Annotated in this window: 62 protein-coding genes and 3 tRNA genes (2 of these 65 running past the window's edge); 49 read left to right on the plus strand and 16 right to left on the minus strand. The window is 64.3% G+C overall.

Features of this window, described 5'->3' with window-relative positions; translation table 11 throughout:
• From P6U30_RS15190 to P6U30_RS15200, 3 genes are all read left to right on the plus strand, one after another.
• Positions 1-2,569 carry the 3' portion of an efflux RND transporter permease subunit gene (locus P6U30_RS15190; protein ID WP_407169770.1) on the plus strand. Its footprint begins 617 nt before the window's first position, so only the last 2,569 of its 3,186 coding nucleotides appear in the window; the start codon falls outside the window, past its left edge; the stop codon is at positions 2,567-2,569.
• 165 nt (positions 2,570-2,734) lie between these two features.
• Positions 2,735-3,418, plus strand: a complete 684-nt coding sequence (locus P6U30_RS15195; RefSeq protein WP_407169771.1) for a c-type cytochrome — start codon at positions 2,735-2,737, stop codon at positions 3,416-3,418.
• 116 nt (positions 3,419-3,534) lie between these two features.
• Entirely contained in the window at positions 3,535-4,284 is a 750-nt protein-coding gene (locus P6U30_RS15200) for a cation transporter (protein WP_407169772.1), read from the plus strand.
• 385 nt (positions 4,285-4,669) lie between these two features.
• On the opposite strand, the gene P6U30_RS15205 is transcribed toward P6U30_RS15200, so the two are convergent.
• Positions 4,670-5,734, minus strand: coding sequence for a citrate/2-methylcitrate synthase (locus P6U30_RS15205; RefSeq protein ID WP_407169773.1), 1,065 nt, complete (start codon positions 5,732-5,734; stop codon positions 4,670-4,672).
• Positions 5,735-5,987: 253 nt separating this feature from the next.
• Between P6U30_RS15205 and P6U30_RS15210 the strand changes: the two genes are divergently transcribed.
• From P6U30_RS15210 to P6U30_RS15245, 8 genes are all read left to right on the plus strand, one after another.
• Positions 5,988-6,407, plus strand: coding sequence for a hypothetical protein (locus tag P6U30_RS15210; protein ID WP_407169774.1), 420 nt, complete (start codon positions 5,988-5,990; stop codon positions 6,405-6,407).
• A gap of 77 nt (positions 6,408-6,484) precedes the next feature.
• A complete protein-coding gene (locus tag P6U30_RS15215) occupies positions 6,485-6,784 on the plus strand; it encodes a hypothetical protein (protein ID WP_407169775.1) in 300 nt (99 codons plus the stop codon).
• A gap of 9 nt (positions 6,785-6,793) precedes the next feature.
• Positions 6,794-8,218, plus strand: coding sequence for a TolC family protein (locus tag P6U30_RS15220; RefSeq protein ID WP_407169776.1), 1,425 nt, complete (start codon positions 6,794-6,796; stop codon positions 8,216-8,218).
• 12 nt (positions 8,219-8,230) lie between these two features.
• Complete coding sequence (locus P6U30_RS15225; RefSeq protein ID WP_407169777.1) at positions 8,231-9,589, plus strand: multicopper oxidase family protein; 1,359 nt, start codon at positions 8,231-8,233, stop codon at positions 9,587-9,589.
• 46 nt (positions 9,590-9,635) lie between these two features.
• Positions 9,636-10,091, plus strand: coding sequence for a cupredoxin domain-containing protein (locus tag P6U30_RS15230; RefSeq protein WP_407169778.1), 456 nt, complete (start codon positions 9,636-9,638; stop codon positions 10,089-10,091).
• Positions 10,092-10,117: 26 nt separating this feature from the next.
• On the plus strand, positions 10,118-10,420 hold the full coding sequence (locus tag P6U30_RS15235) for a copper-binding protein (protein WP_407169779.1): 303 nt from the start codon (positions 10,118-10,120) through the stop codon (positions 10,418-10,420).
• A gap of 196 nt (positions 10,421-10,616) precedes the next feature.
• The gene (locus P6U30_RS15240; RefSeq protein ID WP_407169780.1) at positions 10,617-10,889 is read left to right on the plus strand and encodes a hypothetical protein; all 273 of its coding nucleotides are present in this window, start codon (positions 10,617-10,619) and stop codon (positions 10,887-10,889) included.
• Positions 10,890-11,071: 182 nt separating this feature from the next.
• Positions 11,072-12,268 (plus strand): MFS transporter, encoded by a 1,197-nt coding sequence (locus tag P6U30_RS15245; protein ID WP_407169781.1) that lies wholly within the window; start codon positions 11,072-11,074, stop codon positions 12,266-12,268.
• Positions 12,269-12,326: 58 nt separating this feature from the next.
• Here P6U30_RS15245 and P6U30_RS15250 read toward each other — a convergent pair whose 3' ends face one another.
• A complete protein-coding gene (locus P6U30_RS15250; protein WP_407169782.1) occupies positions 12,327-12,872 on the minus strand; it encodes a tetratricopeptide repeat protein in 546 nt (181 codons plus the stop codon).
• Between the two features lie 278 nt (positions 12,873-13,150).
• On the opposite strand from P6U30_RS15250, the gene P6U30_RS15255 reads away from it, so the two are divergent.
• From P6U30_RS15255 to P6U30_RS15270, 4 genes are all read left to right on the plus strand, one after another.
• Positions 13,151-13,474, plus strand: a complete 324-nt coding sequence (locus tag P6U30_RS15255; RefSeq protein ID WP_407169783.1) for a His-rich protein BRANT — start codon at positions 13,151-13,153, stop codon at positions 13,472-13,474.
• Positions 13,475-13,668: 194 nt separating this feature from the next.
• A complete protein-coding gene (locus P6U30_RS15260; protein WP_407169784.1) occupies positions 13,669-14,103 on the plus strand; it encodes a hypothetical protein in 435 nt (144 codons plus the stop codon).
• A gap of 262 nt (positions 14,104-14,365) precedes the next feature.
• Complete coding sequence (locus P6U30_RS15265; protein WP_407169785.1) at positions 14,366-15,082, plus strand: outer membrane protein; 717 nt, start codon at positions 14,366-14,368, stop codon at positions 15,080-15,082.
• Positions 15,083-15,248: 166 nt separating this feature from the next.
• Positions 15,249-15,488, plus strand: a complete 240-nt coding sequence (locus P6U30_RS15270) for a DUF6719 family protein (protein WP_407169786.1) — start codon at positions 15,249-15,251, stop codon at positions 15,486-15,488.
• Positions 15,489-15,548: 60 nt separating this feature from the next.
• Here the strand turns inward: P6U30_RS15270 and P6U30_RS15275 are convergent, their stop codons facing one another.
• Complete coding sequence (locus P6U30_RS15275; protein WP_407151854.1) at positions 15,549-15,803, minus strand: hypothetical protein; 255 nt, start codon at positions 15,801-15,803, stop codon at positions 15,549-15,551.
• Positions 15,804-16,322: 519 nt separating this feature from the next.
• Here P6U30_RS15275 and P6U30_RS15280 point away from each other — a divergent pair.
• From P6U30_RS15280 to P6U30_RS15290, 3 genes are all read left to right on the plus strand, one after another.
• On the plus strand, positions 16,323-16,691 hold the full coding sequence (locus P6U30_RS15280; protein ID WP_407169787.1) for a hypothetical protein: 369 nt from the start codon (positions 16,323-16,325) through the stop codon (positions 16,689-16,691).
• Entirely contained in the window at positions 16,688-17,536 is an 849-nt protein-coding gene (locus P6U30_RS15285) for an alpha/beta fold hydrolase (protein ID WP_407169788.1), read from the plus strand. Before P6U30_RS15280 ends, P6U30_RS15285 begins: the two co-directional genes overlap by 4 nt.
• A 111-nt stretch (positions 17,537-17,647) precedes the next feature.
• On the plus strand, positions 17,648-18,808 hold the full coding sequence (locus P6U30_RS15290) for a DUF2652 domain-containing protein (RefSeq protein ID WP_407169789.1): 1,161 nt from the start codon (positions 17,648-17,650) through the stop codon (positions 18,806-18,808).
• A gap of 41 nt (positions 18,809-18,849) precedes the next feature.
• On the opposite strand, the gene P6U30_RS15295 is transcribed toward P6U30_RS15290, so the two are convergent.
• From P6U30_RS15295 to P6U30_RS15315, 5 genes are all read right to left on the minus strand, one after another.
• Entirely contained in the window at positions 18,850-19,344 is a 495-nt protein-coding gene (locus P6U30_RS15295) for a hypothetical protein (RefSeq protein WP_407169790.1), read from the minus strand.
• A 144-nt stretch (positions 19,345-19,488) separates the two neighbouring features.
• On the minus strand, positions 19,489-19,656 hold the full coding sequence (locus tag P6U30_RS15300; protein ID WP_407169791.1) for a hypothetical protein: 168 nt from the start codon (positions 19,654-19,656) through the stop codon (positions 19,489-19,491).
• Between the two features lie 66 nt (positions 19,657-19,722).
• Positions 19,723-19,902, minus strand: coding sequence for a hypothetical protein (locus P6U30_RS15305; RefSeq protein ID WP_407169792.1), 180 nt, complete (start codon positions 19,900-19,902; stop codon positions 19,723-19,725).
• Positions 19,903-19,943: 41 nt separating this feature from the next.
• A complete protein-coding gene (locus P6U30_RS15310; RefSeq protein WP_407169793.1) occupies positions 19,944-20,123 on the minus strand; it encodes a hypothetical protein in 180 nt (59 codons plus the stop codon).
• Positions 20,124-20,241: 118 nt separating this feature from the next.
• Positions 20,242-20,316, minus strand: a tRNA-Thr gene (locus P6U30_RS15315).
• A gap of 354 nt (positions 20,317-20,670) precedes the next feature.
• Between P6U30_RS15315 and P6U30_RS15320 the strand changes: the two genes are divergently transcribed.
• On the plus strand, positions 20,671-21,141 hold the full coding sequence (locus tag P6U30_RS15320; RefSeq protein WP_407169794.1) for a hypothetical protein: 471 nt from the start codon (positions 20,671-20,673) through the stop codon (positions 21,139-21,141).
• Positions 21,142-21,187: 46 nt separating this feature from the next.
• The gene (locus P6U30_RS15325; protein ID WP_407169795.1) at positions 21,188-21,685 is read left to right on the plus strand and encodes a hypothetical protein; all 498 of its coding nucleotides are present in this window, start codon (positions 21,188-21,190) and stop codon (positions 21,683-21,685) included.
• Positions 21,686-21,742: 57 nt separating this feature from the next.
• On the opposite strand, the gene rlmB is transcribed toward P6U30_RS15325, so the two are convergent.
• Entirely contained in the window at positions 21,743-22,567 is an 825-nt protein-coding gene (gene rlmB, locus P6U30_RS15330; protein ID WP_407169796.1) for a 23S rRNA (guanosine(2251)-2'-O)-methyltransferase RlmB, read from the minus strand.
• Between the two features lie 195 nt (positions 22,568-22,762).
• Between rlmB and P6U30_RS15335 the strand changes: the two genes are divergently transcribed.
• From P6U30_RS15335 to P6U30_RS15375, 9 genes are all read left to right on the plus strand, one after another.
• Positions 22,763-22,848: transfer RNA gene (locus tag P6U30_RS15335), tRNA-Tyr, on the plus strand.
• 429 nt (positions 22,849-23,277) lie between these two features.
• Complete coding sequence (gene glk / locus P6U30_RS15340) at positions 23,278-24,261, plus strand: glucokinase (protein ID WP_407169797.1); 984 nt, start codon at positions 23,278-23,280, stop codon at positions 24,259-24,261.
• Positions 24,262-24,433: 172 nt separating this feature from the next.
• Positions 24,434-24,730 carry a hypothetical protein gene (locus P6U30_RS15345; RefSeq protein WP_407169798.1) on the plus strand — a complete coding sequence of 99 codons (297 nt, stop codon included), beginning with the start codon at positions 24,434-24,436 and terminating at the stop codon, positions 24,728-24,730.
• A 152-nt stretch (positions 24,731-24,882) separates the two neighbouring features.
• Positions 24,883-25,110 (plus strand): hypothetical protein, encoded by a 228-nt coding sequence (locus tag P6U30_RS15350; RefSeq protein ID WP_407169799.1) that lies wholly within the window; start codon positions 24,883-24,885, stop codon positions 25,108-25,110.
• 237 nt (positions 25,111-25,347) lie between these two features.
• A complete protein-coding gene (locus tag P6U30_RS15355; RefSeq protein WP_407169800.1) occupies positions 25,348-25,548 on the plus strand; it encodes a hypothetical protein in 201 nt (66 codons plus the stop codon).
• Between the two features lie 377 nt (positions 25,549-25,925).
• A complete protein-coding gene (locus P6U30_RS15360; RefSeq protein ID WP_407169801.1) occupies positions 25,926-26,048 on the plus strand; it encodes a hypothetical protein in 123 nt (40 codons plus the stop codon).
• Positions 26,049-26,313: 265 nt separating this feature from the next.
• Complete coding sequence (locus tag P6U30_RS15365; protein ID WP_407169802.1) at positions 26,314-26,637, plus strand: YnfA family protein; 324 nt, start codon at positions 26,314-26,316, stop codon at positions 26,635-26,637.
• A 176-nt stretch (positions 26,638-26,813) separates the two neighbouring features.
• A complete protein-coding gene (locus P6U30_RS15370) occupies positions 26,814-27,002 on the plus strand; it encodes a hypothetical protein (protein WP_407169803.1) in 189 nt (62 codons plus the stop codon).
• An 84-nt stretch (positions 27,003-27,086) separates the two neighbouring features.
• Positions 27,087-27,302, plus strand: a complete 216-nt coding sequence (locus tag P6U30_RS15375; protein ID WP_407151871.1) for a hypothetical protein — start codon at positions 27,087-27,089, stop codon at positions 27,300-27,302.
• A 161-nt stretch (positions 27,303-27,463) separates the two neighbouring features.
• Here the strand turns inward: P6U30_RS15375 and P6U30_RS15380 are convergent, their stop codons facing one another.
• Both P6U30_RS15380 and P6U30_RS15385 read right to left on the minus strand, forming a co-directional pair.
• Positions 27,464-27,850 (minus strand): VOC family protein, encoded by a 387-nt coding sequence (locus tag P6U30_RS15380; RefSeq protein WP_407169804.1) that lies wholly within the window; start codon positions 27,848-27,850, stop codon positions 27,464-27,466.
• The gene (locus P6U30_RS15385) at positions 27,847-28,215 is read right to left on the minus strand and encodes a MerR family transcriptional regulator (protein WP_407169805.1); all 369 of its coding nucleotides are present in this window, start codon (positions 28,213-28,215) and stop codon (positions 27,847-27,849) included. Before P6U30_RS15385 ends, P6U30_RS15380 begins: the two co-directional genes overlap by 4 nt.
• Before the next feature lie 134 nt (positions 28,216-28,349).
• Here P6U30_RS15385 and P6U30_RS15390 point away from each other — a divergent pair, with 134 nt between their 5' ends.
• From P6U30_RS15390 to P6U30_RS15400, 3 genes are all read left to right on the plus strand, one after another.
• The gene (locus tag P6U30_RS15390; RefSeq protein ID WP_407169806.1) at positions 28,350-29,876 is read left to right on the plus strand and encodes an FAD-dependent oxidoreductase; all 1,527 of its coding nucleotides are present in this window, start codon (positions 28,350-28,352) and stop codon (positions 29,874-29,876) included.
• Positions 29,877-30,306: 430 nt separating this feature from the next.
• Positions 30,307-31,104 carry a lytic transglycosylase domain-containing protein gene (locus P6U30_RS15395; protein WP_407169807.1) on the plus strand — a complete coding sequence of 266 codons (798 nt, stop codon included), beginning with the start codon at positions 30,307-30,309 and terminating at the stop codon, positions 31,102-31,104.
• A gap of 92 nt (positions 31,105-31,196) precedes the next feature.
• Complete coding sequence (locus tag P6U30_RS15400; RefSeq protein WP_407169808.1) at positions 31,197-31,607, plus strand: hypothetical protein; 411 nt, start codon at positions 31,197-31,199, stop codon at positions 31,605-31,607.
• 22 nt (positions 31,608-31,629) lie between these two features.
• On the opposite strand, the gene P6U30_RS15405 is transcribed toward P6U30_RS15400, so the two are convergent.
• Positions 31,630-32,016: a YciI family protein gene (locus P6U30_RS15405; protein WP_407169809.1), complete on the minus strand. Its 387-nt coding sequence runs from the start codon at positions 32,014-32,016 to the stop codon at positions 31,630-31,632.
• Between the two features lie 447 nt (positions 32,017-32,463).
• Between P6U30_RS15405 and P6U30_RS15410 the strand changes: the two genes are divergently transcribed.
• A tRNA-Gly gene (locus P6U30_RS15410) sits at positions 32,464-32,537 on the plus strand.
• Positions 32,538-32,874: 337 nt separating this feature from the next.
• On the opposite strand, the gene P6U30_RS15415 is transcribed toward P6U30_RS15410, so the two are convergent.
• Both P6U30_RS15415 and P6U30_RS15420 read right to left on the minus strand, forming a co-directional pair.
• Entirely contained in the window at positions 32,875-33,459 is a 585-nt protein-coding gene (locus tag P6U30_RS15415) for an ANTAR domain-containing response regulator (protein WP_407169810.1), read from the minus strand.
• Positions 33,456-34,631 (minus strand): transporter substrate-binding domain-containing protein, encoded by a 1,176-nt coding sequence (locus P6U30_RS15420; RefSeq protein WP_407169811.1) that lies wholly within the window; start codon positions 34,629-34,631, stop codon positions 33,456-33,458. The genes P6U30_RS15415 and P6U30_RS15420 overlap by 4 nt, the downstream gene beginning before the upstream one ends.
• A gap of 417 nt (positions 34,632-35,048) precedes the next feature.
• On the opposite strand from P6U30_RS15420, the gene P6U30_RS15425 reads away from it, so the two are divergent.
• The 15 genes from P6U30_RS15425 to P6U30_RS15495 all read left to right on the plus strand — a co-directional run bounded on the left by P6U30_RS15425 (position 35,049) and on the right by P6U30_RS15495 (position 49,648).
• The gene (locus P6U30_RS15425; RefSeq protein ID WP_407169812.1) at positions 35,049-36,449 is read left to right on the plus strand and encodes an amidase; all 1,401 of its coding nucleotides are present in this window, start codon (positions 35,049-35,051) and stop codon (positions 36,447-36,449) included.
• 17 nt (positions 36,450-36,466) lie between these two features.
• Complete coding sequence (locus P6U30_RS15430) at positions 36,467-37,462, plus strand: acetamidase/formamidase family protein (protein WP_407169813.1); 996 nt, start codon at positions 36,467-36,469, stop codon at positions 37,460-37,462.
• A gap of 31 nt (positions 37,463-37,493) precedes the next feature.
• Positions 37,494-38,732 carry an urea ABC transporter substrate-binding protein gene (locus tag P6U30_RS15435; RefSeq protein WP_407169814.1) on the plus strand — a complete coding sequence of 413 codons (1,239 nt, stop codon included), beginning with the start codon at positions 37,494-37,496 and terminating at the stop codon, positions 38,730-38,732.
• Positions 38,733-38,828: 96 nt separating this feature from the next.
• Positions 38,829-39,695, plus strand: a complete 867-nt coding sequence (locus P6U30_RS15440) for an ABC transporter permease subunit (RefSeq protein WP_407169815.1) — start codon at positions 38,829-38,831, stop codon at positions 39,693-39,695.
• A 141-nt stretch (positions 39,696-39,836) separates the two neighbouring features.
• Positions 39,837-40,910 carry a branched-chain amino acid ABC transporter permease gene (locus tag P6U30_RS15445; protein ID WP_407169816.1) on the plus strand — a complete coding sequence of 358 codons (1,074 nt, stop codon included), beginning with the start codon at positions 39,837-39,839 and terminating at the stop codon, positions 40,908-40,910.
• A gap of 2 nt (positions 40,911-40,912) precedes the next feature.
• Positions 40,913-41,632 carry an ATP-binding cassette domain-containing protein gene (locus P6U30_RS15450; RefSeq protein WP_407169817.1) on the plus strand — a complete coding sequence of 240 codons (720 nt, stop codon included), beginning with the start codon at positions 40,913-40,915 and terminating at the stop codon, positions 41,630-41,632.
• The gene (locus P6U30_RS15455) at positions 41,622-42,332 is read left to right on the plus strand and encodes an ABC transporter ATP-binding protein (RefSeq protein WP_407169818.1); all 711 of its coding nucleotides are present in this window, start codon (positions 41,622-41,624) and stop codon (positions 42,330-42,332) included. Before P6U30_RS15450 ends, P6U30_RS15455 begins: the two co-directional genes overlap by 11 nt.
• Positions 42,333-42,389: 57 nt before the next feature.
• Positions 42,390-43,151 carry an SDR family NAD(P)-dependent oxidoreductase gene (locus tag P6U30_RS15460; RefSeq protein WP_407169819.1) on the plus strand — a complete coding sequence of 254 codons (762 nt, stop codon included), beginning with the start codon at positions 42,390-42,392 and terminating at the stop codon, positions 43,149-43,151.
• An 85-nt stretch (positions 43,152-43,236) separates the two neighbouring features.
• The gene (locus P6U30_RS15465; protein ID WP_407169820.1) at positions 43,237-44,640 is read left to right on the plus strand and encodes an amidase; all 1,404 of its coding nucleotides are present in this window, start codon (positions 43,237-43,239) and stop codon (positions 44,638-44,640) included.
• A 145-nt stretch (positions 44,641-44,785) separates the two neighbouring features.
• Positions 44,786-45,298 carry a GNAT family N-acetyltransferase gene (locus P6U30_RS15470; protein ID WP_407169821.1) on the plus strand — a complete coding sequence of 171 codons (513 nt, stop codon included), beginning with the start codon at positions 44,786-44,788 and terminating at the stop codon, positions 45,296-45,298.
• Between the two features lie 167 nt (positions 45,299-45,465).
• Positions 45,466-45,648 (plus strand): hypothetical protein, encoded by a 183-nt coding sequence (locus P6U30_RS15475; protein ID WP_407151893.1) that lies wholly within the window; start codon positions 45,466-45,468, stop codon positions 45,646-45,648.
• On the plus strand, positions 45,645-46,424 hold the full coding sequence (locus P6U30_RS15480) for a copper chaperone PCu(A)C (RefSeq protein ID WP_407169822.1): 780 nt from the start codon (positions 45,645-45,647) through the stop codon (positions 46,422-46,424). Before P6U30_RS15475 ends, P6U30_RS15480 begins: the two co-directional genes overlap by 4 nt.
• A 117-nt stretch (positions 46,425-46,541) precedes the next feature.
• The gene (locus P6U30_RS15485) at positions 46,542-48,314 is read left to right on the plus strand and encodes a PQQ-dependent dehydrogenase, methanol/ethanol family (RefSeq protein WP_407169823.1); all 1,773 of its coding nucleotides are present in this window, start codon (positions 46,542-46,544) and stop codon (positions 48,312-48,314) included.
• A gap of 63 nt (positions 48,315-48,377) precedes the next feature.
• On the plus strand, positions 48,378-49,025 hold the full coding sequence (locus tag P6U30_RS15490; RefSeq protein ID WP_407169824.1) for a c-type cytochrome: 648 nt from the start codon (positions 48,378-48,380) through the stop codon (positions 49,023-49,025).
• Complete coding sequence (locus tag P6U30_RS15495) at positions 49,022-49,648, plus strand: hypothetical protein (RefSeq protein WP_407169825.1); 627 nt, start codon at positions 49,022-49,024, stop codon at positions 49,646-49,648. Before P6U30_RS15490 ends, P6U30_RS15495 begins: the two co-directional genes overlap by 4 nt.
• Positions 49,649-50,060: 412 nt before the next feature.
• Here the strand turns inward: P6U30_RS15495 and P6U30_RS15500 are convergent, their stop codons facing one another.
• Together P6U30_RS15500 and P6U30_RS15505 are read right to left on the minus strand one after the other, a co-directional pair.
• Positions 50,061-51,770 carry a protein kinase domain-containing protein gene (locus tag P6U30_RS15500; RefSeq protein ID WP_407169826.1) on the minus strand — a complete coding sequence of 570 codons (1,710 nt, stop codon included), beginning with the start codon at positions 51,768-51,770 and terminating at the stop codon, positions 50,061-50,063.
• Positions 51,771-51,802: 32 nt separating this feature from the next.
• The gene (locus tag P6U30_RS15505) at positions 51,803-53,062 is read right to left on the minus strand and encodes a nitrate/nitrite transporter (protein WP_407169827.1); all 1,260 of its coding nucleotides are present in this window, start codon (positions 53,060-53,062) and stop codon (positions 51,803-51,805) included.
• A gap of 640 nt (positions 53,063-53,702) precedes the next feature.
• Here P6U30_RS15505 and nirB point away from each other — a divergent pair.
• Positions 53,703-53,945: the beginning of a nitrite reductase large subunit NirB gene (gene nirB / locus P6U30_RS15510; protein WP_407169828.1), read on the plus strand. The gene runs 2,217 nt beyond the window's last position; 243 of the gene's 2,460 nt are visible here — the first part of the coding sequence; its start codon is at positions 53,703-53,705; its stop codon lies beyond the right edge, outside the window.

Genomic DNA, 53,945 nt, shown 5'->3' on the forward strand with positions numbered 1-53,945 from the left:
GGCGATCCGCGCCAGCAACGCCGACGTCGGCGGCCGTACCGTCGAGCTCTCCGAGTTCGAATATGTGATCCGCGGCAAGGGCTATCTCAAGAGCATCAACGATCTCGGCAACATCGTGCTCAAGACTGACAATGGCACACCGGTGCTGCTGCGCGACGTCGCACGCGTCGAGCTCGGCCCCGACGAGCGCCGCGGGGTCGCCGAACTGAACGGCGAGGGCGAGGTGGCAAGCGGCATCGTGCTGCAACGCTTCGGGATGAACGCGCTCGAGGTGATCGAGAACGTCAAGAAGCGGTTCAGCGAGATCGCGACCAGCCTGCCGAAGTCGGTCGAGATCGTCCCGGTTTATGACCGTTCGAAGCTGATCTATGCGGCGATCGATACGCTCAAGCGCACGCTGGTCGAGGAGAGTGCCATCGTCGCGCTGGTGTGCATTGTGTTCCTGCTGCATGTCCGCAGCGCGCTAGTTGCGATCCTGATGCTGCCGGTCGGGGTGCTGATGGCGTTCGGCGCGATGAAGCTGCTCGGGATCGGCTCCAACATCATGAGCCTCGGCGGCATCGCGATCGCGATCGGGGCGATGATCGACGCAGCAATCGTAATGATCGAGAATGCGCACAAGCATCTGGAGCGCGCCGCGCCCGGCCGGTCGCGCGTCGCGATCCTGATCGAGGCGGCCGCCGAGGTCGGCCCGGCGCTGTTCTTCAGCCTCCTCGTCATCACCGTGTCGTTCATGCCGATCTTTACGCTGGAGGCGCAGGAAGGACGGCTGTTCAGTCCGCTCGCCTTCACCAAGACGTTCGCGATGGCGGCGGCGGCCTTGCTGTCGGTCACGCTGGTTCCGGCGCTGATGGTGATCTTCGTCCGCGGCAGGATCGTTCCCGAGCACCGCAACCCGATCAACCGCTTCCTGATCTGGATCTATCGCCCTGTGATCCACGGCGTGTTGCGTGCCAAGACGCCGGTGATCCTGCTGGCGCTCGGCGCGCTCGCCGTCTCGGTCTGGCCGGCCCGGCAACTGGGCACCGAGTTCATGCCTGATCTCAACGAAGGCACGCTGCTCTATATGCCGACGACGCTGCCCGGGATCTCCGTGACCAAGGCATCCGAACTGATGCAGACCCAGGACCGGATCATCAAGGGCTTCCCGGAAGTCGCCTCGGTCTATGGCAAGGCCGGCCGTGCAACGACGGCGACCGATCCGGCGCCGCCGGAGATGTTCGAGACCATCATCAACCTCAAGCCGAAGGAGCAATGGCCGGCAGGGGTGACCCTCGACAGCCTGATCGCCGAGATGGATAAGGCCCTGCAATTTCCAGGCGTCTCGAATGCCTGGACGATGCCGATCAAGGCGCGCATCGATATGCTCTCGACCGGCATCCGCACGCCTGTCGGCGTCAAGGTGATCGGTCCCGACCTTGCGGGGATCGACAAGCTCGCCAAACAAATCGAGCAGGTCCTGAAAGCCGTTCCCGGCACTTCGTCGGCCTATGCCGAGCGCAGCCTCGGCGGCTACTATCTTGAGATCACGCCGAACCGCGAGGCGCTGTCGCGCTACGGCATCGCGGTGCAGGATGTGCAGGATACCATCGCGACCGCGCTGGGCGGCCAGAGCGTGACCACGACCGTCGAGGGGCGCCAGCGCTTCACCGTCAACATGCGCTATCCGCGCGATCTGCGCGACAATCCAAAAGCCATCGCCAGCGACATCCTGGTGCCGATGCCGGCGGGCGGCGCGGTGCCGCTCGGCGAAGTCGCCGATGTCACGCCGGCGCGGGGTCCGACCTCGATCAGGACCGAGAATGGGCAGCTCGCGACCTACATCTATGTCGACATCCGGGACCGCGATCTTGGCGGCTATGTCGCCGATGCGCAGCGCGCCGTGCAGGCGAGTGTGCAGTTTCCGCCCGGGACGTACGTGGTCTGGAGCGGGCAGTACGAATATCTCGAACGCGCCGCGGCACGGCTGAAGATCGTCGTGCCGGCGACACTATTGATCATCTTCCTGTTGCTCTATCTCAATTTCAGGTCGGTCACCGAGACCTTGATCGTCATGCTGTCGCTGCCGTTCGCGCTGGTCGGCGGGCTCTGGCTGATGTGGTGGCTGGGATTCAATCTCTCGGTCGCCGTCGCCGTCGGCTTCATTGCGCTCGCGGGGGTCGCTGCGGAAACCGGTGTCGTGATGCTGATCTACCTCAATCAGGCGCTCGCGGACGTCAGACAGCGCCGCGCCGCCGAGGGGGAGGCGTTGAACCAGGCCGATCTCCACGAGGCCATCATGGAGGGCGCGGTCGAGCGCGTCCGGCCGAAGATGATGACTGTCGTCGCCGTTATGGCGGGGTTGCTGCCGATCATGTGGAGCACCGGCACCGGGTCCGAGATCATGCAGCGCATCGCGGTGCCGATGATCGGCGGCATGATCTCGTCGACCCTGCTGACGCTGATCGTGATTCCTGCGATCTTTGGGCTGGTCAAAGGGTTCCGTTTGCCTCCTGCGGGCCAATCACGGCCGCCGGCAAAGACGAAATCGATTGCAGCGAGAGTGAGAGAGCCGGAGCTAACCGAATGAGGTGATCCATGATGCACGACATGATGCCGGGAATGATGTGGGGCATGGGCCTGATTGGTGTACTCGTCATCGCTGTCCTGGTTCTGGCAGCCTTGGCGTTGGTCAAATACCTTCGTTCCTGAAGCCGAGGAGGCCAGAATGAAGCCGTGTCGAATTGCGATAGTCATGACTATCGCTTTCGCGTCACCTGTGTTGGCGCAGAACGGCGATCGTGGCGAGCGGGATTTTCAGGCTTGCGTGCCGTGCCATTCGCTTGAACCCGACCGCAACATGACCGGCCCGAGCCTGGCAAACTTGTGGGGGCGCAAGGCCGGAAGCCTGCCGAGCTTCGATCGTTACTCCGACGCGCTGAAAGCTTCTGATATCATTTGGGACGACCGTTCGCTCGATGCCTGGTTGACCGATCCGAATCGCATGGTGCCGGACAATGAGATGCCGTTCGAAGGGATCAAGGATTCACGCGTTCGCGCGGATCTGTTGGCGTTTCTCAAGCAGGCCACAAAACCGGGGGCCGGATCGGAGCGAGCCGCCGAAAATCGCATGAAGGGGATGGGCGGCATGATGGGAGGCATGATGGGCGGCAATCACACTCCCAATCTGAAGACGCTGGAGCCCGGACAGCGCGTGACGGCCATCACGTACTGCCGGGACACCTATCGCGTGATCACCGCCGACGGCAAGACGCGCCATTTTTGGGAACGCAATCTGCGTCTAAAGACGGATTCCAGCCAAGAGGGCCCGCAGAGCGGAGCACCAGCAATCCTCCCCGCAGGAATGATGGGTGACCGCGCGGACGTGATCTTCGCGGCTCCGGAGGAGATCAGCAGGACTATCGAAGGACGGTGCTGACCTTCGAACCGTCGCAGTGAAGCGCGGAACACAACGCCTGGATTGACGCAGTTCCGCGTGGACCGGCTTGAATCACCAGCATCGGCCGCCGTATCCTTTTTCCGGAAGGACGACCGATGACCGATTGCTGCGAGCAGAAGACATCCGAATGCTGCGCGCCACCGCCGCTGACATTGCCGAAGACCACCGGCGTGCCGACGGTGGAGCGCCACTGCGCGGCTGACGCGTGCTGCTCGGGCGGCGTTCCGGTGTTTGACGGTCTCGATCCGCGCTACAAGCGCATTCTCTGGACAGTGATCGGCATCAACGGCGCCATGTTCCTGACCGAGATGATCGCGGGTCAACTGTCCGGATCGCAGGCGCTCAAGGCGGACGCGCTCGACTTCCTGGCCGACACGGTCACTTATGGGCTGAGCCTTGCGGTGATCGGCGCCAGCCTGCGTACGCGCGCCTCCGCAGCGCTGTTGAAGGGCGCTTCGTTGAGCCTGATGGCGCTATGGGTGTTCGGCTCGACCGTTTACCAGACCCTCGTTCTCGGTGTTCCGAAAGCCGAGGTGATGGGCTGGATCGGCGCGTTGGCACTCGCTGCGAATTTGGCATCGGTTCTGCTCTTGCTGCCGTACAAGGATGGCGATGCCAATGTTCGCTCGGTCTGGCTCTGCTCGCGCAACGACGCGATGGGAAATCTCATCGTGATGGTGGCCGCCTTGGGCGTTTGGGGGACGGCCACGCGATGGCCCGACCTCGCGGTCGCGGCCGTCATGGCGGCGATATTCCTCACCTCGTCGGTGCAGATTCTGCGGCAGGCGTGGGCCGAACATCGCGAGGCGGCGGCGCTGCGCAGTCCGACGGCGGCGCGCGGCTGATTGAGCGGCACACGTGTGCGTGTGTCGAGCCGCCGTTCGCGTCCGCTTTTAGGCTCGGGCTCGAACTAAAGCGGGACGAGCTTGGATTGAATCGACTCGCGGCGGCTTCGGTCTACCTCTCCCCGTCGGGGGCAGGCCTATCGCATATGCTGCCTTGGGCGGCTGTGCACGTACTCGGCCTCGTGGTTCGAGACGCGCCGCAAGCGGCGCTCCTCACCATGAGGATCTACTATTGTGCCGCAAAACAAGACCTCATCCTGAGGAGCTCGCCAAAGGCGGGCGTCTCGAAGGATGGGCATAGGGCGCTTTCCTCCCAAATGCAGTTGCCTCCCAAGAGAGAGGTGACCTCCGCCGCTATTTCGGATCAAGCTGACCCCGTCATGCTTTAGTTATTCAAGGCCGGCCCGACGTAGCGGCTGGTCGGGCGCAGCATCCGGCCGGTGGCTTTCTGCTCCATGGCATGCGCGAGCCAGCCGACCGCGCGCGTGGTGGCAAATGCCGGCGTGAAGGCATCGCGCGGAATCCCGCAGGCCTCCAGCAGGAGCGCGGCATAGATCTCGAGGTTCGGGCGCAGCGTCTTGTCGGGACGTTGGCGCGCGAGGGCCGCGAGCGCCTTGCGCTCGAACGCGAGGGCGAATTGCAGGCGCGCATTGTCGCCGCCGAGCTGGCGGACCGCGTCCGCGAGCAGCGCGGCGCGCGGATCGCCGTTCGGAAACGCGCGGTTGCCGAAGCCCGCCAGCCGCTCGCCGGCGGCGAGCTTCCGATCGAGCCAGGCGTCGACATCGCCGCTCGCCTGCGCCTGATCAACCATCGTCAGCGCCGGACCGGGCGCGCCGCCGTGCAGTGGACCTTCGAAGGCGCAGTAGGCGGCCAGCACCGCCGCAGCGAGCGTCGCGCCGGTCGAGGCGACCACGCGCGCGGCAAGCGTGGAGGGGCCGAGGCCGTTTTCGGCCGCGACGACAAAGTAAGTGTCAAGCGCGTGAACCAGGTCGGGCGTGGCGGCCGTCCCGGAGACCATCCTCAGCACGTCGGCGGCCGTCGCCAGCGCGGGAGCGGGCGGGACGGGAGGCAAGCCCCGTTGCTGGCGGATGATGGCGGGACCACCGACCGCAAGCGCGCCGATGATCTCCGCCGGTGTGCTGTGATCCGGCAATGCCGCCAGGCATCGGCGAGTCGCTTCGCCCGGCGTCGCACCCGTTGTGGTCGGCAGCCACGAGTCGAGACGGTCGAACGCCCGCTGTCGGCCAGCGCCAAACTCCGCGGTGATGCGGTTGCGTGTCAGTCCTTCGCCGGCGAAGCCTTCCCACAACAGCGTGACCAGTCCCTCGAAGCCGAGATCGCGTGCGGCCGTTTCGAGCGGTACGCCGCGGATCCACAGCCGCGAAGCCAGCGGATCGGAATGGCTGAGGACGGTTTCAGCAGCGACGACGCCGTCGAGACCTGCTTTCATGCGCTGCACCTCTTGAGGGGGTCTTGGTCCGAAGACGGATTGAGGATGTCAAACGTAGAACCAACAACGCTACCTGATCTCCCTGTGCTTGTCAGATGGTCGCAGCATGATGGTCTTGAAAGGGAGCAGGATTGAATGATACCCGGCAGGGGTATATAGCTGGGGCGGAATCGGCCGCGTCGAGATTGGGCTAGGCCCGCAGGCCAACGGAGATGCACGGCAGGTGTTTGTGCGACTGAGCAGAGCAGGACGGATGCGGGCCGGATGTTTGATCGTCCTCGCCTATCTGTTTTGCGTGCTTGCGCCGTCGGTGTCGCTTGCGCTCGGAGCTCCGTTTCCCTGCCTGACCGACGAGGTCCAGCCGGTTGCCACGATGCACAGCCACGAGGCGCCGGTGTCGATGGCTCAGGCCGACGGCGCCGGCCACGATCATCACGGCATGCATGCGCATCACGCGGCTGATGCCGCGACCCCGCCCGCCAACCATAGCCATGGCCACGACGGAAACAGTTCGCCAGGCCCGTGCTGTGCGATGATGTGCGTGTCGGCGATGCCGGCTGAGCTTCCCGCCGTTGCCGGTCCTCTGCATCCGATCGCGACGCGGATCTCCGAGGCCAGTCGCGGCCTGCGCAGCGAGGCGCCTGCGCGGCTCTATCGTCCCCCCATCGTCTGATCTTGATTGAAGCCGTGGCGGTGACGCGCGTCGGCGCGCGGCCGCCTGTGATTCATCTTTGAGATCAGGGACCACCCATGTTTTCGCATCTCGGGGCGAGCCGCGCCGCCGTGGCACCGGCGCGTGGCCGGCGCAGCCAGCTCACTCTCCTGTGGCGGACGGCCGCCGCTGTCGTTGCGGCCGCATTGCTCGCCGGCTGCATGTCGGACCGCACGCCGGTTGCGGTCGCCGGCGATCCTGCGAACCCCTCGGCGGGCAGCGCCAGCGTCGGCTACCGCTCGACGATCGCGCCCTACACCAGCCTGCGTCCGTCGACGCCGCAGCCGTGGCGTGAGCGCAACGACAGCGTGACGCCGCCTGCGCGGCCGGATCATTAGGAGCGTGCCATGCGACATCTCGCTATCGCGCCAGTGCTGCTCCTCGCGGCCTCCGGCCTCTCGGCCTGCGCCTCGTTCTCACCCGATGCCGGCATGACCGTCGTCTCCGATGTCACCGAGCGGGCGATCGGCAAGGACGTGGCCTTCGTGCGTTCCGCGGACGAGGCCGCAATTGTCGACGCTGCGGTGAAGCGGCTGCTCGCGCGCAACCTGACGGCCGATACCGCTGTTCAGGTCGCGCTCTTGAACAACAGGGGATTGCAGGCCGCCTATAACGAGCTGGCGCTGGCGGAGACCGATCTGGTCGCGGACAGCCTGCCGCCGAACCCGACCTTCGCCATCTCGCGCATTTCCGGAAACGGCGCGAGCGAAGTCGAACGCCAGGTCGTGGGCGACATCCTCGCGCTGGCAACATTGCCGGCCCGCTCCGAGATCGCGCGCGAGCGCTTCCGCCAGGCGCAGCTCAGGGCGGCGCTCGCGACATTGCGGCTCGCCGCCGATGTGCGGCGTGCCTATGTCGCGGCCGTTGCCGCGAACGAGACGGCCGTGCTGCTGACGGATGCCAAGGCGACCGCCGAATCGACCGCGCAGCTTGCGAAGAAGCTCGGCGAGACCGGCGCGATGAACAAGCTCGACCAGGCCCGCGAGCAGGTGTTCTACGCCGAGATCACGACCGATCTCGCCAGCATCAGGCAGAATGCGGCGAGCGCGCGCGAGCGGCTGGCGCGGCTGATGGGGTTGTGGGGCGGGGCACTCGGCTTCCGGCTTCCGAACAAGCTGCCGGCATTGCCCCAGCATCCGCTCGAGCAGCCATCGATCGAGATCGCCGCGGTCAGCCACCGCGTCGATCTGCAGATTGCCCGCATGGAGCTTGTGGCACTTGCCAAGACGCTCGATCTCACCGAGGCGACGCGCTTCGTCACGCTGCTCGACATCGCCGGCATCGACAAGCGCACGCACGATCCCGAAACCACGCCGTTCAAGGAGCACGGCTTCGATGTCCAGTTCCAGATTCCGATCTTCGACGGCGGTGAGGTGCGCGTCCGTCAGGCCGCCGAGACCTACCGGCAGGCGGTCAATCGCCTGACCGAGAAAGCGGTCAACGTTCGCTCGGAAGCGCGCGATGCCTATCGCGTCTATCGCTCGACCTATGACATCGCCGCCCACTATCAGCGCGAGGTGCTGCCGCTGCGGCAGATCATCACCGAGGAGATGCAGCTCCGGTTCTCCAGCATGCAGGTCGACGTGTTCGCGCTGCTGACCGAGGCGCGGCAACGCCTCGCCTCATTGCGCGCCGCGATCGATGCCAGGCGCGATTTCTGGCTGGCGCAGTCCGAGTTGCAGACCGCGGTTAACGGCGGAGCGGAGGGCGCGCCACCGGCACTATCAACCACCGCTTCGGCCGCGCAGCCCGCGGCGGGCGCCGCGCATTGAAGGAGACACCAGATGTTTTCACGACGAGGATTTCTCGGCACCGCGGCGCTGGTCACGGCGAGCGCGGTCAGCGGCCGCGTCCAGGCCGCCGCCATTCCGGAGGCGCCGACCATGGACAAGGCGGTGATGCAGCCGCCGCTGCATCCGTCGAGCGGTCCCGACTACCGGCCTGTCGTCACGCTCAACGGCTGGTCGCTGCCATGGCGGATGAACGGCGACTGGAAGGAATTCCATCTCGTCGCCGAGCCGGTGGTGCGCGAATTCGCTGACGGCATGAAGGCCAATCTGTGGGGCTATAACGGCCAGGCGCCCGGACCGACCATCGAGGCGGTCGAAGGCGACAAGGTCCGTATCTTCGTCACCAACAGATTGCCTGAACATACCACCGTGCACTGGCACGGCATGATCGTGCCGAGCGGCATGGACGGCGTCGGCGGCCTCAATCAGCCGCACATCCCGCCGGGCAAGACCTTCGTCTACGAGTTCGAGATGAAGAAGAGCGGGACCTTCATGTACCACCCGCATTCCGACGAGATGGTGCAGATGGCGATGGGCATGATGGGCATGTTCGTCGTGCACCCGCGCGATCCGGCGTTCCGCCCCGTGGACCGCGACTTCGTCTTCATCATGAGTTCGTACCTGATCGACCCCGGCACCTATCTGCCGAAGGTCAACGAGATGACCGACTTCAACATGTGGACCTGGAACAGCCGCGTCTATCCCGGCATCGATCCGCTGCCGGTGCGGCTCGGCGACAATGTGCGTGTGCGCATCGGCAACCTGACCATGACCAACCATCCGATCCATCTGCACGGGCACGCCTTTGCCGTAACCTGCACCGACGGCGGCTGGGTGCCGGAGAGCGCGCAGTATCCGGAGACGACGACCGACGTGCCGGTCGGCGCAGTGCGGGTGTTCGACATGCTCGCCGACAACCCAGGCGACTGGGCGTTCCACTGCCACAAGTCGCACCACACCATGAACGCGATGGGCCACGACGTGCGCAATCTCATCGGCGTGTCGCGCAGGGATCTGGCGAAGGCGGTCGGAAGACTCGCGCCCGATGCGATGGTGATGGGATCGACCGGCATGGCGATGGGCAACATGGAGATGCCGGCGCCCGACAACACGCTGCCGATGATGACCGGCACCGGGCCGTTCGGCCCGATCGAGATGGGCGGCATGTTCACGGTGATGAAGATCCGCGAGGGGCTCGGCCGCGACGACTACTCAGATCCGGGTCCCTACAGCTATCCGCCGGGCACCGTCGCCTATGAGGTCGAGGCGCCCGCAGCCGAGCCCACGCGCCAGCCACCGCCGGCCCCGGCGGAGCACAAGGACAGGCCGTCAATGAAGGGAATGAAGATGTAGCTCGATCAAATCCGTCATCCGCATCAAACGCACAATGGAGAATCCCATGGAAAACTTCACCAGGATCGGCGTCGCACTCATGGCGCTGTCGATCACCGTGGCGCCGTCCCGCGGTCACGAAAAACACGAATCCTATTCGGCCGGCGAACCCGGCGATCCAAGCAAGCCGTCGCGCACCGTCGAGATCGAGATGAAGGAAATGGAGTTCACGCCGTTCCGGATCGAGGTGACGCGCGGCGAGCAAATCCGTTTCGTAATCCGCAATGCCGGCACCGAAGATCATGAATTCCTGCTCGCAACCACCGCGGAGAATCTGAAGCACGCCGAGGTGATGAAGAAGCATCCGCATATGGAACACGACGATCCGAACGGCGTTCGCGTGGCGCCGAAGAAGAGCGCGGAGATTCTCTGGAAGTTCACCAAGGTCGGGACGTTCGAATATTCCTGCCTGATCCCCGATCACCGCGATTACGGGATGACCGGTCGCGTCACCGTCAAGTGAGACCGGCAACCATGAAGGACACGATGATGAACAGGATGATCCGGATGACAGGCGCGGCGATGTTCGCGCTGACGCTGTCGTTGGGTGCGGCCGCCGCGCAAGGCGCAGCGATCGACGGTGAGGTCAAGAAGATCGACGAGAGCGCCGGCAAGATCACGCTCAAGCATGGACCGGCCAAGAGTCTCGGCATGGACGAGCCCATGACCATGGTCTACCGCGTCAAGGATGCGGCGATGCTCAAGCAGGTCAAGGTCGGCGACAAGGTGCGATTCGAAGCGGAGAATGCCGACGCCGGCTATACCGTCACCAAAATGCAGAAGTCGAAGTGAGGCGATGACCGGCATCGCGCGGTTGCGCCCGCTGCGATGCCGGTCGACCGCGTTACGCTTCACCCGCGGCTGGTTAACCTCGCGAACGGCTCCATTAACTCTACCCGGCCGGAAAACGCGTTGATCGGCCGCATCACTGGAACGCGATCGGCATTGGTGCGTTGCTGTGCATTCCAGCGCACAGAAGGGCCTTTCCATGAAAATCCACGCCGCGGTCATGCTGATAGCGACACTCATGCTGTCGGGAACCGTGCTGGCGCAGAGCTCCGGTCCCACGGCCGGAAATGGACAGGCCGGTAATGTCACCACGACGGGTCAGGCGCTGAACAGCGCCAAGAAGACCGGCGACAGCGGCCCGCCGATCGACAAGGCGGCGCGCCAGGCGAAACCGGACGCGGGCGCCGCCAGCAATACGGTCGGCGTAAACCGCGGGACCAAGGCCGACCGGCGCAACGAGCACTATCCGTAGCCACCGCACCTCGATTCGTCCGCGATCGGGAGCGGCGCCGCCGTTCCGAGCCGTGGATGGCGTCGCCTCCGGGGCGAGGCTGTCCGCGCCGGTCATCACGGTGTCATGTGCTATCGGTTAGCCATGGCGTTTCGATTGCGACGGGCAGCACGGGGATGGAAGGCCGGGCACGGCTTCTCGGAATGAACCGAGAGATTGCGGGCGTCCTGGTTGTGCTCGCGGTCGCGCAACTGATCGGGTGGGGGAGCCTCGGCCTGCCGGCCATCGTCGGGCGGCGAATCGCCGCCGATCTCCAGATCGCGCTTCCAACGGTATTTGCAGGAACCTCGGTCCTCTACGTGACGATGGGCCTGTGCGCGCCGCTGCTCGCCGAACCGTTTAAGCGCGCAGGCGCTCGGCGTGTCATGATGGCAGGCGCCGCGGTCGCAGCGCTCGGTTTCGTCCTTCTGGCCTGCGCGCAAGAGGTGGCGCTCTATTTCATCGCCTGGACGATCCTTGGCGTCGGTGGCAGCGCAGCGCTGAGCACCGCCGCTTACATCATGCTCAACGAGGTGGCCGGCCGGCATGCGAAGGGCGCGATCGGGGCTCTCATGCTGGTCACCGGACTGTCCAGCAGCATCTTCTGGCCAACGACGGCATGTCTCGCCGACGCGGTCGGCTGGCGCGGCACCTGCATGGTCTATGCCTTGGCGATGGGCTTGGTCTGCTTGCCGCTCTACACGTTCGGGCTGCCGCGCCGGACCGCTGGTGCCGTGGGTTCAGAGACTTCATCGGAGCGGTCGGCAGCGCCGTCTGCCCCGGACAGAAGCACTTTCGTCCTGGTGGTGGCGGCGATTGCGCTCAACGCATTCGTCAGCATCGGCTTCAGCGCAATCCTTGTCGAGCTCCTGAAGGCGCAGGGGCTCTCGGCGACCGAAGCGGTTGCGTTCGGATCGACGCTGGGCGTCGTGCAGGTGTCGGCGCGCGCGATCGATTTCATCGGCGGCGGACGCTGGGACGGCATTACGACGGGCCTTGTCGCGGGCACGCTGTTGCCGGTCGCCATGCTGATCCTGATCTTCGGCCACGGCGTCTATTGGTCGATCGCGGCTTTCATCCTGATCTACGGCATGGCCAGCGGCGCGCTCGCGGTTGCGCGCGCAACGATCCCGCTGGTGTTCTACGATAGGGGTGCGTTTGCCAAGGCGACGTCGCATATCGCGCTGCCGCTGAACCTGATCTCGGCGGCAGCGCCGCCGATCCTGGCCGCAATGCTCACGCACTTCGGTAGCGACGCGCTGCTGGCGCTCGCGATGCTGTGCTCGAGCGGCGCGCTCGTCATGCTGCTCATGCTCGGCCGCCGGCGACGCATGATCGGGACAGCCGCCACCACCTCATAACAGAAAGCCGGCGCGGTCGTGTCGACCGCACCGGCGGGATGCTGCGAAGTCAATCCGCTCAGTAGACGAGGCCAGTGCCCGGCGGCTTCTCCAGCGCTGCGGCCAGCGAGCGGTATTCGTCGCTGTTGGTGCCCGCGAGCTGCGCGATGCGGTTCAGATGGAATTCGGCCTGGTCGCGGTTGCCTTGCTCGAGCTGCCACAGGCCGTAATACTGCCAGGTGCGCACATGATTGGGATCGGCTTTGAGCGCGCGCTCGTACCAGATCTGCGACACCTTGTAGTCGCCGAGCTTGCGATAGGAGTAGCCGATCAGATTGGCGACGTCGGCGCGATCGTCCTGGCCCAGCGCCTTCAACTGCTCGATCGCGGCGGCGTAGTCGTGGCGATCATAGATCGTGGTGTAGGCTGCGTGGTAGCCGGCCAGGAACTTTGGATCATCGATCGACGATCTCCTGTCCTTCTTGGTCGCCTTCTTGCCCTTGCCGCTATCGGACGCGGGCGGGGAGGGTTCATCGCTGCCCGCGGCGTACGCCTTGATGACGGGGCCGCCCGCAAGGGCTATCGAGAGCACCGCGAGGGTCAAAAACCTTGTCGTCCTGCTCATTCCTGGTCGCTCCTGATCGTTCCTGATCGCGCTCGGTAATCCTACACCGAAGCCTGCCGACTTGAACACCCGAGGCTTCAGAACATTCCCAGCCGCCGCGCGATTCCACGTGATCGCCGGTGGCGCCGGCGCATGACAAAGAAGTCATTCAGATGAATGAACACCGGCAGCGTCCTTCAGGACGGGTTCAGTGCGGGCTCTCTAAGGTCGACTCCATTGATCGGCGAGGCCGACCATCCGGCCGGGTAACTCTCGATCCCGTGGAAGAGGAGACCACCATGTTGAAGTCGATTTCCGCAGCGCTGCTCGCCATGTCCGTGATCGCTGCCCCGGCGCTCGCCGCCGAGCAGGCCAAGCCCGCGACCTCCACGCCTGTGACCACGCCCGCGCCGGCGACCAAACCCGCGCCGGTGATCAAGAGCGAGCAGGCGCCCTCGAAGGCCCTGAACGCCAACGCGAAGATGACCCGTCACCACACCCAGCACTATCGGCACCACAAGCATATGGGTCTTCTGAAGGTGAAGAAGGCGCCGAAGCACGCCAGCCAGCACGTTAAGGCGAAGGTCGCGGTCAAGCACGTCGCGCCGGTCAAGCGCGGCTGAAACTGATCCGCCGGCGCGGTTTCGATCCACATTGCCCCGCTGCGCCGGCGGGTGTCAGACCCGGCCCGTTCGCCATTGCTTCCCCAGTGGCGGCGGGCCGGTGTGCTGTCTTGGCCTGCCTATTGAGCATTGCGATAACCGAGTTGCGAATTCCATTCCGGCCCCGGGCGGTCTAAGAGGTCGTCACGGGGATCATGGAACTACGGCGCTTGGGGACTTCAGCTAAACTTGCGGCGATCTTGGCGCTGTCGATCGGGCTCGCCGGCTGTGCCGGCGGCGACAGCGGGCCAATCTCGTTCACCGCCGATCGGGGCGCGGCCGACCAGCCGTTTCCGACCAATTACCGCGCCGAGATATTGGCGTTCATGCGGACCTATCTGAACAATCCGGTCGGCGTACGCGATGCAGCTATTGCCGAGCCGGTGCAGCGGACGATCGGCGGCCGCCTGCGCTACGTGGCGTGCGTGCGCTACAGCGCAAAGGACTCAGACGGCAATTACCGCCCGGCCCGCGAGCACGGCGTGGTGTTCGTCGATGGCCGGCTCGACCGCATCATGGAGAACGCCGCCGAGCTCTGTGCCGGCGTCTCCTACGGGCAGTTTGCCGAATTGGGCAATTTGTCGCGGTAGTATAGTGGGCTAGGCCATTGGTTAGCGCGAACCGATCACTTTTCGGGGAGCGCTGAACCTCACCTTAGGTATTTGCGACTTCCGTCACGCGGAGGCGTGATTACTTAACCGATCAAAAATCTTCTATGATCAGGAACAAACGGCCGTTGTTGCCGCCCTGTCACAGCTCGGGAAGATCACGGCTGCGGCATTGCCCCAAAGCAACCTAATTGAGGTCACGTTGTTTGGGTTGATAGCGCAACGCTAGTAATGGGGACCCCAAATGAAGAAGTTTCTGCTCGGCACCGTCGCCTTGGCCGCGCTGGCGAGCCCGGCGCTTGCGGCTGACATGCCGGCACGCACCTATACCAAGGCACCGCCCCCCGTGACCGCGCCTGCGCTCGTCTACAATTGGACCGGCTTCTATATCGGCGGCCATGTCGGCGGCGCGTTTACCGACGGCAACAACCTGATGGGCAGCGATGCGCGCTTCATGGGGGGCGTCCAGGGTGGTTTCGATTACCAGTTCGCCCCCAACTGGGTGATGGGTGTCGAGGCGCAGTACAGTTGGCTGCCGAGCTCGTCGAACAATGGCGTGCTGTTTCCCGGAGGTACGCTTGTGACCGGCAATACCGACCAGATCGGTTCGGTCACCGGCCGCCTTGGCTACACCTGGGGTCCGGCGCTGCTCTACGCCAAGGGCGGTTATGCCTGGCGTGACAACAACAATCTCACTGCGTCGGTTGGTGGCGTGCCGGCGGCCTTCACCACCGACGGCAACCACAAGGACGGCTACACCGTCGGCGCAGGCCTCGAATACATGTTTGCCCCGAACTGGTCGGCCAAGGCCGAGTACCAGTACTACAATTTCGGCAAGACTACCTTCACGAGCGGCCCGGCCGACATTGTCGGCACGAGCTTCCGCAACGACGAGCACACCGTCAAGCTGGGCATCAACTATCGCTTCGGTTGGGGCGGCCCGGTGGGCAGCAACTACTGATCGTCAGTTCGCTTGAATGCAAAAGGGCCGGCTTTCAGCCGGCCCTTTTGTCTTGGCGCGATCGCGTGTCGCGTCCCATGCAATGCAAAAAAATAATTCCTGCCTTGCACGGAACTTTCACCGTCATGCGCTATTGTGCGGCTGCCGGGTTGGTGGACAAACACACATGCGTAACGTTGCGTTAGGGCTCATTCTCTCTGCGGTGTCCGTGCCGTGCCTTGCCCAGACTGTCCTCAAATCCGAGCCCCTGATTCTTGCACCCTATGAGGTCGTGCTCGTGCAGGACGCATCTTGTCCGACCGGCAAGGTCCTCAAGGTCACCGGCGCAATCCGGGGTCTCCATCGACGGAAGGTCTGTGTTTCGCTCGCCTCCGAGCAGGCTTCGCTCGCGACGGCGACGCCGTAAGGCCGCAGGATCATCCTACGTGCAGGTCGGGTCCGCGCACGCGCCCCGAGGCGAGAGGCGTTACGAGTGCAGCCGCGGCTCGATGCGCGCTTCAAGATCAGCGTCTGCCTTGTTCTTGTCCGGATCCTCGTTCGGATCGAGCTGGCAGGGGCGGATCTCGTAGTCATTGTCCAACACCGGGCGCGGCGAGCGCTTTTGCTCGTCAGTGACGGCATCGACCACGAGGCCGGATTTCTGGGCCAGGCTCCAGACATCAGCCTCCGTCGGATAGGCCTTGCTCAGCTTGGCGTCCTGATAGAACAGTGCATACGGCATTTCGTCGCTCCCCCCGAAAAACCGACAACGCCCGCGCTGCTGAAGAGGTTTCCGCAAACCGCATCGGCGTTCCGATCACGGAACCGTGATCGTATACCGATCAAGCTGTTGAAAATATGAGCTATTTCGGGCCTTTCCGCGGCGCACCTTGAGTCCTTAACGTGCGGTAAATCCGCCGAAAAAGAATCCCCGGGACTCTGCGGGTAGAATCGCCGGATGCTTCCTTCCATGAGAGCGATCCTGCAGACCCCGAATGAACGCGTGCTGTTCGCGCTGGCGGTAACGCTGCTGGCGGCCTGCGCCGCGAACGTCGCGCTGGTCTGGGCGTGGCTCTAGCGTCCTGTTTCGATGCGTTGTCGCAATGCGAAGCGCGCCCACCGAAAATGCGCTGGCCCACGCGAAAACGCCGTGGCCGCCTACCGGTCGGGCCGATTGACGGTCCGCCCAATCCCTCCATCATCGCCCCGATAACAGGAGCCCTCCGCGCGACCGGCGGAGGCCATTGCGGGTGGAGCGACCATGATCGAGACGCTGAAAGAACGGGTCAACGGCGACGCAGGGCTGGTGCGCCGCGGCCGCTATCTCACGACGACGCTGCTGCTCGAGATCGGCAAGACGGCTTGGCTAATCGCGATCCATGAGGGCCGGGTCGCGTCAGTGACGAAAGGGCCGTTCGTGATGCCATCGTCGTGCTTTGCGCTGCGCACCTCCGAGGCCGAGTGGGACAAGTTCTGCGAGCATCGGCCGCTGCCGGGCTCGAACGATCTGATGGCGCTGATCAAGCGGCGTGTGTTGAAGGCCGAGGGCGACCTCACGGTGTTCATGGCCAATCTGCGCTACTTCAAGGACGCGCTCGGCAAGCTGCGTCGCGAGGGAGCTGCGGCATGAGCGCAAGGTTCGAGCCGATCGTCGGCCGCTACATGCATCTCGAATTGTTTGGCCGGCTGCACCGCATCTATGTCGAGGAGGCGGGCGAGGGCACCCCGCTGCTTTGCCTGCACACCGCCGGCAGCGACGGCCGGCAATATCGCGACCTGATGAACGATCCGCGCGTCACGCGCACTCACCGCGTCATCGCCTTCGACATGCCCTGGCACGGCAAGTCGTCGCCGCCTGAAGGCTGGCATGACGAGGAGTATCAGCTCACCTCGGCGCAATACACGACGATGATCCTGGCCGTGATCGATGCGCTCGGGCTCGACAAGCCGATCGTGATCGGTTGCTCGATCGGCGGGCGCATCGCGCTGCATCTCGCGCTCGAGCATCCCGAACGCTTCCGCGCCATCATCGGCCTGCAGGCCGGCGCGCATGTCGATCCCTACTACGACCTCAACTTTCTGCATCGGCCGGACGTGCATGGCGGCGAGATCGCCGCGGCGATCGTCTCCGGTCTGGTCGGGCCTGACGCGCCCGACAAGGAGAAGTGGGAGACGCTGTGGCACTACATGCAGGGCGGCCCCGGCGTGTTCAAGGGTGACCTCTATTTCTACAAGGTCGACGGCGACATCCGCGCCCGCGTCGCCGAGATCGACACCAGGCGCTGCCCGCTGTTCCTGTTGTCGGGCGAATACGACTACTCCTGCACGCCGGAGGAGACGCTCGCGGTGGCACGCAGCATCCCCGGGGCTGAGGTCACCATCATGAAAGGTCTCGGCCATTTCCCGATGAGCGAGGATCCAGGCGAATTCCTAAAGCATCTGTTGCCAGTGCTGGAGAACATCGGGAGCCGCTAGCGGGCGCTTTGCTCCAGAGCGGCGCTTGTTTGGCCCTCGACCGCGGGCGGCGCGGTATGACAAACTGCGCATCCGTACGATCGGCACGAACCGGTTGCGTTGGAGGTCTGTATGCTTCCGAAGGCTGAAGCGGCATATTTCGCGATTGCCGACATCTCCGGCTATACGAACTTCCTCGCGGCGGTCGAGCTCGACCATGCGCAGGACATCATCGCCGATTTCATGGACGCGGTGGTGAAAGGATTGCGCCCCCCGTTTCGGCTCGCCAAGTTCGAGGGCGATGCCGCGTTCGTCTACACCACCGCCGAGAAGATCGACGGCTCGCTGCTGCAGGATGCGATCGAGGGCGCCTATTTCAAGTTTCGCCGGCGCCTGCGCACCGTTCGTCAGGCCTCGACGTGCGAGTGTCAGGCCTGCGTCGCGATGGGCGATCTCGATTTCAAATTCGTCGTCCATCATGGCGAGATGGTGAAGCAGAAGATGGGCGGCAGGGAAGAGCTCGCCGGGCGCGATGTCATCCTCGTCCACCGACTGCTCAAGAACACGGTCAGCGAGAAGATGGGCGGGCGTGCCTACGCGCTCTACAGCGACGCGGCCATACGCGCCATGGGTATCGACCCGGCGGCGCAAGGCCTCATCGCGCATCACGAAACCATCGACGTCATCGGCGACGTGACGCTGTGGGTGCGCGATCTCGAAACGGCGTGGCGGCAGGACGACGGGCAAGTCCGCACGGAGGTGACGCACGCTGACGCCTACGCCACCCTGGAATTCGATATTGCCGCGCCCCGGCAGACGGTGTGGGAGTTTCTCAGCGTGCCGGGGCAATGGCGAAAATGGTGGGACGCTGACGACATCATCGAGGATTCGGGCAAGGGCCGCCGCGGCGTCGGTACCAGGAATCATTGCATGCACGGCAAGAATACCAACGTCGAGGAGATACTCGATTGGCGCCCGGCCGATTACTTTACGGTCAGCATCGCACTTCCAATTCCCGGCGCACCGCGGATCGTGATGACCCGTGCCGTTCTGGACGGTCCAAACGGAACGACGCGCCTGGAGCTGCGGATCGCCAAGCCGAAGCCGAAGGACAAGGCGTTCGTCGAGGGCGCCACGGCCAAATATGCCGAACGCATGATCCAGGCGATCGCCGGCTTGCGCTCGATGGTGGAGGGGAAGCAGCCTGCCGTTGACGCAATGGAAGAACCGACATCGACGCGATCGACCGGACGCTTCCTGACCGAGCCGGTGAAATCGGGCGCCCGGCGCTGAAGCCCAACAGACGCGAGGCTCCATCCGGAGAAGAGGGCGCGTTACTTGCCGGAGCGCGGCAGCTCGCTGTTGTCGCGGATCGCGGCACGCACCTTGGCCATGGTGGAGGTGCAGTATTCCTCGCGCTCCCTGAGGAAGCGCTGCTGGTTGGCGCGGAAATTCGCCACGCGCGCCCGCACCTCGGATCCGAAGTCACCACGGATGTCGAGCTGTGCGAAATGCGGCATCTGCACAGGCGTCGCGGGCGCAGTCACCTTCGCGGCTTCCGTAGCGGCAACTTCGATGGCGGGCGGAGCGGGGGGCGCGGCAGGGGGCACCTCAAATACGGTCGGGACCGGCAGCGGCACGGGTGCGGTCACCTGTGTCTGGACCACGTGGGGCTGAGTGTCATGAGCTTCGGGCGCGGCTCCCGGGGCAACGCCTGGACGAGCAACCGTCTGCGGAGCAGGGCGCATCATCTCGGCGTCCGGGCGCTTGCCGGTCACCGACTGCACGAAGGCCATTGTCTGCGCGATCAGGAGATCGCGTTCTTTCATCCACTTCATGGCGCACCTTGAACGCGCGGATTCCACCAAAGCAACCTCGCGGAATCAAGCGTTCACCATAATGATGGTTGACAAAGACGTTCGTTTTGCAGGCGAGGTGACAAAAGGGTGACACTACTTCAGCGCGCGAAGGGCCTATCGCACGCTGGGATTGGTGTTCGGGACGAACGGGGTACCGATGATCCGCACCGGGGGCAGATCGGCGAGCTTGCGGGACTGGCTACTGGCCGGGGCAAGGGACGGGTTCAGCAGCGCGATGAGTCCCGCGATTGCCACGCTCAGCAGCGTGACGATGACCAGCATGTTGCGATTCTCTCCGCGTATTCTCATGCGCTGAGAACCACGAGACACCGCGTCACGTTCCTAAAGCTAGTGAGCCGTTGCCTCGACAGCGATCTGTTCGGCCGCGCGAGCCTCGATCATGTCAGCATAACGGCCATACTCGTCGGCCATTTCGAGCAGCTTCTCGCGCACCGCGGCGTCGGTAACCTGGCGGGCCAGCCGTTTCGCCTGATCGGACTGGAAGCGGTAATGTGCTGAGTCGGACATGTGGCACCTCACACGTATGTAAGGGGCCGCTTCCGAAAGGTTCATTGCAGTATTTGCGGATGATCCGGAGCGTCCACGCTCGCTGCGGTGTCCTCGCGAATCTCAACCTCGAACCAGCCCATCTCCTTCAGCTCGCGCGCCTTCTTCTCGGCCGCGTCCTCGCTATTGCGCTTCAGAACGATTCGACTGGTGCCATCACGGGCAAGGATCAAATAGGTCATCGCCTGAGCCCCCCCTCTGTGACCTGCATACACCGTTTTGGCCGGCAAGGGCAGAAGCAATCTGGACGTTGCGTGGTCCTACGGGGATGTCCCCACCAATCCTGCCAGAGCTAAAAGCTGGTGCCGGCTGAGGGGATTGAACCCCCGACCTTCAGTTTACAAAACTGCTGCTCTACCGCTGAGCTAAGCCGGCGAAGGGGAGAATTTGCGGGGCTCGCATAGCAGACTTGGCGGGCGAGGGCCAGAACCAGAAATGCCCCGAACCCTGGCTGCCAATCTGCCACCGCTCGCGCTGTGGAACCAGTGACGAGATGTACTGCGCTACCGATCTGAGTGGCAGCGATGCGCGGTTCGTTCGACGAGGTGCTGGCCTGATGCGCGCCGGCGCAGCACGACAGGTGCGTTAACGATTCCTGATCCGGTTTCTTCATAATTGAGCAGGCGCGGATGCTTACGCGTTAGGCTTACCGGCAGTTCGACCCGTGGCCTTAACCCTTGCGCGTGCGCGTTGCTTTAGGTTGCGCCTCGAACGGGGATTCTGCGTGGCATGCGCATCGGCGTAGCATTGGCGATATTGGCGGGAATGACCTCAGCGGCGTCGGCTGGCGGCGGTTTCGATATCGTCGTGCCCAACCGCCCCGGCGTGCCCATCATCATCAACGGCGTCGACGCCTCCTATGCCGTGGTCGAGAGCGCCATGGGTCTTGCTCGCAACGAGTCGATGGTGCCGACCGTCTATGGCGGGCGTCCGATCGATCCGGTGCCGAATGTCGGCCACTATTATCCGAGCCTGGGTCACATGCCCGGTTACGGCCGCCTCGAGGTCGAGCCGCCGGCGAACCGCCGCCTGCCGCAGCCGGCCGAGAGCTATCACCAGTCATGGTCGGCGCAATCGGCGCCGTTGCCGGCGCAGTCCAATGTCCCCGTCGACCCGCCGCCGGTGATCTATGCGCCGCAGTTCAACGGCTCGCGCCCGGATCCGATCCTGCGGCCGCCGCGTCTGCGCAGCCCGCAATAGCCTTCAAGAAGCCGATACCAACGAAAAGCACATACAGGAGAGAGTAATGCGTCAAATGATTACGGGATTGGTTGCAGCCGTGGCTGTCATGGCCGCTGCGCCCGCGATGGCGTGCGGCTTCAGCCCGTGCGGCACGCCGGTCTATGCGGCGCCGGTCGTGACCTATGGCTACGGCTATGGTTACGGCAACGGCTATGGTTACGGCTATGCCGGCTGTAACACCTGTGGCGGCTATGCCGGCTACGGCGGTTATTACGGCGGCTGGGGCGCTGTCGAACGTCTGCCGGACCCGGATGCGGTCTATCCCGGCACGGCGCAGCAGTACTACTACGTGAACCAGGGCCCGACCTTTACTGGTCCCGGCAACTGGGCGCCGCTGCCGTATTATCGCGAGGGCTACGGCCGTCCGTACTACGGCTATCGCCACTATGGCTATGGGTACCGCACGTACCACCGTCCGTGGTACCGCCGTCCGCACTATGGCTACCGCTACGGCTACGCGCCGCGCTACTACGGCAACCGCGTGCTGCGCCGCTATTACTGATCCGGCGACGGGTCCAGGAGATCGACGCCCGTTCGCATGTTGCGAGCGGGCGTTTTGCTACATCAGCCCGAGCCGGCTCGCCCCGATATAGAGCGCGAGCACCGCGGCGTTCGACACATTGAGGCTCTTGATCTCGCCGGGCATGTCGAGCCGGGCGACGACGCGGCAGGTCTCGCGCGTCAACTGCCGCAGACCCTTGCCTTCGGCGCCGAGCACGAGCGCCAACGGCTGTTGCAATGCCACCTTGCCGAGATCGTCGGCGCCCTGGCTGTCGAGCCCGACGGTCTGGAAGCCGCGCTCGTTCAGTTCGGTCAGCGCGCGCGCCAGGTTCTGCACGGTGACCAGCGGCACCAGCTCGAGCGCGCCTGAGGCGGACTTCGCCAGCACCCCGGTCGCCTCCGGGCTGTGGCGGGCGGTGGTGACGATCGCCTTCACCGCGAAGGCCGCCGCAGAGCGCATGATGGCGCCGACATTGTGCGGATCGGTGATCTGGTCGAGCACCAGCACGATGCCCTCCTGCGCCAGCGTGTCGATATCGGGCGAGGGCAGAGGATCGGCCTCCGCAAGCAGGCCCTGGTGCACGGCGTCGGCGGTGAGCCTGTGGTCGAGCGCGCTGGGACGGACGATTTCCGGGGCAACGCGGGTGTCGATGTTCTCCTCGGCAAGGCGCCTGGCGGCGTTCTCGGTGAGGTAAAGCTTGCGGATATGGCGCTCCGGGTTGGCGAGCGCGGCCGATACCGTGTGCCAGCCGTACAAGATCACCGGCCCGTCGGAACCCGATTCGCGCTGCCGCCAGCCCGGCGAACGGGCAAATTTCTGGCCTTTTTGGAAGGGCTTACCGCCCTTGCTTCGGAAATTGGGTTTGCGGTCGCGATCGCTCATGTGAGGCTTGTGTCACGGCTCCCGAATATTGGCAATTTAACCTGCAAATAGCGCGCAGGCTTGGTTGACTTTGACCGGTCGCTTCGCCCATAACGGCGCCCGACCGTGCGCCCGAACCGGGCTAGCGCGGTTATCAGCGTCATTTCGATGACCCGGTCCGCCGCCACTCGCGCGGCCGGTCTGGCGCTGTTGGACGGGGGAGTGTCCCGAGTGGCAAAGGGAGCTGACTGTAAATCAGCCGTCTTATGACTTCGTAGGTTCGAGTCCTACCTCCCCCACCACGCTTCGCCCTGACGGGCTTCGCGTGGCGCAGCCACGCCAAGGCCCGTCAGGGCGGAGCGTGTCCGGCGTAGCTTGAGCGCCAGCGAAAGCGAAGACGGACTGGCCCGGCGCGGCCAAGCAGGCCCGAACCCATTCGTAGCGAAGCGAGCGAAGGCGGGCTGTTCCGTTGATATTTGCACTGCCTCCTGCGGCTGAGCGGCCGCGGCCGCCGCATCGCGGACTCCTTACCATAGCGCCAGACGCGGCATCCTGACATCGTCGCGCCGATCGATACAGTCGATGGAACTGTTGGCAGGTCGGCGGTGTTGCGGAAAGGCGGGGGCCGACCGACGCTGCTCCGGTCGTTGTCCGGCGATGGTATCGAGATGGCTCGCGCTGTGAGACCACGCGGGCAGATCATGAGGGACAACGGATCGCGAATGACGGGGATGGATCAAGTCTTGCTCGCCGACATCGGCGGCACCAATGCGCGGTTCGCGCTCCTCGATCAGGGCACGATTGGCCCGACCACGCATATGAAGGTGGCCGACTACGAGACCCCGGCCGATGCCATGGCGGCGTTCCTGGATCAGCAGGGCGCGCGAGCCTCCACCGGCTTCGCCATCATGGATGTCGCAGGGCCGATCGAGAACCAACGCGTCACCCTGACCAACAGTCGCTGGACATTCGACGCCGCTGAGTTGCAACGCCTGTTCGGCTTCCGCGCCGTGCATCTGCTCAACGATTTCGAGGCCATGGCGTGGTCGCTGCCGGCGCTGACCGCGAATGACTTGGTCAAGCTCGGCGGACAGGATGCGGTCGCCGGCGGGCCGATGCTGGTGGTCGGTCCGGGGACCGGCTTCGGCGCATCATGCCTGATGCCGCGCGGCGCCTGGTCGCTGGCAATCGTCACCGAAGCCGGTCACGCCACCCTGCCGGCGACGTCGGAACGGGAAGAGCAGGTGATCGCGCGCATGCGCAGCCAGTTCGGCCACGTCTCGATCGAGCGGGCGCTGTCCGGGTCCGGGCTGGAGAACCTCTATCGCGCCATCAATGCCCTCGATGGCGCCGCCGCGCCGCCGCGCGACGCGGCATCGATCGTGCACGCGGCCGCCTCCGAGCGCTGCGCCACCAGCCGCGCCGCGCTCGACATGTTCTGCTGCTTCCTGGGCAATGTCTGCGGAAACCTGACGCTGACGTTCTCCGCGTCCGGCGGCCTCTATCTCGCCGGCGGCATCCTGCCGCGCTTCGTCGACTATCTGGCGCGATCGGACTTTCGCAACCGCTTCGAAGGCAAGGGGCGGTTCGCCGCCTATCTCAGACGCGTGCCCGTCAACATCATCGTCACGCCCGATACCGCCTTTGCCGGGCTCAAGACCTTCTTCGACATCAACGTGTCGGCGTCCGGTCGGCCGCTCGCGCCGGCGCTGTGACGATCTCGTTTTCGTCGCGTCATCCTGTCGGCTCTCGGCCTCCGCGGTGCTGTCGCTCGTGAGGACGCCGCGCTCGTTCATCGGGTGGTGCGGACCAAATTCACCTTCCGGCTGATTGACTGAATGTTCATGATTTGTTCTTATGGTGACGTTCCCCGGAGGAGACGCCGCCATGGACAATCGCATCAATGAAATTCGCAGACAGATCAGGGCCTTGAGGGTCAGCATGCTGGAGGCCGAGGCGATCATGCGTGAGCAGATCAAGCGGGATGAGGACTGCGCCTTCGTGGCCGGGGACATCCTGAAGATGCGGGTCGTCATGAGCCGCCTGGTCGAGGAGCGCAGCGTGCTGGGCGACAACGAGCCGATCCTGGTGTGCTTCGCCTCACGTCGGCCTCGCGCGCAGAAGCCAGTTGTCATGCCCCTCGTGAACCGCCGCCCGGTCTTCGGCGAACAGCGTGCGCGATGACGGGCTCGAACTGCTGAGACTTCGCGCGGAACTGCGCGAGCTGGGCTCGACCGTGGATCAGCTCAGGCAGGCCGGGCTCGACAGCGCAACCGCGCAGCTCCTGCTGTCGCGCAAGCGCGCGCAATTGGACGACATGATCAGCCGGAGGAAACATGAGAGAGCCGCTTCGCTACTTCCACGACAGCGATGACCATTCGCCGTGGATCAAGGCGCTGGCCGAGGTCCGGCACCGGGCGACGCGGGAGGGGTGGTGCTTCCAGCATGTCCAGGCGATCATCGTGACGATCGATCAATATGCGGAGGCGGCGCTCGGCAACCGCGAATTCTTCCTCAACCGGCCGCAAACCGTCGGTCCGATCAGGAGAGGCGATCTGCCGTAGCGACCGCAATAGGGCGGCTAGCGAGAGGCAAGCGCTGATCCGGAGCGCGACACCGAGGCCAAGCGCGAAAAATAGTAAGCCATACTTCCGTAGTTCTCCGGCCGTGAACAGAGTTCCATCTGTCAGGTGGAACTGGGCATCCGTTCAAAAAGTTAATGTTCGTCGCCGCGCATCATCCCGGCATTCGGCGAGTGGACGCAATGGCGCGCTCGCCCCTCTAACGGAATGGAGCAGCGCATGCAGAAGCGTCGCCGCGTCAAACAGGTTCACTCCCTCGAGCACCGTCTAACCGAAGAGGCCAAGAGCTTGCGTGAAGAGGCAAAGACACTGCCTCCCGGCATTGAGCAAGAACGCCTGTTGATGAAGGCGCGGCAGGCCGACACCGCCGCTCACATCAGCGAATGGCTGTCGTCGCCGGGACTGATGCCGCCTCAGTAAATGCCAGCCGTCCCACGGATGGTGCGCCTTTATCGCTCGAGGGCGTCGGCGGCCATTCTGTCAATCCAAATCGATTTCGATCGGTCGTTTCGCTTCTGCGGTAGCCGCTTGAAGCATATCGGGAAGGGAAAACCGGCTTTCCCTCACGACGAATGCGAAACGCGCTTACGCGGAGGTCATGCTCAAAGATTATTCAGCGCAGCCGCGCCGCTTCCGTCGCGGCGATGCCGTCGGCACCGACGCGTCGGTGCATTTTCCCTTTCGAACGAAGGTCGTCTGAGCTACTTTGCCTGTGTCCCCGGCGCGCGCTCACTCCGTAAGCGTCGGTGGCTGAGAGGCCGGTTGCGCTTCCGCCCGCACAGCAGGGGAGAAGTGTCGTGATCGAACAGCCCCGTTTCGAATCCTATTCCATCCCAGCCCGTGTTTGTCTTGCCATAGCCGTCGCCGGTGGCGTCGTGCTTGTCGCGATGGCGATCGCAGGTGTCTATTTCATTCACTAGAGCGTTTTCGAGCGAAGTGGATACCGGTTCGCGTGAAGAAAACGCGTCAAAACAGGAATCTAGAGCTTCGGTTCTGATTCAATCAGAACCGAAAATGCTCTAAGGCGAGGCTGCTTCAGACAAGACGCTGCGCCAAACCATCCGGCCTCTTGCATATCGAACTTCGCGAAGACTGGCGGTCGCGCATCAGCGCGACCAGCGCGATAGCGCGACGATTGATCGCTGCCTTGATCGCCGGCGGATTCTATGAAAGACGTCCGGCGGCATGAAGACTGGTGTCGTTTACGTTGCCGCCGCCATCGCGGAGATCGCGGGCTGTTTTGCATTCTGGGGCTGGCTGCGGTTGGGAAAGCCCATCTGGTGGGCGTTTCCTGGTTTGCTTTCGCTTGCCGCGTTTGCCTATCTATTGACCTTGGTTGAGAGCGACGCCGCCGGTCGGGCCTATGCCACCTATGGCGGGATCTACATCGTTGCGTCGCTGGTGTGGCTGTGGATCATCGAGAGCTCGCGTCCTGATCGATGGGATATCGCAGGTGCTTGCGTCTGCCTGATCGGCGCAGCGATCATTCTCTGGGGGCCGCGCGGTTAGGGGACGGGCTTGCTTCAGCCCAGGACGTCCTGATCGGGCGTTCTCACGGTGCAAAGATCTGAGCTAAGCTACCAATTGGCGAGGCTCTCCAAACACTAACGTGGGTTATTGTCGGTGGGCTGTGCCGCTGCATACGCTATCGAGATCGGAGCCGGGGTAAACAACGGGGGCGAAGCATGAAGGACATGGTGGCGCATCTGGAGAAGCTCCGCGCTGATGCCGCAGAGTGCGCCCTGATCAGAGACCTCGCGACGGATCCCCGCAAGCGCCGGCTCTTCACCATGTTGGCGGAGCACCTATCGGAGCTCGCGGCGGCGGTCGAAACCGAGATCGCCGCGAGCACCACGGCCAGCAAAGCCGAATGACCCGAGGCCGGCGGGACCTGGAACGCTGCAGCCGGAGGGAGATCAGGGCCTAGGAACGCCGGTCCCGTGGGCACGTTGGTCCGCATGACCGACAGTGAGTTACGTGAACAATCCTTTGAAATCGCTTGGAACGTTCTTGAACGGTCAGGCGATCTTGGCGACCCCCTCGCGGCGGCCCATTTCCTGTTGGGCACGATCGATCGCATGATGCGCGGAGGCGAGAGGCGCCGCCTGCTTCTGTCCAACGCCGCGATCGATGCATACCGGTTGAGATATGAGCCGTTTGTTCTGGCGTCATGATGATCTCAAACGGCGCGAACGATGCAGCGTTGGCGAAGACGAGCGTGCGCGCTGCACAAGGTCGCGTTGGCCAACCGCTTCCGCTGACGACTAACGCGAGCGGTTGATCGTTCTCAGCGGGGTGCCTCACGCTCCGCCTTTGCGATCGCGGCTGGCCGCCATCACGGCAACACATCCGCCGGATGCCTGTTGCGATGCTCGACATATTCGACGCGGGTCTGGTCCGGATGCAACACCAGCATGTTTCGGCCCGTCGGCACCGGCTTGGGCGCTTCCAACACCGTGGCGCCGACGCCGGGGAGATGGGTGGCGAATGCATCGATGTCGTCGACCAGGAACGTCAGGTGTGTGGCCGTAAATCGCTTGAGGCTCTGCTCCGTGCCCGCGATGAACAGGATGGAGGCGACCTGCGCGAGCCTGAGATCATATTCCGGATAGTCGAAGCGAAGACGCGCCGCTTGACCGATCAAGCCTTCGTAGAAGGCGACCGTGTCGTCCAGTGCCTCCAGCGGCAGGTAACGGCGCGCCAGGATGTTGAGTATCTTCATTGCCGTGTCCTCATCTGTTGCTGCGGCTTCGCTCCGGCGAGCCGGGCCGACAGGGCACGCCGCCGCTTGCGGAGCGTCGTGATCGCCCGGTCGATCTGATCGAGCTTGTCCTGCATCACTGCGGAGCAACTCACGCCTGGGGTGCGCCGGCCGTCTTCAAGCGCGGTCAGGAGATTGCGGAGTTCGCGCGTCGAGAAGCCGGAGGCGATCAGGTCTCGCACCCATGCGGCCCGCTCGATCTCCGATGCGGAGTAGCTTCGGTAGCCGTTCGAGGTCCGGCGCGGCACGATCAGGCCCGCCGCTTCATAGTGCCGAAGCGTGCGCGCACTGACGCCGAGGTGACGCGCCGCATCCTGAATTCTCATCGCAAACTCCTGTCGACGGCAGGCTTAGCACCTTGTCATTAATGGCAATGTCAAGCGTCATGCCAGGGCCGTCGCGATGGAACCAATTGCGTCCGCGCGCTTTGATTTCGCTTCTCGTCATGGAGGACGCACCGATGGCCGAACAGAGCAGCGGACCCGCTGGCCCGGACCTCGCGCAAGGCGTCGCGCTGGGTGACTTTGAGAACGACATGCTGGTCGGCCACGTCGGCGATGACGAGATTCTGCTGGTGCGAAAGGACGGGCAGATCTTCGCGATCGATGCACATTGCAGTCACTATAACGGTCCGCTTGCAGACGGGCTCGTGGTCGGCGACAGCGTCCGCTGCCCCTGGCATCATGCCTGCTTCGACCTGCGCAGCGGCGAGGCGATCCGGGCGCCCGCGCTGTCGCCGCTGTCGGTCTGGAAGGTCGAGCGGGACGGCGACCGCGTCGTCGTCCATACCCGGCAGGAGCCGCATCAGGCTTCGCAAAAGCTTCCGGCCGGCGCGCCGAAGCGGATCGTGATTGTCGGCGGCGGCGCGGCTGGCTTCGCCGCCGCGGAGATGCTGAGGCGCGAAGGGTTTGACGGCGCGATCACGATGCTGAGCAGCGACACGGCATCGCCGGTCGACCGGCCGAACCTGTCGAAGGACTATCTCGCGGGCAGCGCGCCGGAGGACTGGGTGCCGTTGCGACCGGACCAATTCTACCCCAAGGCCAGGATCGAGCTTCAGCTCAAGACCGAGGTGACCGCGATCGACAGCAAGGCGAGGCGAGTCTTGCTCGGCGACGGCAAGGCCGTGCCCTACGATCGATTGCTGCTTGCGACCGGCGCCGAGCCGGTGCGGCTGCCGATCCCGGGCGCCGATCAGCCGCACGTCTACACGCTGCGCACGCTCGCCGACAGCCGCGCCATCATCGCGGCAGCAAAGACAGCGCGGCGCGTGATCGTGATCGGCGCAAGCTTTATCGGGCTGGAGGCTGCCGCCGCGTTGCGTACGCGCGGCCTCGAAGTTCATGTCGTGGCACCCGAGGCCCGTCCGATGGAGCGGATTCTTGGTCCGGACATGGGCGACTTCGTACGTGCGATGCACGAGGAGCGCGGCGTGATCTTCCATCTTGGCGACACCGTCACCGCGATCGATGGGCAGCGCGCCAGCCTGAAGAGTGGCGGGACGCTGGAAGCCGAGCTGGTCGTGGTCGGGGTCGGCGTGCGCCCGCGGCTGACGCTGGCCGAGCAGGCCGGGCTCGCGCTCGATCGCGGCGTCGCCGTGAACGCGCATCTCGAGACCAGCGTGCCCGGCATCTACGCCGCCGGCGATATCGCGCGCTGGCCTGATCGCCATTCAGGCGAAAGCATCCGCGTCGAGCACTGGGTGGTCGCCGAGCGACAGGGGCAGACCGCCGCGCGCAACATGCTCGGCCGGAACGATGTCTTCGATGCCGTGCCGTTCTTCTGGAGCCAGCATTACGACGTGCCGATCAACTATGTCGGGCACGCGGAATCCTGGGATGAGATCGCCGTCGACGGCGACATCAAGGGCAGGGACTGCCTGCTGCGCTACAAGAAAAAGGGACGCGTGCTGGCCGTAGCCTCGATCTACCGCGACCTGGATAATCTGCGCGCCGAGCTCGCGATGGAGCAGGGCGAGGCGGTCTGAGCGCGGCGTTATTCCATCGTCGCGGACATAGGCGGGTTGCTGTCGTGAACGACGCGAAATCTCGCATGATCGTGGATGTCGTTGCCGGCTGCGCCGTTGTGCTGGCGTTGGCCGTGACAGCCTATTACGGATACCTGGCCTGGCTGCTCGTCTCTCCCGACTGAAGCAATTTCGATTCTGATTGAATCAAAGCCGAGGCTCTGGATCAGTCTTGCGTTTTGACGCGAGCCGGAAAGCGCTCCAGACGATCGTGCCGCGCATCCCGGCGCCGGGGCCAAATGCCTCGGCTCGGCGCCCTTGACTGGGATGGTCAATCCCACTGCCCCGCCATATCGTAAGATGCCGCGCCGACCGTTCATCGGCCGGTCATATATCTTCGGCCATCGTTTGCACCGGCCGGAGGCCACGGGCCCGATATGGAGGACGTTGAATGATCAGGGGCAGTCAGCTTGTGACGTCGGCGCTCGTCGCCATCGCGATCGTCGCGTCGCTCGGTGCGCAGGCCAATGCTGCTCAGTGCGGCAACGGACCGGGCGGCTTCGAGAACTGGAAGCGCGAGTTTTCCGGCGAGGCGAGGGCCAAGGGCATCGGCCCCACCGCGATTGGCGCGTTGATGCAGACCAACTACGCCAGCGCGACCATCGCCGCCGATCGCGGCCAGCGCAGCTTCGGTCTGTCGCTCGAGCAGTTCATGGCCAAGCGCGGCGCCGCGACCATCGTGGCCCGCGGCCGCTCGCTCAAGCAGTCGCATGCGGCGCTGTTCGCGCAGATCCAGCAGCGCTACGGCGTGCCGCCCGGGCCGCTGATTGCGATTTGGGGCATGGAGACCGGCTTCGGCAGCCAGCGCGGCAACCAGAACATGCTGTCGTCGATCGCGACGCTTGCCTATGACTGCCGCCGTCCGGAGTTCTTCACCGACCAGCTCTATGCCGCGCTGAAGCTGGTCGACCGCGGCGCGATCTCGCCGAACCAGCGCGGCTCGATGCATGGTGAGGTCGGCCAGACCCAGTTCATGCCGAAGAACATCCTGGCCTATGGCACCGGCAATCTCGACGTCGCGGCCAATGCGCTGAACTCGACCGCGAATTTCTTCAGGGCTCATGGCTGGCGCGCCGGCGCGGGCTACCAGCCCGGCGAGCCCAATTTCGCGGCGATCGAGGCCTGGAACGCGGCGCAGGTCTATCAGAAGTCGATTGCCATCATGGGACGGCAGATCGACGGCCAATAGCGCCGGCCCGGCCGTTCCGCTGCCCTTCACACCTTGTTAACCCAAGGGTGCACAGATCGGCGGCGCGAACGGGCGAGAGCGGAGACACCTCCATGCTCAAGGACGGCACCTACGCGGCTTGGTTCAGGACGCCGCTCGGCGAAGGTACCGGCATCGTTCATTTCGCCGATGGCAAGCTGTGGGGCCGCGACAGCATCATGCTTTATAGCGGTACCTACGAAGTCGCCGGCGATCGCTTCTCCGCCGTCGTCGCCACTAGGCGGCATACTGAGGGCCACGCGACGGTGTTCGGCGTCGACGATCTCGTGCTGAGGCTCGAGGGCTTGTCTGCGGGCGCGATCGCGACGTGCACCGGGACCGCAGATCAGGTGCCTGGTGTGACGTTCACAGCGACGCTGATCCCGAGCGAAGGCATGCCGGCAGAGCCGAAAGCGCCTGCGCCAGCGCCGAAGTTCGACGCCAGCAAGCTCCCGAAGGTGCCGAGCCGGTCCAGCCATCGCTGATCGGCTCCTCGCCATCCGCGGCTCAGACGTCGCTCGGACCGGCCGTCTCCGGAAAGGGTGCGCCCGGCAGATAGAGCTTGAGCGGGCGGATTTCGTAGACCGCCGACGGATTGACCCTGCGCAAGTCGCGCGCAGCCGCGATGGCGGCGCCTTCGTCGGCGCAATCGATCACGTAGAACCCGAGCAACTGCTCCTTGGTCTCGGCGAACGGACCGTCGATCACCATCCCCTGGCCGGGGCCGCGCAGCGTGCGCGCCTTGTTGGTGTCGCCGAGCCGTGCGGCGGGACCGAGCCGGCCCTTGAGCCGTTCATGGACCTCGCGCAGGCCGGTCATCACGGATGTGTCCTCGGCGGCGGTCCATGATTTGACCTCGGCTTCGACATGATAGGCCAGGATGGCATAAAGCATCGATCGCTCTCCTTATGTTGGGGCGGCTGGACGGAGGACGTTCCAGCGCGGCCCGAACCGACAATTTTTTCTGGCGGACGTATCAGCCCACGAACCGACGGATCGGTACAGCAAAAGGCGCGGCGGGATCACTCCCGTCGCGCCCCGGTTTGTTGTTGTCTCGCTGGTCCAGGGCTGAGAGCGCCCCGATGCCAGGCTGATGATCCAAGCCTAGCGGGCGATCCCAGCGAGGTGACAGCGCTTGAGACAAGACACTGGATCACCTCCTTTCGTTGTTGATGGGACCGCGAATATAGGCACCGAATCCGCCTCTGTTAAGGCGGCGGCAAGTCTCCGCTGGGCGCGGGACGGGACGGATTGTGAGCAAATCAAGGCCGTTCACAGGGAATGATGGCGCAGCCGGAAGAGTTGAGGCGAGCGCCCGGCCGTGTTAGGTGATCGCGCAACGCGGGTGTAGCTCAATGGTAGAGCAGCAGCCTTCCAAGCTGAATACGAGGGTTCGATTCCCTTCACCCGCTCCAATGAAATCAATGGCTTAGAGGCCATTTTGTTTGAAGTCTGAAGTTCAGGGTGCACTTCAGGGCGCCCTCGGAATCTCGAAAGAATCCCCAACGAGTCTTCGATTTCGCCGACGAAAGGCAACGCGATTCCGTCGACGGAAATTTGGATCGGGCCGTGCATCCATCGTGCTCGACAGCAACGCGATCTGATTGCTTTCGATCGCGGGGCATCTGGTGCGAACCGCGAACGCATCGCTGATAGCAGATTGAAGGTCACCCCAGTGGCCGAAGCGAGCCGCGTTGGTGCGTACCTTGCACCACCTTTCGGCGAGGTCGGTGGTCGCGCCGGCGGATCGGTCTAGCCGGCCCGAGGCAGGTAGCCTCTGGCCGTGACCTCCGCTGAGAGCTCCTCGATGGTCTTGCGCTGCTCCATGGCGGCGCGCCGGATCAGAGCGAAGGCGGCCGGCTCGGCGATGGCATGCGAGTGCATGATCTGAAGGACGGCCGCAAGCACGACCCGGCGCGAGCGAAGGCGCTGCTCCAGCTTGGCGACCTGCTGCTTGAGCTCGCTGGTGCGCTCGTTGCGCTCGAACGCCATCACGAGGGCGGCATAGATGCCGGCCGAGCGCAGCGGCTTGACGAGAAACGAGGCGGGATCGAGCTCGAGCACCAGCTTCAGGCGGCTCGGCGTCTCCGTGCCGAGCAGGGCGATCACCGGGCACCGTCCGAGGACCACGCGCTGCGACGGCGCGGTCAGCGGCAGGAATTCGTCGTCGATGAGCGCCACGTCCGCACCGCCGTCGATGGCGCCGCCGGGCTCCCATGGCAGCGTGTCGATCCCGAGGCGATCGAACTGACGTCTGACGATGGAGGCGTCGCGCTCGTCCTTGATGGCAACCAGCGCCTTGCGTCCGCGCAACGAAAATGAAGACGGCTTGCTCATTTCACAACCCGCAAATGCGGCGCGTTCGGCGACGCTCCGTCCCTTGCGGTCTCCCGCGCGGGGCTGACGGCGACGTCGAGCTGCGTCAGATAAGGATCCGGCTTAACCGGAGCATCAGCTTCCCAGAAGATGTCAAACTGTCCTTCGGCATTGGAAACCGCGAGCCGCGGCGTCAGGACGCAGTGGTTGTTGGCGCCATCGATCCAGACCGGTCCTTGCGGCGAATTGTAGCGAAGGCCGGCCGCGGCACGCCGCACTTCGGCGATGTTCGATGTCCCGGCCCGTTGCAGCGCGCGCGCCAGCAGGTAAACCGCGACATAGGTGGATTGTCCGTCGACGCAGGGGCTGCTGGCATCGCCATAGCGCGCCTTCCAGCGCGCGACGAAGGCGCGGTTCTCGGGCAAGCGGATGCTTTCGAAATAGGCCGACGACGTGATGCAGCCGGCCGATGCCGGTCCCACGACCTTGAGCTCGGGTTCGCACAGGCTGCAGCTCAACATCGGGATGTTGAGGCCTGCGCTTGTCGTCGCGGCGTGGAAGGCGCGGATAAAGTCGTAGCTCGAGCTGCCGACCAGTGTGTTGAACACGGCCGGCGGTTTGCGGCGCACGATCTCGTCGACAATGTGGTCGACCGTGCTTTCGCCGAGCTCGAGCAGTCGCTCGGCAAGGATGCTGCCCTGCGCCGCCGTCACCAGCTCGCGTGTCACGCGATTGGTTTCCCAGGTCCACACATAGTTGGAGCCGACGCAGAAAAGATGCCGCGTGACGTTGTCGAGCACGTAGCGCACGAGCGGGAGCACGTTGTGGTTCGGCGATGCCCCGACATAGATGACGTTATCTGAACATTCGAACCCCTCGTAGCGGGCCGGGTGCCAGAGCAGGCGGTCGGTGCGCTCGACGATCGGCAGCACCTGCTTGCGCGATGCCGAGGTATAGCAGCCGACAATATGCTCGACGCCGACGTTGCGAATGAGATCATCGCAAGCGCTGTGATACTCCGAAACGATGCCGCGAGGATCGCGCACATGTGGAGTGAGCGAGAAGTCGAAGTCACTCTCGTTGTTGATCTCGTCGACAGCCATCAGCGCGCTCTTGAGCAACTCGCGTCCCATCGCCTGATAGGGCCCGTGCTGCGAGCATATGATGCCAACTGGTATGGACGGCTTCGTCATCGGCGACTTTCGGCGGTGCAACGCGTTGAGCAGATCATCATCGCCGATATCGGCGCAAGAGGTCTTGCCGATTTGCTGCGCATGCACTTCGTGAAATTTGTGCAGCCAGCCTCGTTGACAATGCGCCGGACACTTCCTTAGAGTTTTCTGCTACCGGGCTTCCTGTCGAACCTTGCGTGCGTCGATCTGGCCGATGACGTCCTGATCCCCGCACTACCTGCTGCGTTCGGCTTTGAGTCCACGCGATAGATCATAGCCGCGGCATTAGAGCCATTCGTCACCTCGTTTCGGAGGGGCGGGTGGCTTTTTTCTTTTGCCGTCAAGAAAATTGGCGACGCATCCGCGTCGCCAAGCCGGAGGCGCATGCGCGGCGATTGGCTTGCGCTTGCGTCGCGTCAAGCGCGGGGGATGAAGGCGATGCCGACGACAGATCTTCACTATCTCGGACTGATCGAGGTGGGGCAGCAAATCCAGGCCAGGAAGCTGTCGCCGGTCGAAGTGACCAAGGCGATGCTCGAACGGATCGAGCGCCTCGATAGCATGCTCAAGAGCTACGCTTACCTGATGGCCGATGCGGCGCTCGCGCAAGCTGCCGCCGCCGAGAAGGAGATTGCATCCGGCACGATCAGGGGGCCGCTGCATGGCGTGCCGATCGCGGTCAAGGATCTCTGTTGGGTGAAGGGCGCACCGGCGGCGCACGGCATGACGATCCATCGAGACTTTCGTCCCGGCGAGGACGCCACAGTGGTCGCGCGGCTGAAGGACGCCGGCACGATCATCCTGGGCAAGCTGCAGCAGACCGAAGGGGCCTATGCCGACCATCACCCGAAGATCGATCCGCCGAAGAATCCGTGGAACGCGGATCTATGGTCGGGCGCATCCTCGAGCGGCTCGGGTGTCGCGACCGCGGCGGGCCTCTGCTTCGGATCGCTCGGCACCGACACCGGCGGTTCGATCCGCTTTCCCTCGGCCGCCAACGGCATCACGGGGCTGAAGCCCACCTGGGGGCGGGTCAGTCGCTATGGCGCGTTCGAGCTCGCGGCCACCCTGGATCACATCGGGCCGATGGCGCGCAGCGCGGTCGATTGCGGCGCGATGCTTGCCGTGATCGCGGGCCAGGACCCCAAGGATACGACATCGGTGCCGTTGCCCGTGCCGGACTATCTCGCCGGCCTGTCCGGTGATCTGCGCGGCCTGACGATCGGTGTCGATCGGCGTTGGACCAACGAGGGCACCGATGATGCCGCGAGCAAGGTGCTCACCGACGGCCTGCGCGTCGCCGCCGATCTCGGTGCCACGATCAAGGACATCACGTTTCCTGATGCCACGGCCGTGATCGAGGATTGGTTCCCGCTGTGCGGCATCGAGGTGGCCGTTGCGCAGGAGGAGACCTATCCCGCGCGCAAGGACGAATATGGCCCCGCGCTTGCCGGCTTGCTCGATCTCGGCCGGCAGCAGTCCGGCATGGACTATCAGAAGATCGTGCTGCGGCGCGAAGCGTTTCGCGGCGCGGTGCGGCTGCTGTTCGAGACGGTCGATCTGATCGCCGTTCCCGCCCAGGGCTTCGCCGCGCCCACGCTCGCCAAGATGGCGACGCTCGGCGAGGAGCCGTCTCTGATTACCGGACTGCTCCGCTTCACCTGTCCGTTCGACATGACCGGAAGTCCGACCGTGACACTGCCAGGCGGTTTCGCGCCGAACGGCGGTCCGATCGCCTTCCAGTTCGTCGCGCCTCACTTCGGCGAAGCAAGCCTGGTGCGCGCGGGAGATGCGTTCCAGCGCGTCACCGATTGGCACAAGCGCCATCCCACGATCTGAGTCGAGGAGCCGTTCGCATGTCTGAAGACTGGTTGAAGAATTCGATCATGGCGAAGCGGGCGCTCGCCAAGGGAGCGATGGGCACGACCCATAGCTTGACCATCGAGCAGCAGGGCGGCTTCCACTACGTCTACGGTCCTTACGCGAAGCCGACGCTGTCGATCGATCCCGGCGGTGTGGTGGTCGTTGAGACCGAGGACGCTTTCGGCGGTGTGTTGACCAGCGAGAGCGACAGTCCCACCGCCAAGCTCAATTTCCCATACCTCAATCCGCAATGCGGGCCGATCGCGGTGAACGGTGCCGGGAAGGGTGATTGCCTTGCTGTCTATATCCGCGATGTCGAGACGCGCGGCGCGCAGCCGGCCGGAACGACCTGCATCATCCCCGAGTTCGGCGGCCTGGTCGGGACCGCCTCCACGGCCATGCTCAATCCGCCGCTGCCCGAGCGCGTGAGGAAGCTGCACGTCGACCGCAACGGCGTGCGCTGGAACGACAAGATCACGCTGCCCTACGAGCCCTTCATCGGAACGATCGGCGTGTCGCCCGAGATCGAGGCGATCTCCTCGCTGCAACCCGATTACCACGGTGGCAACATGGATCTGCCGGATGTTGCACCCGGGGCCATTGTGTATCTGCCGGTGCACGCCGAAGGCGGGCTGCTCTATGTCGGCGATTGCCATGCGACGCAGGGCGACGGCGAGCTGTCCGGCGTCGCACTTGAGCAGCGCGCGACCGTGACGCTCCAGATCGATCTCATCAAGAACTGGAACTTCGCCTGGCCGCGGCTCGAGACCCGCGACTTCATCATGACGATCGGCAGCGCGCGCCCGCTCGAAGACGCAGCCCGCATCGCCTATCGCGAGCTCGTGCGCTGGATGAGCGCCGACTACGGCTTCGACGAGATCGACGCGTACATGCTGCTCAGCCAGGCCGGCCGGATGCGGCTCGGCAACATGGTCGACCCGAAATACACAATGGGAGCGTCGATCCTCAAGGATTACCTCAAGTCGTGACTTTCACAGTTTCAAAACAGGGGACATCGCCATGATTTCGGGACGTAGGTGTGGGACTGCTTTGCTCGGCGCGATCGTCGCGGCGGCAGCACTGGGTGTCGCTCACGCGGCCGAGCCGCCGCTGAAGGTCGGTCTGCTCGAGGACGTCTCCGGCGACCTCGCCTTCATGGGCATGCCGAAGCTGCACGGCTCGCAGCTCGCGGTCGAGGAAATCAACAAGAGCGGCGGCATCCTCGGACGGCAGATCGAGCTGATCCATCTCGATCCGCAGGGCGACAATGCCCGCTACCAGGAGTTCGGCCGCCGGCTGCTCAACCGCGACAAGGTCGACGTGCTGATCGGCGGCATCACCTCGGCTTCGCGCGAGGCGCTGCGCCCGATCGTCGACCGCACCACCACGCCATACTTCTATACGAACCAGTACGAAGGCGGTGTCTGCGACGCCAGCATGGTCAGCATGGGCGCAGTGCCCGAGCAGCAGTTCTCAACTCTGATCCCCTGGATGGTCGAGAAGTTCGGCAAGAAGGTCTATGTCATCGCCGCCGACTATAATTTCGGCCAGATCTCGGCAGAATGGAACCGCAAGATCATGAAGGATCTCGGCGGCGAGGTAGTCGGTGAGGAATTCATCCCGCTCGGCGTCTCGCAGTTCGCGCAGACGATCCAGAACATCCAGAAGGCCAAGCCGGACTGGCTCCTGACCATCAATGTCGGCGCCGCGCAGGACTCGTTCTTCGAGCAGGCCGCCGCGGCCAACCTCAATTTGCCGATGGGCTCCTCGATCAAGATCATGCTCGGCTTCGAGCACAAGCGGTTCAAGCCGCCGGCGCTCAACAACATGCATGCGACGGCGAACTGGTTCGAGGAGATCGACACCCCCGAAGCCAACGACTTCAAAAAGCGCTGGCACGCCAAATTCCCCGACGAGCTCTACATCAACGACATGGGCTACAACGCCTACAACGCGCTCTACATGTACAAGGCGCTGGTCGAGAAGGCGAAGTCGACCAAGCTCGCGGATCTGCGCAAGGTGATTGCGACCGGCGATGCCTGCATCGACGCGCCGGAGGGCAAGGTCTGTATCGATCCGAAGAGCCAGCACACGTCGCATCGGATGCGCTTGATCTCGGTCGGTCCCAAGCACGAGGTCACGGTTGAGAAGGACTACGGAACGATCCAGCCGTATTGGCTTGGCGAGATCGGCTGCGATCTTACCAAGAAGAACGACAAGGATCAGTACACGCCGAGCCATCTTCCCAGCAAGTCGTGACGCGCGCCGGGCACGAATCTTGCTCGTGTGAGCACGTGGAGGCGTTGCGCCTCGCCGGCGTCGCAGCAATGCGACGCCTGGATCAGGGAGGCCGGGATGTCGGCTGAACTCTTCTCGCTGTTCTATCAGTTCGCCGACGTCTTTGCGTTCCTGATCCTGTCGGCCGCGGGCCTTGCCATCGTGTTCGGCATGATGGGCGTCATCAACATGGCGCATGGCGAATTCATCATGTGCGGCGCCTACGTAACGGTCGGGCTGGTGAATCTCGGCGTGCCGTTGCCGATCGCGCAGATCCTCGCCGCGGTGACGGCGGGGCTGATCGGTGTCGTAGTCGAGTTCCTGATCGTGCGGCGCTTCTACAAGCGTCCGCTGGATTCCCTGCTGGCCACCTGGGGTCTCAGCCTGATCGTGACGCAAGCGATGCTGCTGATCGTCGGCTCCGCTGTGCGTGGTATCGGCACGCCCGAAGGGAGCTTTGCGATCGGTGAGTATACGTTCTCGACCTACCGGCTTGTGCTGTTCGGCTGTGCGGTGGCGGTGCTCATCGGTCTTTACATCATCTTCATGAAGACGCGCTTTGGCGTGATCGCGCGGGCGACGATGCAGAATGCCGCGATGGCCAAGGCGCTGGGCGCCCGGACCGGGCGGATCTACGCGATCAGCTTCGGCATCGGCACCGGTCTCGCGGGGCTCTGCGGCGCGCTGTATGCCCCGACCATGACGCTGATCCCGACAATGGGCGCGACCTTCGTGGTGGAGAGTTTCGTCACCGTCGTGATCGGCGGAGCCAATGTGCTGCTCGGAACGGCGCCGGCGGCGGTGTTCCTGGCGATGATCCGGATGACGCTGAATGCGAGTTACGGCCAGATCATCGGACAAATCGGTATGCTGGTTGCCGTCATCCTGGTCATTCGTGTCCTGCCCGAAGGGCTGTCCAGTGTCCTGGTGCGTCGCGGGCGCTAGGGCATGGTCCGGAACGGTGTGAAGCAGTTTCCCGTCGCGACAAATGCGGAACGCGTTTGCGCGGAGATCACGGTCAAACAAGGAGGCGAGACGGTGATGCGATCGCACTCGATCGCACCATCGTCGAAGCGAGGATCCCTGATGTTCAAGTTGCTCGATGGCCCGCAGACGCTCGGACGAGGCAAGATCTTCTGGTCCTGCTTCCTCGCCGTGCTGGCGTGCGCGCTGATCTATCCGCTGTTTGCCGACTCCTATGATGTCGGCAACTTCGCCTATTTCCTGATCTGGATTTTCATGGCGCTCGGCCTTTGCCTGATGTGGGGCTACGGCGGCATGCTGTCATTCGGCCAGACCTTCTTCTTCGGCATCGCCGGCTATGGCTACGGCGTGCTCGCGATTAACATGGGCGGCGGGACGACGACGATCGCCGCGCTCGTCCTCTCCGTGCTCCTCGCGATGGTCGCGGCCGCGATCCTCGGCTACTTCATGATCTGGGGCGGCATCAGCGGCATCTTCTTCGGCATCGTGACCCTGTCGGCGACGCTGGTGCTTGCATTCTTCCTCGGCCAGACGGCCGGGCCGGAATGGCATATCGGCCCGGCGCGGCTGAACGGCTTCAACGGCATGAAGGGCATGGACCCGCTGGCGATCGGTGATTTCTACATCGAGGGGTCGGCGCTCTATTACGTCATGATCGCGCTGATCTTGATTGTCTATGTCTCATTGCGCGTGCTGGTGAACTCCAGCGTCGGCAACGTGATCGTCGCCACGCGGGAAAATCCGCAGCGCGCCGAGATGCTCGGCTACGATGTCCGCAAATATCAGCTTCTCACCTTCGTGATCGGCAGCGGGCTCGCTGGCCTCAGCGGGGCGCTGTACACTTCGTGGGGACAGTTCATCACACCCTCGAGCATCGGCTTGCCGGCAGCGGCAATGCCGATCGTGTGGGTCGCATTCTCCGGCCGCAGCGATCTGACCGCGACGTTGGTCGGATCGTTCCTGCTGCTGTTCGGCTTCCAGACCATCACCGTCTACAGCCAGCAGGTGGCGCTGGTGCTGATGGGGGCACTGCTGCTCGCGACCGTGATGCTGGCGCCGCAGGGCTTTGTGCTCGGCATCGGAAAGCTCGTCGTGGACTGGTGGACCAGGCGTCGGGGGCGCGAACCGGCTCCCACGCTGGCTGACACCAGCCGCCTGCAATCGGATGAGACCTGACCATGACGCTCGTCGATGTGAAAGGCGTCTCCAAGCGCTTCGGTGGATTGACCGCCGTGTCCGATGTCGATCTCACCGTCAATGCCGGCGAGGTTCACTGCCTGATCGGGCCCAATGGGGCAGGGAAGAGCACGCTGTTCAAGCTGATCGTCGGGCTCTACCCGCCGACCAAGGGCAGCATCTTCTTCGATTCCGTCGATATCACCAGCGAGCGCCCCTACGCGCGGGTGCAGCGGGGCATGAGCATCAAGATGCAGGCGCCGAGCGTGTTCAAGGAATTGCCGGTGCGTCAGAATATCCAGATTGCGCTCCAGGAGCATCTTTCAGGTGCTGCGCGCAGCGCTGAGGAGGAACGGCTGCTGACGCTGCTTGACCTCGCCGAGGACGGCGGCAAGCTGGCCGGCGCACTGTCGCACGGCCAGCAGCAATGGCTCGAGATCGGAATGGCCTTGGCGCTGCGGCCGCAGCTCCTGCTGCTGGACGAGCCGACCGCCGGCATGTCGCCGGAGGAAACCTACAAGACGGGGGAGCTGGTCAAGTCGTTCAATGCCGAGGGCATGACGGTTCTGGTGGTCGAGCACGACATGGCCTTCGTGCGCCAGGTCGCCCAGCGCGTCACCGTGCTGCACCTCGGCAAGATCTTTGCGCGCGGCAGCCTTGATGCGATCCTGCAAGACGAGAAGGTCGCCGACATCTACCTGGGTCAGAGCCATGCCCACTGATCGCATATTGGATGTCTCGGGACTGTGGGCGGGCTATGGCGCGACGCCGATCCTGCAGGGCGTCAGCATGTCGGTCTCGCGCGGCGAGATCGTCGGCGTGATCGGCCGCAACGGCGTCGGCAAATCGACACTGATGCGGTGCCTGATCGGCTTGCTCCAGAGCTGGCGCGGGACGATCACCTTCATGGAGCGGGACGTGACCCAGCTCGAGGCCGATGCAAGGGCGCGTGCCGGCTTCGGCTATATCCCGCAGGGCCGCGACGTGTTCCCGCAGATGAGTGTCGAGGAGAACTTGCAGGTCGGCGAACTGATCGGCGGGCCTGACGGCAAGAAGCTGCCCGAGCTGGTCTACGAGTATTTTCCGCGATTGAAGGAGCGCCGGCGCCAGATCGCGGGCACCATGTCGGGCGGTGAGCAGCAGCAGCTCGCCATCGGCCGCGCATTGATCGGCAATCCGACTCTGATGATCCTCGACGAGCCGTCTGAAGGCATCCAGCCGTCGATCGTGCAGCACATTTGCGAGGCGCTGAAATCCTTCCGCGACGAGCTCGGGACGACGATCATCTTCGTCGAGCAGAATCTCGATACGATCCTGGCGATCGCCCAGCGCTGCTACATCATGGAGAAGGGCAAGATCACCCGATCGCTGGCCGGAGAGGACGTCAATGCGGACAATGTCCGCGCGCAATTGTTGCTGTGATCGGCGGGTCGGGAAACGGCCGTGTCCTGCAATCAATAATCAAGGAGGGAACGACAGATGGATCTGGGACTCAAGGGAGCAAAGGTACTCGTCACGGGCAGCACCAGGGGAATCGGCCGGGCGATTGCCGACACCTTCGCTGCCGAAGGCGCCGATGTCGGCATCTGCGCGCGCAATCAGGCTGACGTGGATAGCGCCGTTGCCGCGATCAAGGCCAAGGGTGTTGCCGCGTTCGGCAGCGCCGTCGATGTCTCTGATGGCGCGGCCCTCAAGGCCTGGGTCGCCGACATGGCAACGAAGCTTGGCGGCCTCGATGTCGTGGTCGCCAATGTCAGCGCGCTGTCGATCGGGCAGGATGAGGAGAGCTGGGAGAAAGAGTTCTCAACCGACATGATGGGGACGGTGCGCCTCGTCACTGCGGCGATGCCCTATCTGGAAAAGAGCCGCGCCGCCGCGATCGTGACCATCTCCAGCGTCTCCGGGCGCGAAGTCGATTTTGCCAGCGGGCCTTACGGCACCTTCAAGGCCGCGATCATCCATTACACGCAGGGCTTGGCCTACCAGCTCGCGGCCAAGGGCATTCGCGCGAACTCGGTGTCGCCGGGCAACACTTATTTCGAGGGTGGCGTCTGGAACATGATCAAGGACAACAACCCCGAACTGTACAAGACCGCGTTGGCGCTCAATCCGACCGGCCGCATGGGCACGCCGCAGGAGATGGCGAACGCCGCCGTCTTTCTCGCAAGCCGTGCGGCGAGCTTCATCACCGGGACCAACCTGGTGGTGGACGGCGCCTTGACGCGCGGCGTCCAGTTCTAGGCGGCGAGCAGGCGGGGAAGGCATGAAACGGCGCCGCCCGCGGCGGCGCGTCCGGGCAATCATTTCGACAACAGCAGGGCGTCAGATGTCAGCGGAACCGTTACACTACAAGTCGATCACCGAAATCTCCGACCTGTTTCGCCGCAGGGAGGCGCGTCCTTCTGAAATCACCGAGGCGATCCTGAACCGGATCGCGCGGCTTGATCGGGAGTTTCACGGCTATGCCGTGGTGCTCGCGGAGCGCGCCGTGGCGCAGGCGAAGCGCTGCGATGACGAGATCGCCAAGGGCATCTGGCGCGGCCCGCTTCACGGCGTCCCGATTGGGCTGAAGGATCTCTGCTACACGACGTTTGCCCCGACCGCGGGCGGCACCACGATCCACGCCAGGTTCGTGCCGTCTTTCAACGCGACGATCGTGGACCGGCTGGAGCGCGCCGGCGCCGTCACGCTCGGCAAGCTCAAGATGACCGAGGGCGCCTATACCAGCCATCACCCCGACAATCAGGCGCCGCTCAATCCCTGGAATACGAATTATTGGGTCGGCTCCTCGTCGACCGGCTCGGGCGTGGCAACGTCGGCGGGGCTCTGCTACGGCGCGATCGGCAGCGACACCGGCGGCTCGATCAGGTTTCCGTCGGCGACCTGCGGCTTGACCGGGATCAAGCCGACCTGGGGCCGGGTCAGCCGGCACGGCATCTTTCCGCTGGCTGACTCGCTCGATCACGTCGGGCCGATGTGCCGGAGCGCCGCGGACGCCGCTGCCATGCTTGGCGTCATCGCCGGCGCCGACGTCAATGATCCGACGGCGCTGCGGGCGCCGGTGCCGAACTATCTGGCCGGAATCGGTGACGGCATCCGCGGCTTGAGGGTCGGGGTGGACCGCAGATACACCCAGGACGGCATCGACCCGCAAGTCGTCGTCGCTCTGCTGGAAGCCGAGCGCACCCTTGCTGAACTCGGCGCCGACATTCGTGAGGTCAAATTTCCGCCCTACGAGAAGCTCGTCAGCATGTGGATTCCGATGTGCTCGGTGGAGACGGCGGAAGCGCATCTGGAAACCTATCCGGCGCGCAAGTTGGACTATGGCCCGGACCTCGCGCTGCTGATCGAGCAGGGCCGCTCAGTCAGTGGCGTTGAGATCGCGGCCATTCATCACGAGCGGCTCAAATTTTCCGGCAGTCTTGCGGCACTGTTTTCGGACATCGATCTGCTGCTCGTCCCGACGATGCCGGTCCCGATACCGACCCTTGCCAAGATGAGCGAGTATGGCGCCGATCCGAGCATATTGCTGAGCATCCTGCGCTTCACCGCCGTTTTCGACTTCAGCGGCAGCCCGACGATCACCCTGCCGATGGGAATGGCATCGGATCACATGCCACTCAGCATGCAACTGGTCGGGCCGCATCTGTCGGAGGATGTGCTGGCGCGCGCCGGACATGCGTTCCAGTCGGTGACGGACTGGCATACGCGGCGGCCTCCGCTCGACTGAGACGGGGCCGGCTTGCTGGCCGATCGAATGCGATCAAGGGCGTGGCGCGAACCATTTGGCTGGAGACGACATCATCCTCTATGAGTGACGAAGGTGGACACGCATAGTTCGTCGTGTCCCGCTCGCTACGACTGGAAGGTGCCGAATGACTGCCCTCGACATCGATATCCGGCGACTGACGGCTGCAGACGCCGCAATGTATCGCGACATTCGCCTTGAGGCGCTGCGCGCAAACCCTGAAGCGTTCGGCAGCGCGTTCGAGACCGAAAGCGTCTGGCCGGTCGGCTGGTTCGCGGAACGGCTCGCGGGCGGCGCAGCGATGCTCGGAGCAATTCGCGGGAGCGAGCTCGTCGGTACCCTCGGATTGCTGAAGGCCGACGGACCGAAGCGGCAGCACAAGGGCATGCTGGTCGGAATGTATGTGCGGCCCGCGGCACGGCGCGGCGGCGTCGGGCGGCGGCTGCTCGATGCCGCGCTCGACCTTGCGGCGCAATCGGTCGAGCTGGTCCAACTGAGCGTGGTGAAGGGCAACGAGCCGGCACATCGGCTCTACCAGAGCGCCGGTTTCGTGGAATACGGACTTGAGCAGCGCGCTCTGAAAGTCGGTGGCCGCTACTACGACGACATCCTGATGGCCAAGGATCTGATCGGGACTTGAGAGCGGCGTCGCGCAACGACGCCATGACTGCTCGGACGTGGCATGATGACCCCGAGCCGCAGCGGCCGGTTCCTGCACGAGAACGCGGGCGCGGCGCCCGATCCGGCGTTGCGGAAGAGCCGGCGCGGCACCAATTTCAGCGCTATGCAGGTGTTCGGATGGTGCTCATGACGGAGTGGTACTTCGTTTGGATCGACGGTCCGCGCGGACCGGAGCCGCAAAAGTGGTCTGCGGACGGGCTGTGGGGGCAGCTCGGCCGCCAGGATATCATCGTCCGCTTTCCGTTGAGCGAGCGGGAAGCCGATCTGCCGCTCGACCAGCTCGCAAGGTTGCACCCCATTCCCGGTTGAACCGGCGCCGCTGTGCCTTCGGGTCGTTGTCAAACCACGAGCCGTCCTCGCTGCGCGACGGTGACCTGCGCTCTCCTTCCCGAATTGAGACGACGCGCGTGCAGACGACCAGTGCGCCGCGTGTTGCATCGCGCTGTGGCACGAGACGTCTATCGATATCGGTCGCGCGCGAAAGCCAACACCACCATCGCGTGCATCGAGTCACGCGATGGGAGTTCTCGGGTTCCGGATCATCAATCGCTGGCAGCGCGCGGCGAAGCATGAAACAGTGCTTGTCGGTGGTGGCAGTGGGAGTAAGCTTGATGTCAGCGACGCGGATGCTGCAGTGCGCGGTTGCGTGCAGGACAACAACGATTGCGCTGCCATTATTCTGCCTGATCAGCGCGTTCGGAATTGTGCACGACGCCGCCGCGAGCGAATCGCTGCAGATCGTGGACGCGCACGTGCCAGCGGTCGACAGAGAGGGCGGGGATCTTCCCTTGACGATGACGATCAGGAACGAGGCCGACAGCGCCGACGCACTGCTTCGCGTCCGCTGCCCGGTTGCGAATTTCTCCGAGCGTCACACCGTCGACCGCGGCGAAGGCGCGCCCGCCATGCGTTCGATCCCGAACATCCCGGTCCCGGCCAAGGGAACGCTCGAGCTGAAGCGCGACGGCTACCATGTCATGCTGCTCCAGTTGCGTCAGGCGCTTGCGCCCGGCGAGACGTTCAAATGCGCGATCGTTTTTCAGAAAGCAGGAACAATCGAGACGGAGGTGATGGTCCAGAAGTGACCACGGACGGCGGCGGGTCGACGGTCCACCCGCCGGGACTCAAGGCTTCTCACCCGAACACCCCGTATGTGACGGGCAATTCGATCAATGAAGATGCTAGATCCGGAGGAAACCACTATGACGAGGTTGAATTGGGCTAAATCCCATATGCTCGCAGCGGCCGTAGCATCCGCTGCGACCATCGCCGGCTCTTTCGCATTCGCGGAAGATGTCAGCCAGGAGCGACTGCTCAACGCTGACAAGGAAGCCGGCAACTGGCTGCACCATCACAAGGACTACGCGGCCAACCGGTTCTCGACCCTCACCGAGATCAACCATGACAATGTCAAGAACCTGAAGGTCGCCTGGACCATGGCGCTCGGCGGCGTCGAGGGCGGCGGAATCTGGTCGCATGGCGGACTGGAAGGGACGCCGATCGTCGAGAACGGGTTCATGTACGTCACCGACGGTTGGGGCTCGGTCTACAAGATCGATGCCCATGGCGGCAAAGGCACGTTGCTTTGGAAGATGGATCCGAAGACCGACCACGACTGGGCCGGCGCCGTCGCCTGCTGCGGCGTCGACAATCGCGGCGTCGCGCTGTGGAACAACCTCGTCATCTCGCACACGCTCGACGGCCGCCTGATCGCGACCAACAAGGAGACCGGTCAGGTCGCCTGGCAGCGTCAGGTCGCTGATCCCGACAAGGGTGAGGTCGTCACCGGTGCGCCGCTGATCGTCAAGGATATGGCGATCACGGGCGTGGCCGGCGCCGAATACGGCATTCGTGGCTGGATTGCCGCCACCGATCTGAAGTCCCAAAAGGAACTCTGGCGCACGCACACGATCCCGGGCAAGGACGATCCCGGCCACGAGACCTGGAAGGACGACAAGAGCGCCGCCGCAACGGGCGGAGGATCGACCTGGGTCACCGGCAGCTACGACCCGTCGACCAACACGATCATCTGGGGCGTCGGCAACCCCGGCCCGGACTGGGATAATGAATATCGGCCCGGCGACAATCTCTACACCGACAGCTCGCTCGGGCTCGATGCCGACACCGGCAAGATCAAGTGGCATTACCAGCACACGCCAAACGATCCCTATGACTACGACAGCGTGGCGGAGAATGTGCTGGCCGACGTTCCCGGCCCGAACAACACGACGCTGAAGCTCGCGCTCGAGGCCGATCGCAACGGCTTCGCCTATGCGATCGACCGCACCACTGGCAAGTTCATCTGGGGCCTGCCGTTCGTGAAGAAGGTGACCTGGACCAAGGGCCTCGATCCGGAGTCCGGCAAGCCGGTGGAGTACGATGCGAAGCAGGGCGTGCAGCGCTACAACGTGTCGGTCACGCCGAGCCGTCAGAACAAGGTGACGGACATCTGCCCCGGCAACATGGGCGGCAAGAACTGGCCGCCGACCGCGTACAATCCGAACCTGAAGCTCTGGTACATCCCGGTGATCGAGAGCTGCAACCGGATCACGGTCGAGGAGATGACGCCGGAGAAGATCAAGCCGCGCGAGTTCTTCACCGGTGGCGGACCGAGCCAGCCGGTCAAGATCACCGGCAGCGTGACTGCGATCGACGTCACCACCGGCAAGGTGGCGGGGAAGGCGGAGACGGAGTTCCCGAACCTCGGCGGCGTTCTCGCTACACCTGACCTGGTGTTCTCCGGACAGCCGTCCGGCGAAGTGATCGCCTATGACGCGAAGTCCTTGCAGAAGCTCTGGGAGTTCAACACCGGCGGCGGTGTCAACGCGCCTCCGATGACGTTCTCGGTGGACGGCAAGCAGTACGTCGCGATCCTGGTCGGTCTCGGCGGTGCCTGGGACAAGTGGTTCATCGACGCCACGCCCGAGCTGAAGAAGATGCAGCCGGGCTCGATGCTCTACGTGTTCGCCCTTTGACGTTGCAAGCGCGGGAGGCTTCGCCCGAAGCCTCCCGCGTCGACCGCAGCGTTTTCGAGTGAAGTGGATACCGGCTCGCGTGAAGAAAACGCGTCGAAACAGGAATCGCGAGCTTCGTGCCGATTCCGTCGGAACGAAACGGGCTCTGGCCAAGAGAAACAAAAGCAAATGAAGCAAACATGGTTGGTTGGCGCGTGGCTTGGCTGCGCGCTCGTGATGGGATGTGTGGGTGCCGCGCATGCGCAGGCGGCAAGCGATCCGACCGATGCCGGCAAGGTGGTGTTCAAGCGGGCAAACTGCATGGGTTGCCACAAATGGCACGGCAACGGCGGCGGCGGCTATGGCGGCGACGCGCTGTCGCTTCGCAAAACCGAGCTGACACGCGAGCAGATCGTCGAGACCGTCAGTTGCGGACGGCCGGGCACCGGCATGCCGTTCTTCGTGCGCGGCGCCTACGACGCCACGAAATGCTACGAGATGACGCGCCAGGATGTCGGCGATCGCATGCCGCCGGAGGCCAACGTCTTTCTGCGGCCGAACGAGATCGAGGCCGTCGCGGACTACGTGCTGGCTCATGTCAAAGGCAAGGGCGAGCCAACCTATGACGAATGCGTCGCGTTCTTCGGCGAGGGTTCGCGCGTTTGCAACATCTACAAGGAGGCCGGGCACGCCGCCGCGCCGTCCGATCACAACGACAAGGCAAAACCATGAGCAAGCAGCGATCCGCAACTCGCGGCCTGGTCTTCGCGGCCGCCGTCACCGCAGCGGTGCCGGCAATGGCAACCGCGGGAGACCTGCGCGACATCAGCGTCGGCATGCCGATCACCAGCGCCCCGAGCACGGGGTATGTCAACCTGAGCTGCGCCGCGGACAAAGCACACAAGCTGTCGGGCTGGACGCAGTGGTCGGACTGTCCGGCCGGGCCTGACCAGTTGCGTGCGATCCATTTCGAGTACGACCCGATGACGTCGCGGGAGGGGACGTTGGTGGGCGGCCATCCAGCCATCCTCACCGCCATGGTCGATCACGACGCCAGGATCGCGGCTCTGACGATCGAGACCGATCCGAAGGCACGGCTCTATCTGCGCAAGAAGGCGTTCCTGCTCGGGCTGCAGGCCAAGTCCCGCTACGGCGCCGACGGATGGACCTGCTCGGACGCGCAACCGGCTGGCGACAAGCAGGCCGTCGGCGGCAGCTTTGTCGACGAGCATTGCAGCAAGACGACCGAGGGCCGATCGATCGAGATCGTGCGGCACCTCTATCGCGAGCCGAACAAGGAGCTGAAGGATTTCACCGACGAGACCCGGATCACGATTCGCCGCGTCGGGTCCTGAGGTAGGCAATTGCATTTGGGAGAAAGGCGCCCTGCGGCCATCCTTCGAGACGCCCGCCTTTGGCGGCTCCCCAGGACGACGGGGCGCACTGCTCCACCCCGTCATTGCGAGCGAAGCGAAGCAATCCATCGTACGACGTACGCGGAAGCGTGGATTGCTTCGTCGCTTCAGCGCAAAATTGCTTTGCAATTTTGTCGCGAGCTCCTCGCAATGACGGCCACATAGGTTCACAGCCTCTCAGGATGAGGTCTTGTTTTGCGGCACAACGGTAGACCCTCATGGTGAGGAGCGCCGCTTGCGGCGCGTCTCGAACCAAGAGGCCGAGTATGTACGCAGCCGCCCAAGGCGGCATATGCGATAGCCTTGGGTCCTGAGGCGAAGCGAGTCTGTGGTCAGGTCGATTTGACCCGATCTAATGCCGCGCCAGCAGCACCACGATAATCACGGCCAGGATGGCGCACAGCACCTTCCAGAACGTCACGGGATCGCGATCGTGCAACGATTTACGGCCCGTCACCGCGGGACCGGCCCAGGTGGCGCCGTTTTCCAGCTCATGGGCAAATTCGATGGCATCGCCGTAGCGTTGCGCGGGCTCGACGCTGATCGCCTTGCCGATCACGGCGTCGAGCCAGGCCGGGAGGTCCGGGCGGTAGCGCGACAGCGGCGCCGGCTTGCCGAAGCGCGGCCGCGAGAACGGCTCGATCTCGCCGAATGGATAATTCGCCGTGAACATGCGGTAGACAGTGACGCCGAGCGCGAACAGGTCGGAGGCCTCGTTGCCCGCCGTGCCGCCGAATAGCTCGGGGGCCATATAGCTCGCGGTGCCCGGAATGTCCTCGGCTGGAAAATCCTCGAGCAGGGGCACGCGCGCAACCCCGAGGTCGACGAGGCGCAAGCCGCCGTCCTTCAGCAGGATCACATTGTCGGGCTTGATGTCGCGATGGATGATGCCGGCGCGGTGCAGCGCCGTCACGGCGCGCACCAGCTTGGTCGCAATCGCGATCCCCTCGGCGAGCGACAGCCGCGGCGCGCGCTTGAGGCGCTGCTCCAGCGTCTCGCCGTCATAAAGCGGCATCGCCGAATAGAGTCTCGTCTGCCGCTCCGCCGGCAATTCGATGATCTCGCCGATCCACAGGCTCCGCACCCGCGCGGCAACCCAGGCCTCGCGCACGAAGGCGAGGCGGTAGGAGCCTTCACCAGCCACGCGCGGATGCGGAAACTTCAGCACGACCTCGCGGCCGGCCCGCTTGTCGACGGCCTTGAACAGGCGGCTGTAGCGGCCGTCGGACAGGACATCGCCGAGCACGAAATCGTCGATGACGTCGCCTGATGCAGGCAGGTCGAGGATCGGCAGCGCGGCGATCGCATGGGTGAGCTCGTCGCGGTCAGCGGGCGGCAGGTCGACGATGTCCAGCACCAGCGCGGTGGCATTGTCGCTGCCGTCAGCGGCAAGCGCCGCCTCGACGATGGCGCGTGCCGTTTCCTCCGGCGGCGTACGCTGCTCGAGCAATTGCTGGATGCCGGCATCGCCAAGCGCGCCGTGCACGCCGTCACTACAGATGACGAGACGGTCATGCTGCCGAAGCCCCACGGTCAGGTAGTCGAAACGCGCGAACTCCTCGAAGCCGATAGCGCGGTTGAGCATATGCGCGAGGTCGCCGCGACCGGCGATGTGATCCTGGGTCAGCCGCTCCAGCCGCCCCTCGCTCAACCGGTAGGCCCGGGTATCGCCGATATGGATGACATGACATTGCCGCCGCGACAGCACGATCGACGAGAAGGCGCAGGCCATGCCGCTGCGTGCGGCGTCGACGCGGCCTTGGGCGTAGATCCAACTGTTCGCGGCCTCCAGCGCGCGAGCGGCGCGTCGGCGGACGCCGAGCGTCTCGGAAAGCGAATAATACGCGTCAATGAAACTGCGGACGGCGACCTCGGCGGCCTCGCGCCCGCCCTTGTGGCCGCCGACGCCGTCGGCCACGGCCGCAACCACGTCGGGGCTGAGGGCGCCGGGCCTGCCGAGGCAGGCCGCGGCATAGTCCTCATTGGCGGCGCGCTTGCCGGTCTCGCTGGCGAAACCGACGCGAACTCCGAGATCTCGTTGCGAGCCGTTCGCCACGTACATTCTATCCTGCCGCGCTGGAGCGCGCGGGTAGCTTACACGCGCGCCCCCGACACCGCGCCCCAGGTGGTGCGCCAGCGGACCTTGACCATGGCAAGTCCGATGAAGCCAAGCAACGCCAGCACGCCGAAGAACAGGAAGCCGGCGCCGAAGCAGCCGGTCATGGCCTTGGCGGTGCCCAGCGTCTGCGCCAGGAAATAGCCGCCGATGCCGCCGGCACAGCCGACGAGACCGGTCATCAGGCCGATCTCGTGACGGAAGCGCAGCGGGATCAACTGAAACACGGCGCCGTTGCCCATGCCGAGCGCCAGCACGCCGATCGAAAACAGGAGAACCGAGATCCAGGCGATGCGCGGCATCGCAGTCAGCGCCCAGCCGCCCTGCGCCGGTGCCATCGGGCCCTCCGGCATGAAGGCGATCACGAAATAGGCCGCGACCACGATGCCGAACAGGATCGATAGCGCGCGGATGCCGCCGATGCGGTCGGCGATCAGGCCGCCCACGGGTCGGAAGCCGGATCCGAAGGCGACGATCAAGGCCACCAGCAGGCCCGCTGCGACGCCGGAGACATGATACTGCACGGTGAAATAGAGCGGCAGCGCGTTGGCCAGTCCGACGAAGCCACCGAAGGTGATGAAGTAGAAGAACATGAACCACCGGCTGTCGGAATCCTTGAGCAGGGTGCCATAGGCCTTCAGCGAGATCGGCTTGCGCTCGCCGGGCGCGTCCTTGGCGGCGGCGACGTAATAGGCGAGCACCATCAGCATCGGGATCAGAAGGCAGCCGAACACGGCCTGCCAGCCCCAATGCTCGGCAATGCTCGGCGCGAGCAGCGTGTCGAGCACCACACCCATATTGCCGGCGCCAGCGATGCCCATCACGACGCCCTGGTATTGCGGCGGATACCAGCGGCTGGCCTGGGGCAGGGCGACCGCAAACGAGGCGCCACCGATGCCGAGCACGACGCCGAACAGTTCGATCGCAAGCTTGCTGGTCAGGCCGAACTTCCAGACTGCTACCGTTGCGATGATCACGACGAGCTGGGCGATGATGCCGGTGCGCTTGGCGCCAATGATGTCGGCGAGCAGGCCCATCGGCACGCGCAGCAGCGCGCCGGCCAGCACCGGAATTGCAACCAGCGTGAACTTCTCGTTCACGGCCAGGTTCATGTCGCGCGCGATATAGACGATCAGCGGGCCGAGCGAGACCCACGCCATGAAACTGATGTCGAAGTACAGGAAAGCCGCCAGCAGCGTCGGCCAGTGACCCGCCTTCTTGAATTCAGCGAACTTCATTGTTCATTGCCTCGCGATGCTGCGACGAAGGCAGCCGCGCGAGGTGCGGCCGGTCTTGGCGCAAATGGACAGAATGGGGATGAAGGACGAGAGCGCTCGTCGTTGAGACGTTCCCGATCAGCAAGAACTTCAGCAATAAGTGTGCCATTCGAAATCGACGGCGATGCTTCGTCAGCAATCGCAAGGCGTTGTCCCGGTGCTCCCGGCCTGACTGCGACAACTCCGATTGCTGTCGTGCGCAGCAGGCGCCGCCGCGCAAACGCGCATGGTGGTGCTTTTTTGAGCGCCGTGCCGAACGCGCGTGGTCGCGCGTCAATCCCCGCCTCCGGGAACAGCGCCGATGCTTCTTATGCTGTCATGCACAAGAGATCATCGGCGTGGCTAAAAAATCGGCCGGCGATCCACGCGGCCCCGGTCCGGCGGCTTTTAACGTCGCCGGAAACCATTTGATTTTGCTGTCGGATTCGGCCGCGCCGAATTGGCACGCGTTTTGAATGTCAGTCTGCAAAGGAATATCGATCGTCAGTGACGACGGTCTGCGCCCGCGGCTGGGCTTCCGAACAATCCCATCTTCAATCGACGTTGATCGACGACGTGTGCTGCGTCGCTGCGCAGCGTCGTCGGAATCGAAAGGCAGACCATGCTCGACAAGGTGACGAAGCAAAAGCTGGTTGTGATCGGCAACGGGATGGCCGGCATCCGCACCGTGGAGGCGCTGCTCGAGCGCGCGCCTGATCTCTACGACATCACGGTGTTCGGTTCGGAACCCTACGGCAACTACAACCGCATCCTGCTGTCGCCGGTGCTCGCCGGCGAGAAGACCGTCGACGACATCATGCTCAACACCGTCGATTGGTACGAGGACAACAACATCACGCTGCGC

The sequence above is a fragment of the Bradyrhizobium sp. ORS 111 genome (genome assembly GCF_045571485.1).
Taxonomy (GTDB): Bacteria; Pseudomonadota; Alphaproteobacteria; order Rhizobiales; family Xanthobacteraceae; genus Bradyrhizobium.

Excerpts from the sequence above, each read along its gene's own strand:
- P6U30_RS15195 (WP_407169771.1), top strand. The coding sequence starts at position 2,735 with ATGACTATCGCTTTCGCGTCACCTGTGTTGGCGCAGAACGGCGATCGT.
- P6U30_RS15200 (WP_407169772.1), top strand. The coding sequence starts at position 3,535 with ATGACCGATTGCTGCGAGCAGAAGACATCCGAATGCTGCGCGCCACCG.
- P6U30_RS15205 (WP_407169773.1), bottom strand. The coding sequence starts at position 5,734 with ATGAAAGCAGGTCTCGACGGCGTCGTCGCTGCTGAAACCGTCCTCAGC.
- P6U30_RS15210 (WP_407169774.1), top strand. The coding sequence starts at position 5,988 with ATGCGGGCCGGATGTTTGATCGTCCTCGCCTATCTGTTTTGCGTGCTT.
- P6U30_RS15215 (WP_407169775.1), top strand. The coding sequence starts at position 6,485 with ATGTTTTCGCATCTCGGGGCGAGCCGCGCCGCCGTGGCACCGGCGCGT.
- P6U30_RS15220 (WP_407169776.1), top strand. The coding sequence starts at position 6,794 with ATGCGACATCTCGCTATCGCGCCAGTGCTGCTCCTCGCGGCCTCCGGC.
- P6U30_RS15225 (WP_407169777.1), top strand. The coding sequence starts at position 8,231 with ATGTTTTCACGACGAGGATTTCTCGGCACCGCGGCGCTGGTCACGGCG.
- P6U30_RS15230 (WP_407169778.1), top strand. The coding sequence starts at position 9,636 with ATGGAAAACTTCACCAGGATCGGCGTCGCACTCATGGCGCTGTCGATC.
- P6U30_RS15235 (WP_407169779.1), top strand. The coding sequence starts at position 10,118 with ATGAACAGGATGATCCGGATGACAGGCGCGGCGATGTTCGCGCTGACG.
- P6U30_RS15240 (WP_407169780.1), top strand. The coding sequence starts at position 10,617 with ATGAAAATCCACGCCGCGGTCATGCTGATAGCGACACTCATGCTGTCG.
- P6U30_RS15245 (WP_407169781.1), top strand. The coding sequence starts at position 11,072 with ATGAACCGAGAGATTGCGGGCGTCCTGGTTGTGCTCGCGGTCGCGCAA.
- P6U30_RS15250 (WP_407169782.1), bottom strand. The coding sequence starts at position 12,872 with ATGAGCAGGACGACAAGGTTTTTGACCCTCGCGGTGCTCTCGATAGCC.
- P6U30_RS15255 (WP_407169783.1), top strand. The coding sequence starts at position 13,151 with ATGTTGAAGTCGATTTCCGCAGCGCTGCTCGCCATGTCCGTGATCGCT.
- P6U30_RS15260 (WP_407169784.1), top strand. The coding sequence starts at position 13,669 with ATGGAACTACGGCGCTTGGGGACTTCAGCTAAACTTGCGGCGATCTTG.
- P6U30_RS15265 (WP_407169785.1), top strand. The coding sequence starts at position 14,366 with ATGAAGAAGTTTCTGCTCGGCACCGTCGCCTTGGCCGCGCTGGCGAGC.
- P6U30_RS15270 (WP_407169786.1), top strand. The coding sequence starts at position 15,249 with ATGCGTAACGTTGCGTTAGGGCTCATTCTCTCTGCGGTGTCCGTGCCG.
- P6U30_RS15275 (WP_407151854.1), bottom strand. The coding sequence starts at position 15,803 with ATGCCGTATGCACTGTTCTATCAGGACGCCAAGCTGAGCAAGGCCTAT.
- P6U30_RS15280 (WP_407169787.1), top strand. The coding sequence starts at position 16,323 with ATGATCGAGACGCTGAAAGAACGGGTCAACGGCGACGCAGGGCTGGTG.
- P6U30_RS15285 (WP_407169788.1), top strand. The coding sequence starts at position 16,688 with ATGAGCGCAAGGTTCGAGCCGATCGTCGGCCGCTACATGCATCTCGAA.
- P6U30_RS15290 (WP_407169789.1), top strand. The coding sequence starts at position 17,648 with ATGCTTCCGAAGGCTGAAGCGGCATATTTCGCGATTGCCGACATCTCC.
- P6U30_RS15295 (WP_407169790.1), bottom strand. The coding sequence starts at position 19,344 with ATGAAAGAACGCGATCTCCTGATCGCGCAGACAATGGCCTTCGTGCAG.
- P6U30_RS15300 (WP_407169791.1), bottom strand. The coding sequence starts at position 19,656 with ATGCTGGTCATCGTCACGCTGCTGAGCGTGGCAATCGCGGGACTCATC.
- P6U30_RS15305 (WP_407169792.1), bottom strand. The coding sequence starts at position 19,902 with ATGTCCGACTCAGCACATTACCGCTTCCAGTCCGATCAGGCGAAACGG.
- P6U30_RS15310 (WP_407169793.1), bottom strand. The coding sequence starts at position 20,123 with ATGACCTATTTGATCCTTGCCCGTGATGGCACCAGTCGAATCGTTCTG.
- P6U30_RS15320 (WP_407169794.1), top strand. The coding sequence starts at position 20,671 with ATGCGCATCGGCGTAGCATTGGCGATATTGGCGGGAATGACCTCAGCG.
- P6U30_RS15325 (WP_407169795.1), top strand. The coding sequence starts at position 21,188 with ATGCGTCAAATGATTACGGGATTGGTTGCAGCCGTGGCTGTCATGGCC.
- rlmB (WP_407169796.1), bottom strand. The coding sequence starts at position 22,567 with ATGAGCGATCGCGACCGCAAACCCAATTTCCGAAGCAAGGGCGGTAAG.
- glk (WP_407169797.1), top strand. The coding sequence starts at position 23,278 with ATGGATCAAGTCTTGCTCGCCGACATCGGCGGCACCAATGCGCGGTTC.
- P6U30_RS15345 (WP_407169798.1), top strand. The coding sequence starts at position 24,434 with ATGGACAATCGCATCAATGAAATTCGCAGACAGATCAGGGCCTTGAGG.
- P6U30_RS15350 (WP_407169799.1), top strand. The coding sequence starts at position 24,883 with ATGAGAGAGCCGCTTCGCTACTTCCACGACAGCGATGACCATTCGCCG.
- P6U30_RS15355 (WP_407169800.1), top strand. The coding sequence starts at position 25,348 with ATGCAGAAGCGTCGCCGCGTCAAACAGGTTCACTCCCTCGAGCACCGT.
- P6U30_RS15365 (WP_407169802.1), top strand. The coding sequence starts at position 26,314 with ATGAAGACTGGTGTCGTTTACGTTGCCGCCGCCATCGCGGAGATCGCG.
- P6U30_RS15370 (WP_407169803.1), top strand. The coding sequence starts at position 26,814 with ATGAAGGACATGGTGGCGCATCTGGAGAAGCTCCGCGCTGATGCCGCA.
- P6U30_RS15375 (WP_407151871.1), top strand. The coding sequence starts at position 27,087 with ATGACCGACAGTGAGTTACGTGAACAATCCTTTGAAATCGCTTGGAAC.
- P6U30_RS15380 (WP_407169804.1), bottom strand. The coding sequence starts at position 27,850 with ATGAAGATACTCAACATCCTGGCGCGCCGTTACCTGCCGCTGGAGGCA.
- P6U30_RS15385 (WP_407169805.1), bottom strand. The coding sequence starts at position 28,215 with ATGAGAATTCAGGATGCGGCGCGTCACCTCGGCGTCAGTGCGCGCACG.
- P6U30_RS15390 (WP_407169806.1), top strand. The coding sequence starts at position 28,350 with ATGGCCGAACAGAGCAGCGGACCCGCTGGCCCGGACCTCGCGCAAGGC.
- P6U30_RS15395 (WP_407169807.1), top strand. The coding sequence starts at position 30,307 with ATGATCAGGGGCAGTCAGCTTGTGACGTCGGCGCTCGTCGCCATCGCG.
- P6U30_RS15400 (WP_407169808.1), top strand. The coding sequence starts at position 31,197 with ATGCTCAAGGACGGCACCTACGCGGCTTGGTTCAGGACGCCGCTCGGC.
- P6U30_RS15405 (WP_407169809.1), bottom strand. The coding sequence starts at position 32,016 with ATGCTTTATGCCATCCTGGCCTATCATGTCGAAGCCGAGGTCAAATCA.
- P6U30_RS15415 (WP_407169810.1), bottom strand. The coding sequence starts at position 33,459 with ATGAGCAAGCCGTCTTCATTTTCGTTGCGCGGACGCAAGGCGCTGGTT.
- P6U30_RS15420 (WP_407169811.1), bottom strand. The coding sequence starts at position 34,631 with ATGACGAAGCCGTCCATACCAGTTGGCATCATATGCTCGCAGCACGGG.
- P6U30_RS15425 (WP_407169812.1), top strand. The coding sequence starts at position 35,049 with ATGCCGACGACAGATCTTCACTATCTCGGACTGATCGAGGTGGGGCAG.
- P6U30_RS15430 (WP_407169813.1), top strand. The coding sequence starts at position 36,467 with ATGTCTGAAGACTGGTTGAAGAATTCGATCATGGCGAAGCGGGCGCTC.
- P6U30_RS15435 (WP_407169814.1), top strand. The coding sequence starts at position 37,494 with ATGATTTCGGGACGTAGGTGTGGGACTGCTTTGCTCGGCGCGATCGTC.
- P6U30_RS15440 (WP_407169815.1), top strand. The coding sequence starts at position 38,829 with ATGTCGGCTGAACTCTTCTCGCTGTTCTATCAGTTCGCCGACGTCTTT.
- P6U30_RS15445 (WP_407169816.1), top strand. The coding sequence starts at position 39,837 with ATGTTCAAGTTGCTCGATGGCCCGCAGACGCTCGGACGAGGCAAGATC.
- P6U30_RS15450 (WP_407169817.1), top strand. The coding sequence starts at position 40,913 with ATGACGCTCGTCGATGTGAAAGGCGTCTCCAAGCGCTTCGGTGGATTG.
- P6U30_RS15455 (WP_407169818.1), top strand. The coding sequence starts at position 41,622 with ATGCCCACTGATCGCATATTGGATGTCTCGGGACTGTGGGCGGGCTAT.
- P6U30_RS15460 (WP_407169819.1), top strand. The coding sequence starts at position 42,390 with ATGGATCTGGGACTCAAGGGAGCAAAGGTACTCGTCACGGGCAGCACC.
- P6U30_RS15465 (WP_407169820.1), top strand. The coding sequence starts at position 43,237 with ATGTCAGCGGAACCGTTACACTACAAGTCGATCACCGAAATCTCCGAC.
- P6U30_RS15470 (WP_407169821.1), top strand. The coding sequence starts at position 44,786 with ATGACTGCCCTCGACATCGATATCCGGCGACTGACGGCTGCAGACGCC.
- P6U30_RS15475 (WP_407151893.1), top strand. The coding sequence starts at position 45,466 with ATGACGGAGTGGTACTTCGTTTGGATCGACGGTCCGCGCGGACCGGAG.
- P6U30_RS15485 (WP_407169823.1), top strand. The coding sequence starts at position 46,542 with ATGACGAGGTTGAATTGGGCTAAATCCCATATGCTCGCAGCGGCCGTA.
- P6U30_RS15495 (WP_407169825.1), top strand. The coding sequence starts at position 49,022 with ATGAGCAAGCAGCGATCCGCAACTCGCGGCCTGGTCTTCGCGGCCGCC.
- P6U30_RS15500 (WP_407169826.1), bottom strand. The coding sequence starts at position 51,770 with ATGTACGTGGCGAACGGCTCGCAACGAGATCTCGGAGTTCGCGTCGGT.
- P6U30_RS15505 (WP_407169827.1), bottom strand. The coding sequence starts at position 53,062 with ATGAAGTTCGCTGAATTCAAGAAGGCGGGTCACTGGCCGACGCTGCTG.